We start from the raw sequence: 55805 nt of genomic DNA, 5'->3' as shown, positions 1-55805 counted from the left end.
CCAGTGCGCTACAGGTCTCGTCCATGGTCTTCTCCATATCGACCCACTGGTGGCAACAGCCGCTCTCGGATCGGGGCATCAGGACCGGTACGGAGACCCATGCCGAGGTCCGCCACCCGCCAGAGCAACCCGTACTTGCCCTGGGAAGAGGCGCGGACACCGTCACTTCGGCGGCGGTCGGCAGTCGGCTGGGAAAGGAGAGCACGTCGTATTGGTAACGCCGCGGGACGTGCGCACGAAGTGGGTTGGAGAGCAAACCACACGATGGGCTTCCGGCGGGACGCGCCATCGGCATATGCGCGGGGGGCGCCACCGCTGGTGCGGAACGGCGACTTCGTCAAGCAGAGTGCCAGTTCACTGACCCGCTCATGGCAAGACCGCATCCGGCCGATGAAGGAATGAAAGTCCTCGCCTGCCCCAGCACGCCGACACCCGCGGCGGCCTCCTCCGGCGGCCAACCGCCGTGCCCATCCCGATACTGACAGCCGTAGGCGGAAACCGCGTCGAGCTTTCCGGTGCTCCCTCGACTTCCGGTGCTGCAGCGAAGGCGGCAACCAGCGGAGTTCCCCAGGGTTCGAGGCGAGGACACGCGCGTCACTGAGCCGACCGATGATCCAGATCCTGCGCCCCGGACCGCCTCAGCGCCCGCGCCAGGACGAGACCCGTCCGACCCTACAGCCAAGGAGCCTCATATGACTGTCCCTCTGCCGGAAGAATGGCGAGCGTGGCACAACACCACTGCCACCGCCCGCCCTGCGGCCCTTTTCGCGCTCAACCAGGCACGGCAAAGGGCCCTCGGTGTCGGCGCCGGCCCGGTGACCACATGGTTGACGGCCAGTACGGGCAGCTACCGGTGACGGCCCGCACAGCACGTGTCAGCGCGGCAGCCGAGATCGTGCGCCTCGCCGTACGACAGATCGAGGGCGACCTCACCGACGACATCGAAGCCGGGGAGCTCGCGCACGTGCTGCGTGAGTTCCACTGCGAAACCGCCCCCAGGGAGGGGATTTTCGGCGCCCTCCGGCAGCTGCTCACCACGGCCGCTCATGTAGCCGAACCCCTTGAACCCGACGACGAGGCAGAGACGTCCTGTGCCTTGCACGAAGCCGCCGTGTACATCGGCGACCGCACGGGGACATGCCTCGAGGCCGCCGCCGGTGGCCTCGGCTGGCAGAGCACTCGTTCCTCCTGATGACCACGCTCCGGGCAGCGCGCCGAACACCGACAGTTGAGAAGAACAGTCCCCCACCAGGTCAACACCTGTACCAGGCGCCCAGCACGGCTGCCCGCCTCTGGCCCGGGCAGGCCGCGCGCTGTCAGCTCCGCCCTCGCATCCCCGGCGCTGAGGAGCCTTCGATGACCACCATTCCCTGTCCGGCACGGCGCGGCACGCCCCCTTCCGCCGGGGGGCTGTGCCCTCGCCCGTTCCCGGACCCGGCATGCCCTGCTGTGCACCGCTGCGGCAACCACGCCCTGGTCCGTCTGCCGCGGCCACCCGCGACAGCCGCCACCGGCGCGCCAGCCTCCGCGCTCACCTTCGCCGACCACCCAGCCATTCCCCCGCAGCCCCGGCCCACCCGCACGAGGTCGTCGACCTCCTCTTCGTCGACCCGCCCGGCTCAAGGAGTACTCATGACCGACACATTCACCGACCTCGCCCGACCCTCCACAGCTGCTGGAGGCACACCTGATGCGGAAGTACGCCTCACGGTGCTGCGGAAACTGGCAGCGACGACCCGGGCGGAGATCGAGGTCGAGCGCGCGCAGCAGAGGGCCGAGCAGGAGCAGCTCGAGCGGGAGACCGTCTGCAGCGAAGCGCACGAGCATCTGCAGGCTGTCTTTCCCGCGACCCTCGCCCGCGTCGTCGCTCAGGACGCGTGGACCGGCTACCCCGCCCTGCACAGGCGGTCCGGACCTGTCTCGCTGCCGTGTGCGGCCGCCTACCTGGGCGAGGGTGTGTGGCTGTACTTCGAGCTCCTGCCCACCAGCGGAGGTCTGCTGAAACTGCTGGCGCCCTGTCCTTGCGGGCAGTACACCGAGCAGGAACCGTGCGACGACTACCAGCTCGCCGGGCAGTTGGACGAACTTCCCGGCGTGACGGGCTGTCCCGGGCACACGGCGCGGCTGCGGCCGGTGGAGCACCTGGGCCGGCTTCCGCAGGCCGTCCCTTGACCCCTGCCCCACCACCGCCGCCCCGGCCTCCCCCTCCCCTCTCGGAGGCCGGGGCGGTCCCGGATGAAGGGTCGCCTTCCGGCCCCTCTTCAGAAGGGCCGGCCGGTGGCGGGGGGTGGTGGGGTGTCGGGGCGGCAGATCTCGCAGGCTCCGAGCCTGGCCCGGACGTCGCTGCGTGGAACGGACTCGATGTCGTGAACATCGTGGCCTTTCCATCGGGCGTACCGCTGCCCGTCTTTGAGCCCTTCGCAGTGTGGTGTGCGGTGATAAACGCTGCCGCCCCTGGTGACGTACACCCTTTGCGGGAGTTTCGACTGGGCTGAGCGGCAGTGGTCGCACTGGGTGGAGGGGAGGAGCATGACTTCGCAGAAGTCGTCAGCCATGACTGATATTTTACGTGGCTGTTTTTCTGTTGGCCACGCCGTATTGGTCAGTCGATGTCGCGTTCTGGGTTGCGCTGACGGCTCCTGAGGGAGTGACCGCCCTGCCCCGCCCGCTTCGCCGGGCCGGGCAGGTCTTCTGCGTTGTTCCGTGGTGTGTCACTGGGGTTCCGACAGGCTGCGGCTGCGGCCTGGGGTCTGGTCCATGTAGCCGTCGTCGTGGCCGTTGATGAGGTTGCTGAGGTGGGTGGCCATGCCGCGGGCGTCGTGGACTGCGGCTACGATTTGCAGGAATTCCAGATAGGCGAGCGCGTCCTGCTCGTTCATCTCCTTCTCGGTGCGTCGCTTCCAGTGGGCACTTTCCTGGGCGACCAGTGGGGTGAGTTCCGCGCGGGTGAGCTGGTCGAGGTCTGCCCGTGTCAGGTGGCGAAAGGACGTCATCGTCGTTCTTTCTCCTGCTGGTGTGCGATGGCGTGGTGGCATGGAGGCGCGCGGAACGTCGCTGCCGTGTGCGGGCGCGCTGCGCTCCCGTTCGGCGGAGTCTTCAGCCGCGTCGCTTCGCTGTTTGCTGCGTGCCGGCCGGGGTGCTCCAGCTAGCCCAACTGATCTTGCAACGAGGGTAGTTGAAGGTTCATGTGGCTAGTGGGGAGAGTGTGCCAAGAGGGCTTGCCGGGGTTGCGAGGAGGGGGGCACAGGTGCGTAACAGCTGTGGGCCGGTGCCGGGCCGGGTCTCTGCGGTGTGCGCTCAGGGGGTGGTGGCGTCCTGGGCCCTGCGGAGCAGTTTTCGTACGTGGCGGGTGAGGCGGCTGTTTTCGCCGGTGACTGCGATGAGCATGCCCAGGAGTTGCTTGCCGAGGCCGAGGCGGGTGGCGGGGTCGGTGATCTCGGTCCAGTGCCGTACGGCGCGCTGGGCGCTGGCGCGGGTGATGCTGTGGTGCATGCCCCAGGCTGTTGCTTGGAGTTGGATGACGTGCAGGTCCCAGTGGGTTGCTGTTTCCGGGTCGCCTTGCAGGCGGGCGATCCAGCCGCGCAGTTCCCGGATGCTGATGGTGTGGGTGTGTGCGTGGCCGTAGGTGGTGGTGGCTTCCTGGTCCAGGCGTTCGGCTTGGATGGCAGCCCATTGCAGGCGTTGGGGGTCGTGTGGTGCGGCGAAGGTCGCGGTGATGGCGGCGACGCGCTCGCGGTATTCCTCGGGCGGTGGCGGTGGCAGTGCTGTTTCCGGGCCGGTGGCGGCTTGTGGAGGGGTGAGTACGGGGTAGGCGTGGGGCTGTTCACCCGGCTCTGCGGCGGTGGGGGTGGTGGTGCTCTCGTCGGCCCAGAACTGTGGGGAAACGATTCCCCAGGGGGCGTAGTGCGGTTCTTGGGTCACAGCTTCACCCCGTGCTTGCGCAGGAAGGCGACGGGGTCGATGTCGGAGCCGTACTCGGGGCCGGTGCGGATCTCGAAGTGCAGGTGGGGTCCGGAGACGTTGCCTGTGGCGCCGGAGAGGCCGATCTTCTGGCCTGCTTTGAGGCGTTGTCCGGTGGAGACGGAGATCTTGGAGAGGTGTGCGTACTGGCTGTAGGTGCCGTCCGAGTGTTTGATGACGACTTGGTTGCCGTAGGCTCCGCCTTTTCCTGCGGTTTTCACTGTGCCGGCTCCGGCGGCTTTGACGGTGGTGCCGGTGGGGACGGTGAAGTCGATGCCGGTGTGTACGCCGCTGGACCAGGCACCACCACGCTGGTGGTAGGGGGTGCCGAGGGGGCCGTTGACGGGTTTGGTCCATCCGGTTGTCAGGTTGCCGTCAGGGCCGGTCAGCGAGGCGACGTTGGACATGATGATCTTCACGTAGTTGTAGGTCTCCCCTTTGGCGAATGACTCGGGGGGTACTCCGCGGTACTGCTCCACCCGGTGCCAGCCGGCGTTGTAGCCGGCCAGGGCCAGTTCGATGGGGCTGCCGCTGTAGTCGGGGTGCTTCTTCGCCGACGCCAGCAGCTTGCACATCATCTTGCCTTGCGCGGGAATGGCGTCCTCCGGATCGAGGGGGTCCTTCCGGCCGTCGTTGTTGCCGTCCACTCCGGCGGTCTTCCACGTGGCCGGCATGAACTGGGCTATGCCCAGGGCGCCGGCGCTGCTCTTGCCGGGGTCGGCCCGGAAGCCTGATTCCTGTTTCAGCTGGGCGGCCAGGACTCCTGCGGGGAGCCCGGCTTTGCAGTCGTCGGCGGCCTTTTGGATCAGTCCCGCGTATTCGGCCGGCACGCCGTCCTTGCCGACCTTCAAAGAGCCTGCCGTCAGTTCTCCGCCGCCTTCTCCTCCTTCGGCGCTGTCGGAGATCACCAGCAGGAGCACGACTCCGAGCGCCATGGCGGAGATGACTGCCACTATGGCGCCGCCAACTATTTGCAGCATGCGAATGGTGCCCAAATGGCCATCCCCCTACGCGGTGAGCGGTTCCCTGGCGCCGCGTGTTCGTGCCCTTCTGCGGGGAGGGCCAGGGCTGCGGGCCGACTCGGGCCGTCATTGTCACATCGACCTCTTACACCTCTCAGGCTGTTTCTGTCACAGAAAGGTGACTCTTTGTTGACCTGGAAAGACATGACAAGTCTTGCTATGTCCGCTTTCTTATTCTCGGACGAGATACAAAGGCAGGTGGACCGTTCGGCCCTGCGGGGGTGACCATAGAATGCGGTGAACACGCGCAGGGCCACGGCCCTTGATGACCCATCAGGGTTCCGACTCGTAGTGGTTGCGTTTGCAATTCCGGGGGCAAGTTGTCCAAGAGATCGCCAGCGCTGGGTGCACTCCCGGCGCACGCTCGCCTTCTCATACCTGTGCTCGGGCCCGCAGGCGGAAGCGGCCGTTCCACCATTGCGGGCCTGCTGGCCGCGGCATTCTCCTGCGCCGGCCCTTCGGTTGTTCTGGACACCACTCCGCGACTGGCCTCACCGTGGCCCTACTGGTGCGCGGCGCCCGGTGAAGGGCTGGCGTCCATACCGCCCGACCGGCCCGCCACCCGGAAGGCCATTCAGGAGGCCGCCTCCAACTGCCGCACGCCCGAAGGCCGCACCTGGCAGGCGCTGACCGACCATCAAAGCTGGAGCAGCGCGCCCCTTTCCCTGCCCGAGGACCCGGCGGCCTGGTACCAGCTCGCCGCTGCCGGCGGCTGGCAGGCCGTCGTCGCCGACACCCCCCATGCGGTGGCCCAGGACGTCATCTCCGCCCGATGCGCCGGACGGACCGGGCAGACCGCTTCCTGGTGCTCGCTTCCCTTCTCCGTGCCCGTCCTGAGCGCGGCCGCCACCGGCCCGGGCGTGCAGGCCCTCCAGATCGCCGTCAAAGCGGCGGTGGCCGAAGGACTGCCGCTGCAGCGCGCCGTCGTCGCGCTCACCGCGACCAGCGAGGGCCGCCAGCCGTCTCCCGTACGGGCCGCCGCGGCGATGCTCCGGTCGCATGTCTTCTCCGTGATCAACGTTCCCTATGACCCGCACATCCGTACGTACGGGATGAGCGACTCGCACCGCATCAGGCCGAAGACCCTCGCGGCCGGATATGACCTCGCGGGGGCTGTTGTGGCCTCCGCTCATCAGGTGTGGGGCCATCCGCTCCCCGCGGCTCGTACGCCCGCCCCGTTGTCCTCCGACGCCCGCGTCGCTTCCGAAAAGGTGCCCGCATGAGTCACATGCTCGAAGCGTTCAACTCTCTGGCCGCCGGCCCGATCCCGGACTACACGCCGACCGTGCCCAAGACCCTCAAGACCCCGACGGGAAAGGTGCTCGGCTGGACGGCCGGCATCGGACTGGCGATGGCCGTCCTGGGGGGCCTCTCCGGCTGGGCGTGCGTGGCGATCGGCCACAACAGCGAACGCGGCGGACTGGCGGCCCGGGGCAAGCAGGCGATCGTCTGGAGCCTGGTCTCCGGTATGGGCATCGGGGTGACCTCCGGTCTGGTGATGGCCTTCTACAACATGACGCAGGGCTGAGACCGGCATGGACTACCGGAGCAAGGCACGGCGCGCCCGGCTGCGCCTGTCTGTGCTGGGTACGGCCGTGGTGGCGCTGCTGGTCACGGGCGGTGTCCTGGCCTTCGGCAGCGTGGAGGGGGGCAAGTCCCGCTCCCCGCACGCCGGTCCCTCCCGTTCTCAGGAGGGGTCCAGGTCCGCCTCCCTGGCTCCGGGCGGGAAGGGGAAGAGGCTCACCCCGGCCACTGCCCCGCGGGTGCCGGTGCTCAAGCCCAAGTCCTCGAAGAACGGCATCGGTACGGGCTTCCCCCATACGGCCGTCGGTGCCAGGTCGGCAGCCGTCTCGTACTGGCAGGACCTGAGCTTCGTCGACGACCAGGCCGCCGAGCGGCAGTTGCGGACCATCGCCGCCGGCCCCTCGGACCCCGTCGTGCGCAAAAAGGTTTCCGAAGTGCGCAAGCTGCGGGAAGGGGTGGGGCTGCCCCCCTCCGGAGGCCCTCCGAACGGGATGACCGTCACGACCGACGTCAAGGCCGTGAGACTGCGGAGCCTCGACCGCAAGGGCGATGTCGTCCAGGTGTGGATGGTCTTCGACCGCTACGCCACCAGCGCCGAGGAGAGCACCGACGACAACCCGCTCAAGGACCAGACGGACAACCTGATCCTGACCTGGAAGAAGGGCGACTGGAAAGTGACGGCACAGCCGCACTGGGTGCGCCGGACGGCGGGGCCGCGCGCCTATGCCCCGGACAGCCCTTACGCGTTCCAGGACGGCTGGCGGGAGGTGGCCGATGGCTAGGTTCCTCGCCCGGTGCGGCGTGCTGCTCGCCACCGTCGTGTTCGGCCTTCTGACGGTGAGCCAGCCGGCCTTCGCCGGGGCCAAGCCGCCGGACCCCATCCCCGAGGACCTCGTGGGACTGCCCGTCGGCATCAATACGAAGACCGGCGAGTACTGCGCCTACGACACGGACATCAACTGCCGCCCTCCCCGCGACTGCGAGCTGCCCGGCACGGTCTGCATCGGCGAGGGCTCCACGGACCCCGAGGAAGCACGCAAGTACGAGGAAACCCAGCTCGAGAGGTGGCTGGAGAAGGCTGATACAAACGCCCCCAATTTCCCGAAGATCAAGAAATATGTCACAAACTGCGTGAAGAAGGACAAGAAGCCCTTTCAGCAGTGCAGTCAGGAAGCCGGCTGGAAGTGGCCGGGTGACGCGTACACGCCTCTCGACTGGCTGGGGGACAAGGTCGAGGACTGGGCGGGCGGCGCCTTGGAGAAGGCGGCGGGCGCGCTGGGGACCTCCGTCGTATGGCTGATCGAACAGTTCGCCGGGGCTTTCAACAGCATCTCCACCATCAAGCTGGCGGATACCGGGATCGGCCCGGTGATGGGCATCATGACCGGGATATCCATCCTGGTGGCCACGTTCCTCCTGCTGATCCAGTTCGCGAAGCTGGGGATCTCCCAGAAGGGCGCGCCGCTGGTGACGGCGATCACCGGTCTGGCCAAGTGGGGCGTGATCCTGGCCGTCTACGTCACCGCGACGCAGACGGCGCTGGACTGGTCGGACACGTTGAGCACCGCGATGATCAACTACACGCTGACCGGTGAGGGCGGCCAATCGGTCAGCGGGGCCGAGCTGGCCGACACCGCCACCGCAACCGAGGCCATGAAGCAGCAGCTGGGCACGATGTTCGCCGGTCTGGCCGGCGGGAGCGGGGCAGCCACCGCGGGAGCGGCGCTGATCACGGGCAGCGGTGTCGCTCCCGCCGCCACCGGTTTCGTGATCGTCATCAGCATCCTGGCCATCGTCGCCGTGGGCGCCCTGTGGCTGGAGATGCTGGTGAGGCAGGCGGCCATCATGATCCTGGTGACCGTGATGCCCATCGCGCTGGCGGGGCAGATGAGCGACGCGACGAGCGAGTGGTGGCCCAAGGCCCGCAATGCTTTGATCTCGCTGATTCTCGTGAAGCCGGTGATCGTCCTGTGCTTCAGCATCGGCGCCTCCGCGATGGGCAACGCGAAGGGCGTCCGCAACGTCTTCGTCGGGCTGATCGTGTTCATCCTGGCCTCCTTCGCCTGGCCGGCGCTGGCCAAGTTCATGACGTTCACGACCGCGGGAGCCGGGTCGAGCACGGCCTCCGGCATGCTCAGCAGCATCGGCTCGTCGGTATCGAGCGCTTTCGGCGGCTACAACCCGGCGCTCGGCGGCGCGGGCATGGCCGGCGGAGGCAGCGGATTCACTCGGGCGCTGGAAGCCGACAACGCCGGCGGGGGCGGGGACGGCGGAGGGGCCTCCGGCGGCGGTGGGGGCCGGGGCTTCTGGTCCAAGGCGATGATGGGCCGCAAGTCCGGCAGCTTCATGTCGAAGGTCGGTGGGACGGTCGGTATGGGCCTCCAAGCTGCGGCGGCAGGCAAGGACATGCTGGAGAGCACGGCGGGCAACATGGCCGCGCACGCCGGTCTCGACCACGCCAACCAGGGCGGGCGCCATGTCGTGGTGCCGCGCCGCGGAGGCGGCGGCGACGACGGCGGCGACAGCGGTGGGGGCAGTGGCAGCGGGGGCAGCGGCGGAGGCGGCGGGGGTTCCGCCCCGGCGCCGCCCGGGCAGCCGGACGTCCCCGAAACCCAGCCCCCGCCCATGCCGCCCGCGCCGCCTGCGCCGCCTGCGCCGCCTGCGCCCACGCAACCCCCCGAAGGGAACTGACCCGTGTCGAGTGCCGAGCCTGTCACCTACAGCGGCTGGCAGTCCGAACGCAGCGGGTTCATCGGAAACCTCAGCGGTCCGGGGTTCGCTCTGGTGGCGGCCGCCTCGGTCATCGCCCTGATCCCGCTGTACACCCGGTCGCTGTCGGCCGCTTTCGTCGCCCTGCCCGTCTCCGCCGTGCTGCTGCTGCTCGCCTACGGGCGGGTGCTGGGCCTGTCGGCGGACCAGTGGATCACCCTCGCAGTAAGGCACCAGATCGCCGTGGCTACCAGCAGAAATCTGTTCTTCTCCGGCTTCTTCGCCCCCCGCACCAAGGACGGGCAGCAGCCCATGGACCTGCCCGGGACCCTGGCCCGGCTGCACCTGCTGGAGGCTCCCGACGGTCTGGGCGGCCACCTGGGCCTCATGCACAACCCCGTCGAGGGCACCTACACCGCCGTGTGCCGCATCGCCCATCCCGGGCTGGCGCTGGTGGACACGGAGAAGCAGAACTCCCGGGTGCAGGCGTGGGCGGCGGTGCTGCGGGGCCAGTGCAAGGAGGACGGCGCGATCACCCGTATCGCCGTGCACCAGCGCTCCCTGCCGGACGACGGGGCCGCGCTGCGCTCCTGGACGGAGCGGCACATCTCCGATGACGCCCCCGCCGTCGCGGTCGAAGCCCTGGACCAGCTCATGGCAGGCGCCGGGCCGGCCGCCACCATCCGCGAGACGTACCTGGCCGTCACCCTGTCCACCTCCCGTGCCCGACTCTCCATCAAGGGCTCCGGGGGCGGACAGCGGGGTGCCGCCGCCGTCCTGGTGCGGGAGCTCAACGCGATGCAGCCGGCGCTGGCCAGCGCCGGACTGCAGGTCGTCGAGTGGCTCTCCCCGCGCGGCGTCGCCCAGGCCATCCGCACCGCCTACGACCCCGAAGCGCACATCGCGCTCGCCGAGCGCAACAACGCCGCCGCCAACGACCCCGCCTGGCGGGGAACCCCGGCCGGTGTCGACCCCGCGCTGGCCGGACCCGCCGCAGCAGAGACCCAGTGGGGCGTCTACCGGCACGACGGCGCCTGGACCGTCAGCTACCAGGTCCGCGGCTTCCCGCAGGGCGAGGTGTACGCGACGTTCCTGCAGCCGCTGCTCAAGCCCCGGTCCAACGCGCGGCGTTCGCTCTCGCTCGTATACGAGCCGATCGGCCCGGCCAAGGCACGCAAGGAACTGGCGCGGGAGAAGACCAAACGGGACGCGGCCCGCGGGCTGCGCGCCAAGACGGGCCGCTCCGAGAGCGAGGACGAGAGGCGGGAGGCGATGACTGCGCGGGCACAGGACATGGCCCGCGCGGCCGGCCACGGCGTGGTGCGGCTCACCGCGCTGGTCGCCGTCACCGTCACCGATCTGGAGCAGCTCGAGATCGCGTGCGCCGATCTCCAGGCGGACGCCTCTGCCGCGGGGCTGGAACTGCGGCGGGTGTGGGGCGCGCAGGACGACGCCTTCGCCGCCTCCGCGCTGCCGCTCGCCCAGGGGCTCCCCGACAGGCGGGTGGGCATCTGATGCGGCTTCCCTTCTCCCGCCGCCACGGGGACGACGACAGCCGGCTGAAGTCCGCGCCGCTGGCCGACCTCTTCGGCCCCGGCGAGGCGGCCACCGACCTGCCCCGGCAGCCCAGCGCCCGCGAACAGCGCCGCTCCCGGCTGCTGGAGGACCCCGGCACCGCGATGCGGGTGGCCCCCCGCAAAGGGTGGAGCCAGCCCTTCGCGGGGCGGGCCGCCTCGCTCAACAAGGCCGAGGTCTTCCGTTCCGACACCGCGCGGGCCAGCGGGATCTACCCGTTCCTGCACGGCTCCTCGCTCCCGTCCATCGGGGTGTACATGGGCTGGAACACCCTCACCCAGCAGGCGTTCAGCGCCCATCCGACCGCCTGGGTCAGCGAGGGGCTGTGCACCAACCCCAACGTGATGATCACCGGAATCCCGGGGTCGGGAAAGAGCGCCCACATCAAGGCGCTCGCCTTCCGCATGATGGCGCTCGGGCACCGCACGCTGATCGCGGGTGACGTCAAGGGCGAGTACGCGGCGCTGTGCCGGCACCTGGGGGTCGAACCCGTGAGGCTCGGGCCCGGCATGCCCGGCCGGCTCAATCCGCTGGACGCGGGGCCGCTCGGATACGAGCTGGGCAACAGCGCGAACCGTGAGGAGCTGACCGCCCGCCTCCAGGAGATCCACCGGCGGCGCCTGACCCTGCTGCAGGCCCTCCTGGAGCTCCAGCTGAGACGGAACCTGGCCCCTCAGGAAGAGGAGTGCCTGGATGTCGCCGTGAGGGAGGTGACGGGCGAACTGTACGGGCAGGAACGCCTGCGCATACCGACCCTTCCCCTGGTCTACGACAAGCTCAAGGACCCCACCACGGAGATGGCCCGCGAGATGCGGGTACGGGGAGGCGACGTCCAGCTCGCCCGCGAGCAGATGGCCTCGCTGCGCGCAGCGCTCGGCGGGATGATCACCGGTCATCTGGCGGGGCTCTTCGACAAGGAGACCTCCATCGGGCTGGACTGGGAGGCGCCGATCCAGTCCGTCGACGTCTCGGCGCTGGAGTCGTACGGGGACGACACCATCGCCATGGTGCTCACCTGCGTCTCCTCCTGGGCGCAGAGCGCGATCGACCGCCCCGGCAACCGGCCGTGGCTGGTGGTCCGCGACGAGCTGTGGCGTCAGATGCGCAGCGGCGGCGCGGCGATGGTCCGCAAGATCGACGCCGATCTGCGGCTGAGCCGGGCGAGCGGCACCATCCAGGTGCTGGCCACCCACCGGCTCTCCGACTTCGAGGCGGTGGGCGCTGCCGGCTCGGAAGCGGTGGCCATCGCCAAGGACCTGATCGCCAGCTGCGAGACCCGCATCCAGCTCGCCCAGGACACCGCCCCTCTCAACCTCACCCGCGAGGCGATCGGCCTGACCGACGCGGAGTGCGACCTGATCGCCTCCTGGGGCGCGGGGCAGCGGGGCCGCGCGCTGTGGAAGGTGGGCCGCGGCAGCGGGCACGCGGTGCAGCTGATGCTCTCCCACATCGAGGAGAAGCTCTTCGAGACCGACGAGCGGATGGTGATGTGATGGCGCAGCGCGGTGGCTCGCAGGCCGCGGGCGGGGTGTCGGACGGCACCGTCCTGGCCGCCTACGCGGCGGGGCTGGCCGCCATGGTGGGGGTGTCGACGCTGCTCGCGGGCCTGCTCGCCGGTGGGCTGTCCGGGCGGGGATGGCCCAAGAACACTTCTGGTGTTCCCACCACGGTGCTGAACGCCCTGGTGCACGGGCCCGGTTCCGCGTTCCGCCCGGCACCGCCGGCCTGGCTGTTCTACGCGTTGTTCGCGGTGCTGATGGCCGCGCTGGTGACCGCGGCGGTCAAGGTCGCCGCCACGGTACGGTTCGGCGGCCGCACCGGAGGGGCGCAGTGGGGCGGGGCGAAGACCGAGCGGAAGCTGGCGGCCCCGCCGGCTCCCCAGCAGCGGGCGGGCCGCCTGAGCGCCGGCCGGGGGATGCAGACGAAGAAGATCCTGGCCACCCAGCCGAACATCTCCGCCACCGTCTTCGGCGTCCCCGGCAGCAGCAAGACGACCGGGCTGGTGCTGCCCAACGCGGCCGAGTGGCAGGGACCGCTCGTCGTGACGACCACCAAGGCGGCTGACCTGGATGTCATCTACGCCCGGCGCAGCGCACTGGGCCCGGTGTGGGTGATCGCGCCCGCCGGTATCCCGGGCCGGGCGACGCACCGCTGGTCGCCGGTGGACTACTGCACCGACGCGAAGAGCGCCGAGCGGATGGCCGCCTGGATGGCGGAGGCTTCGGCGTCCGGGGACGACAAGCGCGCGGCCCCCTGGGTCGACCAGGCACGCAACGTCCTCAAGGGTGTGCTGCTGGCCGCGCATCTGAACGGCGGCGGCGTCAACGACATGCGCCGCTGGCTCTCCCTGGGCAAGGACGCCGTCGACCACGTACGGGCCGTCCTGCTGGCACACGACTACCAGGAGACCGCCGACGACTACGCCTCGCCGTGGCTGCGGCTGCACGAGGACGGCATCGGCTCCATCCAGTTCACCCTCAACGTCCTCGCCCGCGTCTACGCGGACGAGGAGGTGCGCGAGACCAGCTCCGGGACCGACTTCACCGTCGAGGAGCTGCTGGACCGCAACGGCACCGTGTGCCTGATCGCGTCCGAGGCCGACGCTGAACGCTTCGCCCCGCTGCTGACCTCGCTGGTCGCCTCGATCATCCACGGCGCGGAGATGCGCTACAACACCACGGGCGTCCCCCTCGATCCGGCGCTGGGTGTGATGGTCGACGAGGCGGGCAACATGCTGCGCTACCCGCGGCTGCCGAACATCCTCACCACCGGACGCGGCATGGGCATCAGCCTGCTGACGGTGTGGCACGACCTGTCCCAGCTGCGCGACCGGCTCGGGCAGCAGAAGGCCAACACGGTGCTGTCCGCTTCGGGGATGCGGATGCTGCTGCCCGGCTGCGGCGACCTGGAGACCCTGCGGTACTTCTCCGGCCTGTACGGGCGCACCGAGGTGCGGCGGGAGTCGACCACGCGGGGGCGCGGCGGCGACCACTCGACGCAGGTGTCGGTCGTGGAGACCGACCTGGCCCCCGTCCACGCACTGCAGCAGCTGCCGGAGTTCACCGCGATCGCGCAGTACACCAATCTGCCGCCGGTCAAGGTGCGGATGCGGCTGACGTTCCGCGACAAGGACCTGAAAAAGCTCCTGGCCGCCCCCGGGCCGGCCGGGATCCGCCTGGAGAAGAACCCACCGATCGGCACGACCCCAATGGAGGCCGCTGATGTCTGAGTACACGCTGGAAGGTATGGAGGGCGACTTGGAGGACCCGGGCTCGCTGTGGCCGGAGCTGCCGGAGCTGGAAGAGGAGTCCGCCGCCTACGGCTGGGTGTGGGCGGCGATGACGCCCGCCGAGCGCCGCGCCAAGATGCGGGAGCTGGCCGAGTGGGTGCAGTGGCTGCGCACCACCTTCGAGCTGCACAACCAGATCCCCCAGTGCTGGTACCGGCACCCTCCGGTGCGCGAGCATCTGACCGCGCTGTACGCGGGCTGGGTGCGCACCTACTGCCAGCCGGCGCCCGGCCGGGACCTGGCCGAGGCCGAGTGGCTGTCGACCCTGCACGGTTTCCTGCCGCGTCTGCAGGTGGCCAGCTGCGCCAACGGCACCCACCACGAGGCGCCGCCGCGCCCGGCTCCGCGCCCGGAAGCCGATGAGGAGTTCGAGGACTATCTGACCGCGTCCGAGTTCGGCACCGCCGACTCCGCGCACCCCGCGGAGGCGGAGGCGCTGCGGCAGGCCACCGACATCTAGCCGCCCGTCACCGCACCCATCGAGGAGAACGTGAATGACGGAGCAGACAGTGGCAGCCGTCCCGGAGCGCAACGACACCTTGCGGCTGGCCCTCAACAGCCTCCCGCACCCCCTGCGTCGGCACAACGAAGAACTGCGCAAGACGTACCAGACACTGCGGAACACATGGCAACGTGCCGACGCGGTGCCCGCGCCCCCCGCTCCTGCGGGGGCCTCCAGCGGGAACACTGTTACGGCCGCCTTGCGTGCCCTCGACGGGCACGCCGCGGTCCTGGCCGCGACCGGCAACCCGCTGTGGGAGCAGCTGCAGGACACGCGCAAGGCCACAGCCAGAATGCGGCGGTCGGTCTGGGCCGTCGCCGGAGAGCGGGTCTGGCGCAAGCACGTCGTACCGAACGCGCACTGGAAGCGGCTGTGGACGGACATCGCGCAGGAATCCACCCGCGCCTACGCCCGCCTGGCCGGTGAGCTCGCCGGCCAGCTCGAGCGTGAGGGCCACCGGGAGACGCGGGGCGCCGTCGCCGCGCTGCGGGAGCTGAGCCGGACCGCGGCCGAGCGCAGCGCCGAGCTGGGGCGGCTGTCCCGCAAGAACCTGCCGGCCCCCGAGGCGTCCGCGGTGGAACGGGAGATGCGCGGGATGCGCCGCCCCGACCTCGGATACGGCCTGGGCGAAGCGGGACGGGAGCGGGCCTCCCAGGCATCCCGCGACATCCGCCAAGGGCTCAAGATGTGGGCAGACCGGTCCTCGCTGGGCCGGCGTCTCGGAAAGATGAAAACCCCGGCGCTCATCCGCATGCGGAAGGCGTGGGCGAACCTGCCCTCCGACGACCTGCGAGAGGGCCCCCGGGAAGCGGCGATACGGTTCGGCGAACTCGTGAGGCACACTCACGAGGTCAGGGAGGAGATCCGCAAGGGCAACCTGGGCCGCTACTCCGCAAAGGACATCGCTGTTCTGGACGCGGTGATCGACACCGGCTTCCGCCACATGAAGCGGCTCGCCAACACCGCGCCGGCAGGGGTCGACCCCAACGCCCGCGCCTACAACTCCGTCAAAGAGGCACAGGACGGAACCCTGAGGCTGGCCGGTCAACTCCTCGCCTGGCAGAAGAGCGACATGGGCCAGACACTGCTCACCAGCCAGGACAAGCACGTCAAGGCTCTGCGCGACGCCTGGCGGAACCTCCCGGACCCTCCCACCGAGAAGGACAGAAAGACGGGGACCTACGACCGGTGGAAGGCCGCCGAGAAGACGGCGGCGTTCGGCAGGGCCGCGCAGGCGCTCTGGGAGAAGGCCGAGGCCGATGGCTCCTTCTCGGCGGCGGACAAGGCCAAGCTCAAAGCGGTGGCGAACGGCGCGATGAGCCACGCCGCGCAGATGGCCAAGATTCCCGCGTCGCTCCTTCCGAACGACCCGGCGAAGAACCGGGCCGCCGTGACCGAGCAGTCCGCCCGGCGAGCCCAGGCCCAAGCGCAGCCGCCCGTGCGGACGCAGCCGCAGCCCACGGCACGCAGGGCGTCCGCCAGAGCGTGACGGCGGTGCCGGATGCGGGCGGCGCCCGCATCCGGCACCCGGTTCACCGCCGGGCGGCCACGCGGGGGCGCCCGGGCTGCGCGAACCCGATGGCGGTACGCGGAGGCTCCGCCGGCGGTCTCACCCGCGCCATACGCTGCTGGACCGCCTGGAGTTCGGCCTGGCGCTGGCGGGGGGAGAGGGTGGAGCGGCGGCGTTCCTCGCCCAGGATGCCGACCACGGTGTCCCGGTAGTGGTTGGCGGTTTCCCTGGCGGCCTGAGAGCTGTCGAAGAATGCCTGAGCCCCCGGCTTGCCCTGGTCCTGGAGCTCCTTGCCTCGGGCGTAGTCGTGGAGCGCCTTCTGGTCCGCGTTGCGGTAGCGGTGCATGGTGCTCTCCAGCAGCTCTCCCAGCTCGGTGTCGGTGCGGGCGGCCAGCGGCCCGGCGGCGCGGGCCCGGCGGCCCGCGCCCCAGCGCGGCCCCTGGGGCTGGACGGGGAGGCCGACAGCGGCGTTGATGGCCCACTCCCAGTTCTGGCCGCCGGCCCGGCCGGCCTCCTGGGCGGCTGCCTGGTGGGCCCAGTCGGTGGTCCTGGCAGCGATCCGGGCGGCCTTCGCCGCGGCCCGCAGCGACATCTCCCCGGTCAGGCCGCGCTCGCGCTCGGCCTCGATCACCTGCCCCGGCGTCTGCCTGCCGGCTGCGAGCCCGGGCGAGTCCACCGGCGTGCCGTCCGGCCGGAAGACCTTCACCCTCGCGCCCATCGCCGCGGCGCGGTTGGCGCTCTCCGCCAGCCGGTCCGGTGTAGGGGTGAAAGGCAGCCGCGCGGTGTGACGGTCGCTCAGATGGTTCTCGAGGGCGTTGAGCCGGCGGAGGGGCTCCGGGGTGGTCACCGCCGCGAACTCGACCCGGTAGCCGGCCTGCTGGAAGCGCATCATGTCCTCTGCCAGCGCCTGCGGATCGCGGGCATCCGTGCGCAGGACGGTGTTGGCCCGCTGGTCGATGGCGTACTGGGCTGCCGCCAGGTGCCGCGCCTCCGGCCTGAGCCCGACCTCCTCGACAGCCTCGTAGGCGGGGTGGGACGGCGGGTACCCGCCGCCGAGCTCGACGACGGCACCGCGACGGGTCAGCTGCCTGGTGATGTCAGCGGTGAGCGCGCCGGTGCCGGTGCCCTCGGCCCCGGCGACGACGACCACGACCGGCTGCTCGGGCGGTTCGGCGGGCGGCGGGGGGTACGAGGGCCGCGGCGGCAGCGCCCGGTCGACGGCGTCTCCCGCCCTCTCCAGGGACGGGCCCGGCCCGGTGGGCGCATTGTGCTCCCCGACGGCCGAGCGCACCTCGCCCTGTGCGACGAGTCCCTGGACGCAGGTTTCGAGCGGGCGCAGGTTCCGGACGTTATCCACATCGTCCAGGTCGGATCCGCCTATGTCGGCCCCTAGCAGCTCCTCGTTCACCTGCTCCCAGCGCTGCCACCTCCAGGCGCCCCTCTCCGGGCCGTCATCGGGGACAGGGCCGGAGTGGGTCTCCGTCAAAGCCCGGAAGAATTCCTCGTAGCCGGGGGCGGTGAAGTGGTCGGGGGTGAGGACCCCCAGGACCTCGGGCACCCTTTCCGGGTGCCGCCACAGGTGTGCCAGCACATGGGTCTGGTCCTCGAGGGCGATGAAGTTCCCGGCCCGCCCGCTGTCTTCGCCTGCCACTATCGCTCCCCGTTCCCGCTGTCACCCGGCCGCACCGGCGCGACCTCTTCCGCCTCGGTCCGCACCTGCGCCAGCCGGTCCAGCTCGGCCGCGTGCCGCTCCAACACGCCCACCAGGGCGGCCTGCTCGGCGTCCTCGGGATCGAGCGGGAGGTAACGGTCGTCCCTGGCCACCCACCAGCGGCCTTCGAACGAGATCGCCGCACCGTCCGGGGTCAGTGCCAGGGCCCTGCCGTCGGCCACGGCCTCGTGCAGGGGGCGCACCGTGGCGTAGTCGTCGACGATCTGGGCGCAGTAGGCACGCGCCGCCTCGACGGCCTCGTGGTTGTCGGGCCGGATCGCCTCACGCCAGCCGCTGATACGGCGGCTGACGCCCAGCCAGCGGTCGTGTTCCCTCTTCCCCGCGCCGGTCGGGGAGGCCGCCTGTGCCATGCGGGCGGCACAGACCTCCTGGGCCCGGTCCATCGACGCCAGGAGGGTGTCGAAGGCACCCGCCGTCAGCTCGTCCCAGGCACCCGGCCGGATCTCGTCGAGTAGTGAGTCAGATATCGCAGTCACGCCACTCCTCCGTGCTGAGCCGGTGTTGGTTCCGGCGGGCTCAGCCTAGTAATTACGTGCCGGTACCGGATCAGCGAACAGGCCGCCGTACAGCGGCAGTTCGGCCCCAACTTCGTCACAGCGCCCCGTCCCGCGCGCGCTCCGGCGCCCCGGCCCGCCACGGGCGCGGGCGCGGGCGGAGCGCGGAGCGCGGGGGGCGGGGGGCGGGGCGGCGGGGCGGCATCGGCAACACGGGAGACTGCACCGGCATCCCGGCCGGACCGTCGCCAAGGGAGGGTCATCGCGCACGGCTCGGCCCGTCCCGTCGTGGGGTATCCGGACGCTGCTGCGGTGTCGCAGGCGGAGCGGGCCGCTGCTGCGGCGGACGGGACTGCTGCGCCCGGGCAGCCTCCTCGGCGGCGCGCCTGTCGCCGGGAAGAGTGGCGCGCACGCTCACCTCGCGGCGGATCGCGGCAGCCGTCTCGCGGAGCCGGCGTGAGCGCTCGCGCATACGCCGGGCCTCGACGGTGGCGGCCTCGGTGTCCTCCCCTGCGCTGGTCCGCGCCCGGGCCAGGGCCGCCTCGACGTCGCCGCCGGCCTCCTGCCAGTCGGCCAGGAGCTGCTCGTGCCGGGCGGGGTCCCCGGCGGTGACAGCGGCCTGATCACGGTGCCGCTCGGCCTGGGCTAGCTCCTCCGCGAGCCGCACGGCCTGCTCCTCCAGACGGCGCAGGTGCTCCTCCAGGGCGCGCCGCTCCGCTCCGCGCACCGCGGACAGGCCCGTACGGTTGGTCGCCGCCAGCCGGGCGGCCGACTCCCGGCGGCGAGCGGCGTTCTCCCCGGCCTGCCGCCGCACCGTCTCGGCCTGCTGCCGAGCGGTACGCCACTGGTGGACGGCCTCGACCCGCGCCGCCTGCGCCGCGATCCGCTGCTCGATCCTGCCCCCGGGCCCCGCCTCGGCGGTCAGCCGCTGAGCGCGCCCCTCCTGTTCGCCGGCAGCGCTGTCGGCAGCCCGCGCGGCCTCCAGCGCCCGCCGGTGCGCCTCCTGCAACTGGGCATCGGTGAGCCCGCCATGGGGCCTTTCCCGCCACGGCGGCGCCTGCGAGTCCGCAGCGGCCCGCTCCTTCTCCGGCGTCCCCCGCAGGGTCCGGCGGGCCGTCTCCCGCCGCGCATCCGAACCGCGCCGGGACCGCTCACGGTCCTCCAGCAGGCCAGGAGCGAGCTCGGTGAGCGTCTCCCGGGCCTCGGCGATCAGCCGGTCCTGTGCGGCGGCCCTCTCCTGCGCCTCGGCGGCCTCCCCGTCCAGCTGCCGGGCGCGTTCCACACGCTCCGGCGTGCCCGCGTTCCGCAGCGCCTGGGCGCGGTTGACGGCATCCCGCGCCGCCTGCCGGGCGGCGTCCCTGGCCGTCTGCGCACGGTGCAAAGCGGCGAGGGCCTCCTCCACCCGCTGGACGCGGTCGGCGCTGGCGCGCCCCCGCCAGTCCGCCCGGCGCAGCGCGTCGTCCTCCATATCGGCCGGCCGCGCACCCGACGGCCCACCGCCCGCACCGGCCCGCCAAGCGGCGATCGCGGCACTGGCCGCGTCGTAGTCGGCGGCAGCCACCGGATCGGCGGGCCGCTGCCCCAACGCGACGCTCTCGTGGCCGAACTCCCACAGTCCGCGGTAGGTGAACGCCGCCAGCGCCGCCCGGTCCCACAGCGTGCGCGCCGCCTCGTCCGCACCCGGGCGGGGCCCCAGAACAGCCAGCCAGGCGGGCGCCTCGGCAGCCAGCTCCTCGACCGTCCCGGCCGGGTCGCCCGGAGGCTGCGCGGAGCGCCACACGCCGCGCAAAGCCGCGTCCATCCCTTCGGCCGAGGGAGCGGGGCCGGTGGGTGCGGGCCCGTCGTGGCCGGCCAGATCGCGGTAGACGGCCGCCGCGGTGAGCCGCCTGCGCCAGTCCGCCGCGTCCCGCGCATCGGCGGGCCGGGAACCGTAGGCGGCCGCCCATCCCTGGCCCGCCTCGGCGTCCAGCTGTGCGGCCTCGCCCAGCCGTGCGGCCCGCTCCCGGGCGGCGGCTGCCAGCTCCCGGGCGGCCTGGAGGGTCTGCGGATCGTCGCCGGGTGCGGCGTCCGGCAGCAGCAGACCCAGCGCCGTCAGCGGGTCGTCGCTCGGCTCGGGAACAGAGGTCAGCAACTGCGGTGCCGTGGCCGGGCGGGGCGCGTCCTGCGCACGCCGGAACGTCTCGGGGGAGCCCTCGTCCGGGTCGACGGCACGGGCGTTGCGCGCGTGCATGACGGCCGCGATGTCCCGCACCGGCCTGCCGTCGCCGTCGAGGAAGTCCCGCTGGTGCCAGGTCGCCTTCAGCAGCCGGTCGGTGTCGAACCCGTCATCGGCCAGCTGCTCCAGCTGGGCGCGCAGCGCGGGCCAGGCAGGCGCCGACGTCAGCTGCCGCGCGGCCCGCTCCCCCAGCAGACCGCTCACGGCGTGCCGGGCCCGGTCGTCGGCGATCTGGTCGAGGACGAAAGCCAGCCGGGCAGTGTGCCCACGTACCGAGCGGGCCGCTTCCTCGCTGCGGCGGGCGGTCATGGTCGCCGACTGCTGAGTGCCGTCACGGCGCAGCACGGACTGCCAGACCTGGCGGGAGGTGAGCCGCTCCCCGGGCGCACCGGTCTCCGGGTCGGAAGGCTTGACGGTGACCAGATAGGCGTAGTTGGCCAGGCGGCCACGGGTCAGCGCCGGGTAGGCGCCGTTGCGGTCCATGGAGCTGTCGAACAGGGCATGGCCGGTATCGACGGTCAGCCCCTGGGCGCGGTCCTTGGTGACGGCGTAACCCAGCTCCACCGCCTGGGAAACATAGGAAGCCGGGAGTGTGACGCGGCGCCCGGTGCGGTCGTGCACAGCGGTGAGACCGCCCTCGTCCTCGACGGCCTCCACCGTCCAGGTGTCCCCGTTGCGCACCCACTGCCGCCCGTCGTGCGTGCGCAGCCGCCGGTCGTTCGCACGGGTGACGATCCGGTCCCCCGCGCCCGCCCGGTTGCCGTCACCGAGCGCGGATTCGATGCCGGTGTCGACCTCGCCCCGCGCTGCCAGATCGCTGCGCGCACGCTCGTTCAGCTGCGCAACGAGCGCGTTACTGGAGGCGATCATGACCGAGTTGAGGCCGTCAGCGGTGTCCCGCTGCCACGCGGAGTAGACCGCGTCCAGCATGGCGTCGGCACTGCCGTGCCGGATCCGGCCGCGCCGCTCGTACGCGTCGAAAGAGGCGTCCGCATCGCCGCCGGAGACCGCCGCCGCGGCCTCGACCTCCCAGCGGCGGATGGTCTTGTCCGCGTCCCGGAACCGGCGCACCTCGGACAGATACTGCGCACCCGCGTCGGCCTCGATCAACGCCAGCGCGCCCCCCACACCCGGGGAGCCCAGCTGGCGGGGATCACCCACCAGCAGCAGCCGCCCGCCGACAGCCTCCACCTGGTCCGCCAGCGCCCGCAGATCAGGTGTGGAAGCCTGACCCGCCTCGTCGACGATGACGATCTGCCCGGACCGCAAAGACCACTGCGGACCGCCGCCGCGCTCGCTCATGTAGCGCCAGCGGGCGATGTTCTCCGCCCGGATCCCGGCTTCCTCCGCGAGATTGTCGGCCTGCACCTGGCCACCCGCCAGACCCAGCACAGGGAGCCCGTGCGCGTCCGCGGCCTCCCTCACCAGCCGCATGATGGTCGTCTTCCCGGTGCCCGCAGGACCGATGACCGCGCCCACCCGCGTGTCCGACCCCAGCAGGTTCCGCACCACCTGACGCTGCTCCGTGCTGGGCGTGAAACCGCGCTCCGCATCCCCCGCAGCGAGCGCCGCATCGACCTGCCCGGTGCTCAGAATCCGCACCGGAGCCGGCCGCGTCGCCGCCTCCACCAGCTCCCTCTCAGCGGCCAGAATCCCGTGCGAGGTGTAGATCCTGCCGGTGGCGACCGGCTCGAAAACAGAGGCCCCGTCGGCCCGGCGGAAACGCTCCGGAAGCGCCACCGCATCCGGCGCATCCAGCCGCTCGCACAGCTCCGGATCGAGCAGCGCGTCCGTGGCCCGCTCCACCGTCTCCGCGAACGCGGCATCGTCCAGCCGCACATGCCAGCCCGTCTCCACAAGCTGCCGGTAGACCTCACAAGCCGCGTTGGAACGCGTCCACTGCGCACGCTGCCCCTCCAGAACACGCAGCGCCCGCACGGGTATCTCCGACAGCGGAACATCCGCCTCCACGGCACTTTCCGCACGCTCCCGGGAGGTCTCCGCAGCGCGCTGCAGCAGCGCTTCAGGGTGCGCGATGCCCATCTGCCGAGCCTGCGCAATCCACCTGCCGCGCTCCTCCTCGACGGTGGTCGACTGCTTGTCCGGACGGGCCGTCAGCGCGGCGGCCTGAGCCAGCTTGTACTCCTCCGCACGAGTGGGCTCACGCCCCTCCCGTGCGCGGAAATCACGGGTCAAGGAGACCAGCGCACCCTCAGTGGTACGACGGCGCTGCGAGAAGCCCACAACCACCTCGTCACCCACTCCGAGGAACTCCCGAACCGGCCTGCGAGCCGGCCGCAACGAGTTCTGCCGGGACTGCGCGAGAACCCCGAACTCGGCCGCCACCTCCCGCTCCAGCTCGGCGGTGTACTGCTCGGAGAACTCCACCAGACGGGCGTGTAACGGCCGTGCGTCGAGCGCCAGCCAGCGCCCGTCCTCGGTCCGCACCTTCGAGCTGATCTCCAGATGCCGGTGGAAATCCGGGTCACCGGCACGGGAACTGCGGTGGGTGAAAACCGCGGCGATGAACCCCCGCCCGGGCACCTGAACCTGAGCTGCCGCAGTCGGCCCCACCCGGGTCCAGCACACCTCCTTCTCGATGCGCGCGAAGACCTTCTCGAACGCCGCACGCTCTGCCGCCTCCAGCCGTGCGCGCTGCTCGTCATCGGCCGTGGCCCACAGCACGGAGAAACTTTTGACCGGAGAGAAGACCATCTCCCAGCCCGCCCGCGCCGTACGGTTCCCCTCCTTCTCGGCCTTGGCCTGCAGCTGCTGGCGGCGAGCTTCGGACGCCTGCGGCTCGGCCTCGAGATACTTCGCATACAGCTCGTCGGCAGGCGTGTAACGCGGCCAGGCCCTGCCCATCCGGCTGCCACTGACAGGGTCGACGGCGTCCTTGAAGACCGCGTCGGCAGCCTCCTGAGTGACCGCCCCCGACAGACCGAGTGCCGCCGCCTCGGCCCCCATCCACTCACCCGGAGTGTCGCCGCCCTCGGCCCACCGGGCGGTCATCTCCTTCTGCCCGGCCTTCACATCGTCGCCGGAAACAGTGCGCATCAGGTAGTCGATACCGGACCCCGCCGATATCGGATGCAACGTGATCACCGGCGCCCCCCTGGCCGCACCGCACACGCATCCCGCGGCGGCGTCGAGGAGGCAACCAGCTTGTGCATAACAGCAGTTCACAGCATCGTCGATCTAATAGCAAGAGGTGTGACTCACTTTTGAACGCCCTTGATGGCGTCGGCTCAGCTCGCGAAAGAGCTGAGCCGACGCCATCAAGGGCGTTGTCCATGTCTGTGACGGTCACACAGGTGGTCAGGGAACTGGCCTCTCTGGCGAGTGCTGGGTGCGTGAAGCAGGTGGGCCGGGAGTTGGGTGCTGAGTGCTGGGTGCTGGCCGTGCTTCAGCGGGACGTGGGCGAGACGACGCTGGAAGCAGGCGCCGCATCGGCGGCCACCGGCGGCCGCGTCGGCCGCCGGTCGGCGCCACGCGGGACGACCCCGAGGGCGGGGTCACCGCGCGCGCCGCACACAGAACAAGAGCCCCGGCACACCGCCGAGGCCCGAACACCAACCAGTCAGCCGATGCTCACCGAAGGCGGCACCGGCCCGACACTCACCGGACGGGCTCCTCCATCACGGGCACCTCCGCAACCTCCTTCGGCCGGTCCTCCCGGATCTTCGGGGTGAGCCCCCGCATGTCCTTCCGGAACACCGTGCCCTGAGTCACCACGAAGTACAGCACCGCACCCGCGAGCAGCGGCACCATCAGCCCGAAGTGATCCACGACGAACCCAGCGGCGAGACCACCGAGAGCAGCCCCCAGTTTGGAGATCGAACCGCCCAGGGACGACGTACGGCTCCGCAGCTCCGCCGGCGGCCAGCGGTAGGTGATCTTCCCTACCACCGCATACGGGAACGCCCCGGCGAACCCGGCCGCGACCCAGGCCGCCATCACGACCCACGTCGGTGCACCCAGCGCCAGCACGAGCAACTGAGGAACGATCAGCAGATACCCGGCCGCCAGAATCACCACGGGCCGGACCCGCTCGATCACCGGGACGGCAACGAGGCTCCCGACGAAGCCCGCAAGCGCCGCCATGCTGACGAGCGCTCCGATCGTCCCCGGACCGGTGTCCGCCTCCTGGGCCCACAGCGGCAGGAACACACCGTTCATCGGCGCCACCAGGAAGCCCATGAGGGCCAGCATCACGTACAGCCTGACGAGCAGCCCGTCCTTGCGGAAGTACCTGATGCCTTCACCGAGACTCCGCCAGTAGCCGAGCCTCTCCGTAGTCGGGTCCAGCTGCACGTGCTCCGGCTCCATGCCGTGCGGCAGCGCCAGACCGATGATCAGCGCGCTCGCGGTGAACAGCGCGGCCACCACGATCAGACCGGCCACCGGCTCCGGCGCCAGAAACGCACCGAGCGAAGGACCGAAGACCTGCCCGGCGGTCATCATCGCCGAACTCAGACTGATACCACGGCCCTCGGGGAAACCGACGTAGCGCGCCGCCGACGGAGCCAGAAAGCTCTTCGCCAGAGTGCCCGCACCACCCGCGGCACCCATCAGTGCCAGCAGCGCGAGCAGCAGCGGAAACGGCAGCCTGTCCATGGTGACAAGCACAGCGATCACCGTGACGCACACCGTCTCGACCACGGACGTGACCACCGACATCCGCCGCAGCCCCACCCGGTCCAGCACCGGACCGGCCAGGAACCGCGCCACAACGGCGGGCGCCAGCTCCGCGAAGACAACCATCCCGGCGTGACTCGTACTGCCCGTCGTCGCGAAGACGAACCAGGGCATCGTCAGGGTCAGCACCCACGTGCCCATGACCCCGGTGAACGTCGAGGCGAGCACCCACGTCAGCGGGCTGAAATGCCTTGTGAGCGACCACCTCAGGGCCAAGCCGTTCCAAGTAGACACGGCCACGACACCTCCCAGCTTCATAGGAGGCTCGGGACCACAGACACGGGTCCCGATGCCCCGCCGGGAACGTCCCGGCAGGGGTGCCCGGACGGGTGCCGGAGGTGCCGGGGCGCCGCGGAGCAAGCCGCGGTGCCTCCGGCATCCGTCAAGCTCCTGTGCCGGGATGTTTTCGGCGGGGCATCGGGGCCCTGCACCCCCGTCCCGTCGCTGGGCGAAGTGCGGCACTGGAGCATGAGGGAACTGAGAGAAGACGGCCGCCGGCCTGGGCACGCTGAAAGCCCGTCGGCCTCACGGCTCCCCCGGCCTCCCCAGCCTCCCCGGCCTCTCGGCTCAGCCCGTTCGGAAGTTGAGCCCCGCACCCGCCACAGCCGCTCTCCTCGCCCGCTCCTCACACGGAAGATCAGAAGTCCCTTGTGACGGGAGCCATGAGCGTGAAGCATGTGCAGGCATGACGTCACGACACAACGAACGCCTCCAGGCACGGCGCCAGGCACTGCGGGAACAGCACAAGCGGGAGCTGGAGGAGGCCAAACGGCGCCAGGCCGCCCAGCTCGCCTCGATCACCACCTTCGACCAGCGCATAGCCAAGCTCGAAGACGCCCGGCGCGACGTGGCTGGAGCAGTCGCCGAAGCAGTCGCCGCCTTCGGCGGCCGACGCGACGCCGCCGCCGCCCTCGGCCTGACCGCAGCCGAGGTGCGGGACTACCTCAACACCTGGAACGAGCACACGGAGCGGGAAGAAGACGGCGGCGGCAGCGCGAGCACGGCGACGGACGCGGGCGCGGTCACCGACGCATCCGGTACGGCCGATGCGGCCGGTATCACAGGCACCGGTGCGGCCGGATACGCAGCCGCAGACGCGGATGCCCCGGCGGGCGGAAACCCGACGGCCACGCGGCAGGAAAACCCGGGGGACACAAGTCCGGAAACCGCAGCCGGCCACCCCTCCGCCGCCGTACCGGCGCAGACCCCGAACCCGCTCTGAACACAGCCGGAATCCCTGCCGGCCACCAGAACACGACGAAGGCCCCGGCGCCGCCGTGGTGGCGGCGCCGGGGCCGGCTTGGGTCACAAGCCCGACGTCCTCGTCGCGGCTTACCGGTTGCGGCCCTGGAGCTCATCCTTGGGACCGCGCTGCTGCGCCTCGCTGGAGAGCTGATCGGCCTCTCGATCCAGGTTCGTCGACTCCCTCTGGGAAGCCAGGAACTCCTTCAGCTTTTCCGGACTCATGTCTTCCGACATGGTGTGCTCCTTCTCGACGGTGCCGGGCGGTGCCTCCGTCGTGAGGGAGGGGGTCCGTGGTGGGCCCTGCCCGGCGTAGCCGATCCGCCCCGGGGGCGGGGTGGGGGCAAACGCGCTTTTCGTTTGCGGCCGCCCCACCCCCGGGGCAGGCTGCAAGCGGCGGGCAGGGACCTCCACGGCCCCCCTCCCTCACGACGCTGATGGCACCGATGCACCGTCGAAGAAGGAGCACGGCGAGGTGGAAAGCCCGGCCCTGCGGTCGAGACAGCGGAGGCAACGGCGAGCTCGCGGCGGCGTACACGGCACACCGCAACGGCGACGTGGCGCGACTGGCTCGGCCGGGACTTCAACCGGCGGATCCGCGCGGCACGTCGGCGACGCGTCGCGCCGCGGATGAACGAACGGATACGGCGATACGGCGCGGCGCTGCCCCGCCGACGGAGTGCTGGCGGCAACGCGCCTCTGGCACGCCAGATGCCTCGGTACCGCCGCACTCGGCGGTACCGAGGCCGACAGCTCGGCCCGGCCGCGTCAAAGGGACACGCGTGACAGGGCTCTGACGCCGTCGTGATCCGACGGCGTCAGGGCCTGGCTCCTCAGCTCAGCCGTTCGGGCAAGGCTCCTGCTTGGTGCCGTCACCGGTGACGACGGTGATCGTGCCGTGATTGCCGTTCTGCCCCATGCACCGGTTGCAGATCCGAGGGGCCTCGCGCGGGGTTTCGTCCGACACAGTGCTCTCCTTCTCAGATATGCCGGGCGGTGGCCTCCGTCGTGAGGGAGGGGGTCCGTGGTGGGCCCTGCCCGACGCGACCGATCCGCCCCGGGGGCGGGGTGGGGGCAAACGCGCTTTCCGTTTGCGGCCGCCCCACCCCCGGGGCAGGCTGCAAGCGGCGGGCAGGGCCGGACACGACCCACTGGGAACGAACCAGCCACCGCACACCACAGGAAGCGGCACATCCACGCGCGGGCAGGGAGGCCCCAGGCCGCCCCTGCCGGCGCGGAGGCCGGAGCCTGGCTCCTCAGCTCAGCCCGTGCAGGTCACCAGCTTCATCACGGGGTTGCCATGCTCATCGCTGGTGATCTCCATGATCACCCCGTGCTGACCGTTCTCTCCGTTGCACTTGCTGCAGGTCTGCTGGGTTTCGTTCGACATGGTGTGCTCCTTCTCGGCTGTGCCGGGCGGTGCCTCCGTCGAGAGAGAAGGTGGGCCGTGGTCGGCCCTGCCCGACGCAGCCGATCAGCGCCAGGGGCGGGGTGGGGGCAAGCCCGCGCCTTCCGGGCTTGCGGCCACCCCGCCCCTGGCGCAGGCTGCAAGCGGCGGGCAGGGCCGGACACGACCCAGCTGCTGGACGTCCCTGCCCGGCCACTCAGCCACACATCTAGCCCCGCGCTGATCCGCACAGAGGCCAGGAGCCGGCACACGAATAAGGCCCGGTGCCTGCCAGAGGACCGGCAGGCACCAGGGGTTCCGGCCGCTCAGCCACACATCGTCGTGCAGCTGAGCGGCCGACCCGGACGGGACTTCAGTCGCAGTCGTTGTCGCCGAAGAAGAAGATGCCGAAGAAGCCGCCGCGGCCACCATCGGACTTCGGCGGCTTGACCGGCTTCGACGGCTTGCTGAGGTACGTTCCTCCGGACTCCGCCGGGGAGAACGCCGCCGCGGCCACCGCCGTCGTGGCACCGCGACTGTCGTCACTGCAGCTGCGGCTGTCGGCCTGGCACTGCACGAGCACGAAGAGAAGGGCGAGTACCACCAGGATGCCCACCGCCACTTTCTTACCCATGGGTTCCTCCTCTGGCAGGGAACTCGCCGCTCTCTGCGGCGCGTGGTGGTTCCCTGTCCGATGCGTGCCGACCGCGCTGCGCTGGGGCGGGAGGCAACCGGGGGAGGAACGAGCCCGGTTGCCTCCCGTCTCGGCGTGGCGCAGGCTCAAAGCGGCGGACAGGGAACCACCACCACCCGCACGTGGTGGCACGGCCGTGTCAAAGGGACAGTCGCGGCATGAAGCCGTGGCACCTCAGTCGGAGCACTTGCCGAGTGCTCATCCGACGGCGCCAGAGCCTGCCACCTCACCGGGCCGTGACCGCCCGGGGGACGGTCACGGCCCGGTGCGTCAGCAGGCTCCGCAGGGCAGGAACCCGACCCAGTTCCCGTCATCGTCGACGATCACCATCCTGCCCCAGCCGTTGCACGTACTGCACGTATCCGCCATGGCGCGGTCCTTCCTCTGCGGGTCTGCCGGAGGCGGCGGCCTCCAGCGGGATGGAGTAGGCCGTGGTCGGCCTGCCCGACGCCGCCGGTCAGCGACGACGGGTGACGGCTGCGGCGCGGGCCGGAGCCCGCGCCGCAACCGCTCAGACGAGATCGGTGACGGTGTTCCAGATCCGGGCGAAGAAGTCGCCGAGCCTGGAACGGTCACGCACGTAAGGCCGCCGCCGGGACGCACGCCGGGCGCGCCGAGAACCTGTCAGTGACATGAACACCCCTCCGTGGTAGACGGCGGGTTGCCCGCCCCAGAGGGCGGGCAACCTTGGCCCGGCGCCCGCCGCTCGGTGCGGCGGGCGCCGGAGCGCGCCGGCCCGGTTCAGCCCGAGTTGCTGCACCCGCCCGTGCTACCGCACCCGCAGAGGCACGGGCTGGGGCTGGAGCCCTGGAGGTACGCGCAGGGCGCGCCCGAGGGCCTGTTCGGGCACGGGGGCGCCGCCTGGGACTGCTGGGCGGACGTCTCCTGGGACTGGGTGGACTTCTCGGTGTCTGCCATGACTCTTCCTCTCCGCCGGAGAGGGGAGGTCCGCACTCTGCGGCCCGTGGTGGCCCCTGCCCGACGCAGCCGATCAGCCCCAGGGGTGGGGTGGGGGCAAACGCGCTTTCCGTTTGCGGCCGCCCCACCCCTGGGGCAGGCTGCAAGCGGCGGGCAGGGGCCACCACGGACCGCCCGAGAGCGGACCTCTCGACGCGGGGAGAGGAAAGCGCGCAGCCCGTACGGCAGAAGCGGCAGCCAACGGCGCTACAGCGCTACCGGGCTACGGGACCACGAGGACAGCGCGTCGACGCGGAGAAGACGCAGCCCGGCGCCGGCGAGAGACCGGGCCCCGCCGGCGCCAGGCCGCCCAGTTCGCCTCGGCCGCCAACCGCCCCCCCATCACGCTCGGCCACGGGGTGTGGACGGGCGTTCTTGCCCCCTCACGCCGAAGGCCCCGGTGCCGCCGCGACAGGCGGCACCGGGGCCAACTACTCAGCCGGGCCCGGGCTCAGCTGCCGCCGGAACCGGACCCGCCACCACGCGGCCGAGACGGGGTCCGGATGGGGAGGTCGTCGGACCGACCGCCGGTGTCCTTGCTGCCCTGCTCCTTCTTCATGGCTGCTCCTTCGGTTGTGCCGGGCAGTGGCCCCCCGTGGAGGGAGGTGGGCCGTGGTCGGCCCTGCCCGGCACAGCCGGTCAGCGGCGGGGGTGCGGGTGGGGGCAAGCCCACGCACCTCGGGCTTGCGGCCACCCCGCCCCCGCCGCAGACTGCGGGCGCCGGGCAGGGCCGACCACGGCCCGTCGCGAACAGCCACCACCGGTACACCGAGCGACGAAGAGGCGGGCACGGAAACGCTGTCCGCCGTACCGGCGCGGTGCAACCGTCGCCAGGCAGCGGAAGCTTCAGGGCGCTCCCGCTTCGGCGCCCCAAGAGGGCCGATCACACACGAAAGGCCCCGGCCCCCACCGGAGTGGGGGCCGGGGCCGGCAGCGTGCCGGGCTCTCGCCCTACGCCGCGTCCCCGCCGTACTCGTCCTTGTACAGGGGGCCGAACTTCACCGTCCTGACGTCGCCCAGCTCCAGCGGCTGCCGGAAGAGACGGCGCAGCCAAGCGAGCCGCGACTTCTTCAGGTAGCCGGGGCCGAACTCGACGGAGACGCAGCGGAACTCCACGGCCCTCAGGGACTTGCCCAGCTCACCCGACTCGCTCTCCCCGCCCGGCGGGTAGATGGCCTGAGCCGCTTTCAGCTGCCCGGCCGGGACCTCGACGATCCACGAGTCCGACGCCCGCTCCCACGGCCGCCGCCCCTCCCGGGGGACCTCCACCTCCAGGAGGACGGTTCCCTTGCCCTCGCCCGGGTTGCCCACGGACGCGACCCTCACCAGCACACCATCGAACCCCATGCGCCAGTACGAACGGTCCAACGCTACGCGCGACATAACAGCTCCTCTGCTGAAGACAGCCGGGGAGCGGCCCTCGCGGGCTGCCCTGGGCGTCTGTGCCCTTCCCGGTGATCGGCCGACAGCGCCGCGCCGGGGCGGGGGGTCAACCGGGCGCGCCTTTGGCCCGGTTGACCCGCTGTTCCGGTGTGGTGCAGGCTCAGGCACCGGGAAGGGCACAGGCTCCCAGGGCAACCACAGGCCACAGCTCTGCCTCCAGCAGAGCGCCGCCACGCACGCGGACCGTCCCGGCCGCTCGGAGGCCGAGACCCGGTGGCCCACACGTCGTGAACGCCCCGGAACCAGCCCGGTCCGCACCGGATACGCCAGCGAACGCCAGCGGGAGCACAACCCGGCCCATCCGCACGGCCCACTGGCCACGCGTCACATCCCCGACGGCTGTGCCTCCACCCGTGTGGACCACCGTCACGAGCCACCCGCGCACCGGAACACGCCCCGGATCAGCCGCCTCGCGCCCGCCGCACAACGTACGGGCCCTCCCCCGGCCCCCAGAAACACCCCGAGACGGGCCCGGCACCACACACGGCTGAAGGCCCTGGCGCCGCCGCGCCAGTGGCGACGCCAGGGCCTTCAACAGCCCCGCTCAGCCAGGGTCGGCTCTCCTCCCCAAGCAGAGCCGGAACCCGACGTGCCGGGCCAGGAAGGCGCAGGGCTGCCGGGTGCTCCCGGCCCCGGAAGGGGCCGGAAACACCCGGGCCACCGCCCGTCACCGAGCAGCGGCCCAGCCACCGTCGGCCGGAGCGTCCAAATGAACCTCCTGGCGGCCCATGTTCTCCAGGAAGGCATCCACCCGCGCCATGTCCTGCGACACCAGGTCCCCGGTGCGCCGGTAGCCGCAACGGAAGACCCCGGTTCCCGCGACCGGCACCACGAACGCGCCCCGGGACAGCGCCTTCGCCACGAACGTCTCATCCTCCGGGCCGTACGCCACATAGTCGGGCGGGAAACCCACCTCCGCCAGCGGCCGCGACGCCACAAGGTCGCCACGCCCGACCAGCCTGTACACCTCACGCGGCCCCACCATGCCCCCGGCACCCAGCCGACGGAACGCATCAGCAGAGCCCTGCCTGCCGCACGGCAGCCGCCCCGGCCTCGGCACAGCGGGCTCCAGATACTCCATCCGGCCGGAGACCGTGACCAGACACGGCGACAGCAGATGCCGAACCACGTGCTCCCGCAGATAGTTCGGCGCCATCTGCAGATCGTCGTCGATGAACACCGTCACCGGCTGGCGGGACAGCCCCTGGCCCAGATTCCTCGCACCACCGCGGTAGACCCGCTCGGCAGCCCGCACCAGCCGCACCTGCGGCGGCAGCCCGGCGGGCAGCCGCAGCGGCGTCTCGCTCAGGTCGTCCACGACGACGCACTCCCACGCCGTCCGCCCCGGCAGCCCCTCGGCAGCCTCAACGACGCTTCCGACCGTCCCCGCCAGCACACTCTGCGCACCACGCGCAGAGACGACAACGCTGACACCGGGAAGCACCGGAAGACCACGCCCGGCCTCCGGCAACTCCAGCGCCGCCATAGCCGCCTCCAGCAGCCAGTAGTCATTACTGCGCGCCTGCAGCCGCTCCCGGACGCTCACCAGCTCCCCGGCCTCCCGCGCCCTGGGCCAGCCCAACCACGCCAGCACCTCCTCCAGCTCCCTGCCCGACGCCCACGCCAGCTCCGCGACGACATACCCCGGGTAGTCCCGCACCACCAGAAGCACCCGAGGACTGACGGACTGCCCGGAACGCGCCGCCCGGGCAGTCACGCTCATGACCGCCCCCGAACCCATCGGCACCCAGCGGCCACAACCCGCGAGCCAACTGCACCGACCGGGACCAGCCAGCCGCACCAGCTGACCACTCCCCAAAACGACCTCCACCACCACATCCAGCGGAGCGAAACCATGCCGCGCCCACCCGTCCCACGCGACCGACGACCGCACGGCGAAAGGACGCACCCCACTCGGAAACACCACATCCGTACTCACTTGACTCTCCTCTCACTGCCGAGGACGGGCCGGAGGCGGCCCGCCCGGAAGGGAAAGCCCGCGCCGCGGCGGGCCGGACACAACGAAGGGCGGCCCCTCGGCTGAGGGACCGCCCTTGCGGAGCGGGAGGGAGCGGCGGGCCGCCGCCCCCTCCCGGGGGACGGCTACTTCACCAGGCCCTGCAGGAACTGCGGCGTGGCCGCCTGCTTCTCCGCCTTCCGGCGGACGACGAACTCGCTGAGCACCAGCTGGTCGCTGCTGTAGGACCCGTCGCGCTTCTTGGACCCGTGCTTGTACTCGAGGCTGAGGGCGCTCACGAAGTCACCCTTCTCCAGCGACGTGATGGCATCGACCCACCGGCGGTCCGTGGTGACGAAGGAGACGAAGTCGTCCTCCCGCCGGGTGTTCTCGTTACGGTTCGTCACGCGGAGGGTGAGCTTGGCCCAGTCACCCTGCTGGTTCACGGACGTCCGCTCCACGTGCCCGGTCGCCGTGGCGAAGTAGGGGAGCTTCTGGGCCAGGACCTGCAGCGCCTGCTCGACGGTGATCTCGATCTCTCCCACGGTTCCTCCTGTGTGGTGACCGGGAGGACGGCCGCTGCTGCGGCCCGGGGCTCTGTGGTCCCCTTCCCGGTGATCGGCCGACAGCGCCGCACCGGGGCGGGGGGTCAACCGGGCGCGCCTTTTGCCCGGTTGACCCCCCGTTCCGGTGCGGTGCAGGCTCAGGCACCGGGAAGGGGACCACAGAGCCCCGCACCACAGCAGTGGCCACCCTCACCACCGGAGACCGGAAGAACACCACGGCGCGCAAGCCCACACGGGCCCCGACCCACCTCACCAGGCCGGGATCCCACACGTGGCACCAACAGACGGGCGACCTCAGCGGCCCCCGACTCGTACACGCCGCCGGCCGCGTCCCGGACTCCCCCCACACGAGGAACAGCAGCCACGTACAGGACCACCTGCCGGGCACCCAGCCGCACCAGCAGAGGCACCGCCGACCGGCCAACGCACGCCCAGGCCCGCCCCTCCCAGCGTCCACCCCTCCGACAGACCCACAGGCCCCCGGCCCCCGCCAACCGGCAGGCCGAGACCCGACGAACACCTCAGCGCACCGGCCCCGGCCTTCCATCCGACCGGCAGTGGCCGGACCCGATACCAAGTCCAAGTCCGGCCACTACCGGGTGGCTCTCCCCCCTTCGGAGTCACGGGCCCGCCGCGCACGCGGCGGGCCCGCAGCCCGGCTCACCGCCGGGCTTCACTCCTGCCTGCCACCTCCCGCAGAAGGCGGCGATAGCTGACGACGACCTCCTCATCCACCCCGAGAGCCAGCGAACCCACCAACTCCCTCAGATGAACAGGGTTGTCCGTACCGACCGCCACCGCGTCCACCGCAGGGAGGCGGCAAGCAGCACGGAACGCCGCCTGCATCGCCGTGCCACGCTCCGCCTCGAGCAGGAACACCCGAGGATCGAACCGCTCCCACACGGAATCCGCCGCACCGCCACCGAAGGGGCTCATCCCCCACAACTGCGACGGACGCAGCCCTGCGGCGAGCAACTCCGCAGCTTCGAGGACCTCGTTCCTGACCAGCAGGCCGGAACGGACCATCAGGACATCGGGACGAGGCAGCCCGACCACGAGCGCGCCCAGAGGGCGCGGGTCCCAGGACGAGATGCCCCAGGACCCGCACTGACCGCTCGAGGCGGCATCCTCCAGAACGCGGCAGGCTGCCGCCAGCCGCTCACGGCGCACCGCCTCAGGACCCGCGGACAGACTGTGCTCCGGATTGTGCAGGAACACCACATCCGGCTCCCGACCCAGGTCCCGAGCCGCACGCTCCACCGCCGCACGCAGACGCTCCGGCTCCAGGGAGTGCTCCGACGCCCGGCCGGGCACCGGAAAGTACCCGACCTTCGTCGACACCCTGAACCGCGGCAGCAGGTCACCAGCGACCCGCGCCAACGTCTCATGCGAACGGAAACCCAGGTAGTTGGAGCTCGTGTCGAGAGCCCCAACCCCCAGATCGAGCGCCTCCCTCAGAACAGCCGGCTCGTGACGAGACCGGTGTAGCCCGAGAACAACTCGGGGGTGAGCGGCGCGCACAGTCCCTCCTTCACCAGAGTCTCGGCGATCTCGGTCACCTCGAATCCCACGGCCGCCTCCACGGCCCGCAGGTCGGCGGGGCCACCTCCCAGCAGCAGCTCCAGAGCCGGCAGAGCCTCCCCGGAGAAGAGGATCTTCCGCCCCGCGGCGGTCACACGCACCACCGAACCCTCCAGCTCGATCTCCGGCCGGAAGTGGGTCGTGCACACCACCCCCTCCAGCGGCCCGAAGATGTCCACGAACGGCACGTCGCGCGTCGGGAACGGCTGCTGCTCGTACGCGGCCAGGTAGTCCGCCGGGGACACCTTCCGGACGAACTCCGCAGCCGCCTCCTGCAGCGCCACCGTGTCGGCCCCGGGGCTCCGGTCCAGGTCGTGCCGGAAGATCTCCTCCCGCCGGCACCAGTCCGACATCCACGTGAACCAGCTCGCCCCGGTCCGCTTGGTGAAGCCGAACGTCGCGTGCAGGCTGTAGCCGGAGCCGCTGCCGTTACGCGTCGCCTGGTGCCAGAAGCCCCGCGGGATGTGCATGACGTCGCCCGGCTTCATGACCCCCGACCAGACACCCTCCTCGCTGGGAGTGGTGTTCGGGTCGGCGTCCCGGTACATCGGAGCCGGCCGGGAGGTGTTGCGCACCTCCCACTCCTTCTCACCGGCGAGCTGCACGATCACCACGTCGTGGTCGTCCCAGTGCAGCGGGAAGCCCGACGCCTCGTTCGTCGTCAGGTACACGTTCACCTGCACCCGCTCGTGAGACCACCACTGCAGAGCCCGGCAGGCGACCTCCATCGTGGGGTCGAAGGTGTTGAGCTGATCCATAATCAGCGTCGCACCCTCCCGCAGCAGCCCACCGAGGCGCTGCATGTTCACCATCGGAATGCTCTGGCCCCGCGGGCTGACCGTGTCGGTGAAGTACTCCCCCGGGTGCACCTCCTTGCCGTCCTGGAAGAGCCGGAACTGCGGACGGTAGAGGCTCCTGCGCATCGCGATGTCCAGCAGCTTGTTCGGCGTCAGGATCCGGGAGAGAACCTCGGGGTCACCGACGTTCCCCCGCGCGAACCCCCTGCCGAGCTGGTCCGGACCGCTCCAGCCGAGCGCCGTCTCGATGGCGTTCACCAACTGATGTGTCACTTCTTCCTCCTGCTGAGTGCGCTGATGTAGTGCGGAAAGGCCGACGGGGGCCGACGCGACGAATCGCGCCGACCCCCGCCGCTGCCGGACCGTCAGTGGTCGCTCAGGTTGCCGTCACCGCCCGGCCAGGGGGCGTCGCCGGAGCTGCCCTGGTTGTCGGAGCGGAGGCTGTCGTACCGGTCCTGGACGACGGTCAGCTCCTCCACGCCCAGGACGAGCGACTTCCGCTCGGGCCTCGCCTGCTCAGTTGCCTGCACTGCGTGCTCCTTCCGCTGACTCCCGCCCCGACCTGGGGCAGAAGAGCAAGCCGGCTCCCTCCACCTCGGAAGAGAGCCGACGTGAACACCTCCTCCTCTGCGCCGCAGCGCGGCGCGCCCGCGAGGGGCACGAGGAGGCGTCCAGCCGGGTCCTTTCCGGCACGAGCCGCCCGGCGGGCCACCTGGGTGGGCGCAAGGTGCTCTTCCTTGCGCCCACCCAGGTGGTCTGCCAGGCTCAAGTGCCGGAAAGGACCTGGCCGGACGCCTCCGCCCCCGAGTGCCTTCCTGAATGCAGCGGGGGCCGACTTGGGCCCAGGGAGACCAGGTTGGCCCTGGGGACGCGGAGGCAGGGGATGTCTCGGGGTGTGTGCGCCCGGGGGGGCGCTTGGGAGCACCGGGGGTGCAGCCCACGGGTATAGCCCGAACCAGATCACAGGACCTGGCGTACGCCCGCGCCCCGCCGACCCGCAGCGGTGTTCCGGGGATGCCACCGGGCGCCGAGGAGTCCCTCGGCCAGGTCAAGACCTGGCGCGCGACGAGCCCCACCGGCCCACCGCACCGGCTCTCGCGCACAACACCGGCTCTCGCGGTCGCCCCCCGCCCGGAACAGCCAACGCCTCCCCCGCAAGTCCCCTCCGTCGCTCCCCCCTGCACAGTCACCACCGCGCACTGCGGTCTCCATCCGTCCCCGGGACTCTCCACGACACGTAAGCAACGCCCCGTCTCCGGACAACGGCAGGCGACAGCGCAAGACAAGACGAGATCGAGATCAGCCAAGCAGGAAGAAAACGCTCAGCCATGACAGCGATTCCGCCGGGAACCCGCTGCGTATCCACCCGGCTGATGCCGCGACCATCGAAGCCGCACAGACGTCACAGAGCCGGGGAGCCAGAGACGGATCGACCCCGATCAGCCCCGTTCGCCACCACGCCCCGCGTCTGCGAGGAGGGCACTCTCCGACGCCTGCGGCACACCCACCTTCCGCACAAGGAAGAGACCACCACTTCGGAGGAAGCCCCCAGCAAGGGGCAGCCGCTCAGGGACCCACCGACAAACACCGACGGACAGCCACCAACCCGAACCGGGCCCCCACCCCCGTACCTCCGCCCACCACCCACACCGCACCACCCCGAACCGGTCCACCCCCAGGGCACCACGTGCCCGCCAGCCCTCCCCCACCACTCCGTAACCGAAGCCCTATTGCATAGCTCGCTCCCCTCCCCTCTCTCCTGTCCCACCCTCACCACACCCCCGCGTCCGAAAAGGCGAAGCACTGCCGCAACGACGAAGGGGCGAGGGAAGCATCTGGCTCCCCTCCCCTCTCTCCTGTCCCACCCTCACCACACCCCCGCGTCCGAAAAGGCGAAGCACTGCCGCAACGACGAAGGGGCGAGGGAAGCATCTGGCTCCCTCGCCCCTTCGCTCTCCGGGGTGCGTTACGGCACGGACAAGCCTTCCACCGCGCTGCGGGCGTAGCGGCCGAAGCGCCCCGGGGTCAGCCCCTCGCGTTCGGCGGTGACCTCGAACTTGCCGACGGGCCAGCCCAGCAGCCCGGCGGCCTCCTCGCTGCTCAGGCTCGCCGCGACCCAGGCGTGCCGGTCGGATATGGCGGCTGTGACGTCCGCCGGGGCGAGGCCGTCCAGGTCCTCGATGGCGTACAGCGGCCAGCCGCGGAAGTCACCGACCGGACGCAGCAGGCCCCGCTCGGCCAGCAGCTGCACGTCGGCCCGCTCCACCTCCAGGCCCGTGCGCTGTGCCAGGTGCTCCGCGGCCTTCTCGGAGCCGAGGCCGGGGTGGTCTCCGACGGCGGCGAGGATCTCCTCGACCCGGTCGGGGAGGGTTTTGACCAGCTCTTTCGACCAGCGCTTCTGTTCGGTGTCGGGCTCCGGGACCAGGCCGCGCTCCCGGGCGCGCTGCAACTGCCAGGTCTTCAGGCCCAGGTAGCGGCTCAGCTGCACCGGGCCGAACGTCTCACGCCGCTGTGCTCCGCGCGCCCGGGGAGCGGCCGGCCGGCCGACGTCGGATGTCCCTGGAGCTGCGGGCTCCTGCTTCGGCTCAAGGGCGGCCACGATGTCGTCGATGCGGTCCGGGAGGGTTTTCGCGAGGGTGTAGGACCAGCGCTTGTCATCGATGTCGGGAGGGGGGACCAGCCCCCGGTTCTGGGCGCGGCGCAGCTGCGACTCCTCGATGCCCAGCCAGCGGGCGAGCTGCACGGGTCCGAAGTCGGCGCGGTTCTGGCTCACGGTGCTTCCCTCCGCTGGACGCTGGACGCTGGACAAGTTCGCGCGGCGTGACGGCAGGCCCGCAGGGCAGGGGCCTGTTCCAGTGTCTCGCGCCCCACTGACAGCGGGCCTGGGCGTCCTCTCAGCCCGGGGTGTCCTCTCAGCTCCGGGCGTCCGGCGGCGGGCCCGGGGTGGGCCTCGCCGCCAGTTCGGCGCGCAGCTGAGGCCAGCGCAGGTCTTTGGCGACCTTGGAGGCGGCAACCCAGATCTGGCCGCCGCCGTGGTCCCGCCACGTGGGAAGGCTGAAGGAGTAACCCCGTATGCCCCCGGAAGCGGAGGGGTGGGCGCGCCACTCGACACCGGCCTCGGTCAGGGCGTGTTCGAAGGCGCTCCTGCCGAGGCCGCGGGTGGCGTCGCGGGCCGCCCGTATCCGGGTGCGCAGTTCCTCCCTTTCGGGGCGGGGCGCTCCCCTGCTTTGGCTTGCGGCTCTCTCGGGGCGGGTCACCTGGGGAGCGATGCGGTTGCTGCGTTCCTCGGCGTTGACGAGCTTCCATACGCGCTCGATGTCGCGGACGACGGGCCAGGAGCGGTGGTAGTCGAAGGCGTCCCGTACCAGCCAGCCGGTCCAGTCCACGCGGCTGATGGTGAGGTGGATGTGGTCCTCGCCGTGCCGCACGGCGACCCAGGGGCAGTTGCCGTATCCCATGCGGGTGACGTAGCGCTCGGCGATACGGGCCCAGGTCGTGTCCGGGAGGATCGGATCGTCGGGCGCCGTGCGCAGGGCGCAGCGCCAGATGGGGCGGGCGATGTCGGCCCGGCGGGCTGTGTGGGCGTCGATGAGGTGCGCCAGCTGGTCGACGGTGCCGGGGACGTTGCCCGTCACCACTCGGGGATTGACATGTTCCTCGTCGCGGCCGGGGCCGAAGTCGTAGCGCAGGGCGCGGTCGGCGCGGCGGCCCTTGGTGATTTTGGCGATCACCGTGACTGCCGGGGGGAGCTCTCGGGCGCCACGGGCAGACCGCGTACGTGGAGCGCCGCGTTGCCGAGCTGGGCGAGCGTGGCGTCGGTGCCGGCGGGCAGGGTGCCCTGTTCCTGGAGAAGGCGTACCAGGTCCCGCAGGTCTTCTGCGGCCTGGACGAGTTGCGCGTAGGCGTTGTCGTTGACCGCGGGCACCCGTGGCACGTCGCCGGGGACTCCGGGGTGCCCGTTGAGGGACTCTTCGACGACTGCCCTCACCCAGGCGCCGAGTTCCTTGCGCTCGGTCTTCTGGCGGGCTCCTTGCCAGCGCGCCAGTTCCTCGGCGTTCAGCCGCACGCTGACGCAGTGCGTGCGCTTGCTGTCCGCTCTCCCCCGCACCATGTTGTGTCCCCCTCGGATCAACTGGCCAGAACGTCACAGGTATGACGCGGCACCAACCGTAATCCGGCAGCCACGTGCGTACTTGTGCGGGTGGGGGGCGGTGCCGGATCCCCCGTCCCCGCGCATCCCCGCCCGCCCCCGCCCGCCCGGTCCTCTGCTTGACGCATGTGGTCAGATGAGGCTGGAGAAACTGGTGTTACGTAGCCCTGGCTGTGGCCCCTTCCGGCATCTGCGGGTATGGGGCCTCCCGCGCTCTCGGTGGCCTCCTTCCGGCACGGGGGCACTGCCACAGCGTCGGCCGTCCGGGCTGCGGTTCAGCACAGAGGAGCACGTGCCATGGCCTCCGCTTCGCCCGCTGCCCGGGAAGCAGCCGTAGCCCCCCACGCCAGGCCGGACGCAGCGGGCACGCCCGCCCGTCAGGGTCCGGTGAATGTGAACGCTGACGCGTTCCTGCGCATGTGCACGGTCCTGTTCGGGGACGAGAGGTTGAGCCTCAGGGCGAAGGGTCTCTTCGGGCTGATCTCCGTACACGAGACCGGATCAGGTGTCACCGCGGAGCTCCTCATGGAGCGTTCACCGGACAGCGCTCCGTCGGTCAGGGCTGCCCTGCGGGAGCTGGAGAGGTTCGGCTACCTGGTGCGCGCTCGGCCGGGACGAGCCAGTGGCGCGCCGGACCGGGACAGGTACTTCCTCGCGGGTGCGGCCACCGGCTCGGCACCGGACGCCGAGGGCTGCGAGCCGTCTGCGGGCAGTGGCGCACGAGGAAGCGAGGAGGACCGCTCCTCGACCGGGGGAGCCGGGGGAGCCGGGGGCACCGGGGGCACCGGGGGCACCGGGGGCACCGGGACGGGGAAGCGCCGGAACGCGGCGGCCGACAAGCCGTTCCTCGTGAGCGACCAGGTGCACGAAGTCCTCCTGGCGTTCCCCGACAGCCTCCGGGAAGCGCTGCGGGCCGCGGCGCACACGGACCGCCCCCGGGCCCTGGTCGCCGCCGTCGAACGGGAGTTGCCCACCGTGCACGTACACCGGCTGGCCGAGCGGGTGCGCCGTCGGTGGGTTTCACACGGGTACGCCCGGCTGCTGGCGGAGGGGGCGCTCAAGAGGCCGGTGGGGGCGGCGGTGGCCATGGTGAAGGCGGGGCCGTGCCCGGACCCCCGATGCGAGGACGGCCGGCTGGAGGACGGGGCGGTCTGCAGAGCCTGTACGGAGCGGGAACAGGACCGGCGTGCCGGCCGGGCCCAGCGTCCACGGCCCCCGCAGGAGGGCGCCGTTCGGCCCCCGCAGGAGGCTGCCGCTCCTCGGCCATGTACGCACTGCGGCACCGCGCTGGACGCAGACGGGTCGTGCGCGGAGTGCACACGGAAGGCGGTGGCGGTCCTCGAGGAGACCGCCGGACTCATCGACGCGGCCGTCCAGGAGCGGGCGGCGGTGCCCGGAGCCTCGGCGGCGGGGGTCCGCGCTGAGGTGGAAGCGGCGGTCGCACGAGCCCGCTCGGACGCTGCCGAGGCCGGGGCCTCGGCAGCAGGCCAGGCATTGGCCGGGCGGCTGGCCGCGCTCGAGGAGGCCCGGCGCGCCCGCACGGCACGGAGCGGAAGCGAAGACGGCGCCGGAATTCGAGCTGGTCTGTCTGCAAACGCCGATCGCCGGGGCCACCGGCCCGCGCCTGGATCACGGTCACGAGCCACCCCGCCCTCCCACCGGTGCCCCGGTACTGACGGTTCAGGCTGCCCGGTAGGGCGGGGCGCGGTCGGGGGTGACGGGTTGTGCGTACGTTGCCGAGTGACATCCGTGCGCCCGGGGGCACTTGGCGAGTCGTAACGGTGACCCCAAGGCCCTCAGGGGCCCCTCAGAGCCCTCGATGCCCTCATCCCGGCCTCCCCGGACCAGCAGGTCCTCCGTACCCACTCACACGCCCTCACAGCCCGCCCGACGAACCCGTCAGGCAACCGGCGACCGCAGGCACCTGCCCAGCTGGCCCTGTTTGACGGAACGCCACGACGACCGGTCGCCGACTCGTTGGGCCAAGAGAGTTGAGCAGGGTTTTTCCAGTCGCGGCGAAGCCGCCATCGAGCGGGGGACCCACCGGGGTGCCAGGTGCACGCCTTGCTGTTGCGGGCGTGCGCGGCGAAGCCGCCTGCGACCGGCAGTGGTGCCAACCCGCACCTGGCCCGCCTCCGTACGCGGGGCCCCCACCCGCAGGTCGCCCACGGCCTCTCTCTTGTATTTAGAGGCGGTTTGCGTTTCCGCAGGTCACAGCGTTTCCGAATAGCCTCCATCCGTGTTTCCAATTACGTTTTTGGAAGTTGCGATTGCTTATAGGCAACTCGTGTTCGATGGTTGTTCGAGTTTACGGAAGGGGTTGTGACGCGATGGTGACGTGCCCATAGGCAACATCTGTGTACGATCCCCGTATTCGTATTGCCTATGGGCAACATCCCAGGTGAGAGGAGGGATATGACGCAGCGGAGCGTGGCCCGGCGGATGCCTGCGGTGGATCGCGGGACGGGGGAGATGGTGCAGCTCGAGCTGCTGGGGACGGACTCGTTCCAGCAGGAGGGCGCCCAGGACAGGCCGGTGCTGCCGGTAGCCAGGTACGACTGGCAACCCCACCCGGGCCGCCATGTGAACGTCGCCAAGACCTTGATGAGGAAGGTCTGGCACAAGGACAGCGGATACCGCCAGAACGACCGCGACATCTTCGGGTTCTACGTGGCGCACTCGCCCGAGCGCGCCGAACCCTTGCGGATGACCTTCAAGGAGATCGCCCAGACCCTCGGTATCCGGCCGGATACGGTGGCGCGGTCGGTGGGCAGGCTCCATGCCGGCGGGCTGTTGCTGGAGGCCGAGAAGGTGGGCCGGATGAAGTTTTATCGGATCAACCCGCGGGCTGCCTTCGACGGTTCGGCATCCGAGCAGGCGAGAGCCGTTCAGGACGCCCGCTACCCGGTGGTCCCCGCGCCGAAGGCTGTACCGGGGTCCCGGAAGAAGGAGGTCTCATGACGTTTCCCGTGACGCGGCGGGCCGAACTGCCCTTCACACCCGAGCTGATGCACGCACTGCTTCTGGGAACCGCCGAGGCTCCCGGGGCCGATTTCCGCGTGCTGAGTTACTACGCGACGGCGGTACCGCTGGGCGAGACAGTGCGCAAGACCGCCAAGGAGATCTCGCGAGCCGTCCAGCTCAGCCCGCCCAACACCGGCAAGAGCGTTCGCCGGCTGGTCGAGGACGGTTGGCTGGAGGTCTCCTACCGCATGGGCCGGGTCACCTTCTACCGGGTCGGCCCGCGCGTCATCGAACTGGCGGCCCGGTCGGCCGAGGGCGACTCCCCCCGTGGTGGCGCCAGTGTCAGCTACCTGCCGAGCGCGTACGGGCCAGAGGGTCGATGAGGCCGACGCCATTCGGCGACGGGCCTCGAGCGACCTGCGCGACGGCAGTGGCGGGCGGTCTCCGAACCGGATGCCGGATGGGTCCCCGGGGAGCGGCCGCTGCCCCTCCCCGGGGACCCGTGGTCATCGACTGGAGGGTTCACCGCCCGGCGAGCGCGGTGTAGCGGCGCCGGAAGTCGGTGAGGTAGCCCGCCAGGTCCCGCTGCTCGAGCCGGTCACCTCGTCCGCCCTTGGACCGTATGGCGTGCTCGGCACACAGCTCTTCCAGCTCGGTGAGTGACGGTTCGGCGCCGCCGTTGGCGTCGAGGTACTGCGCCCACACGCGGTAGATGCGCCAGCCCATCCGGTACCGGCGCAGTGTGCTGGGGCTTATCCGGCCACCGCCCCGGCCTGACATGCCCCTCACCCACAGGTGGTCGGACAAGTCCTGGATGGCGGGTTCGGTCCCCAGTTTCTCCGTGAGTTCGGCCCATGCCTGGTAGTAGCGGTCGACGAGAGTCGGGCCCCCCTCCCCCACGACCGAGGCTTTCTCGTACTGCGTCGCCCCGTGCGCTTCCCGCTGCCTGCCACCGACGACGTCCTGCTCCCGCGCCACGACCACCGAGCCGTCCCTGGGCTCGGTAGGGGCCGGGGCCGCTTCCTCGCGACGACGCTCCTCCTGCCCCTCCTCCAGCCCCGCCTTCCCGTCCCCGGACGGCTGCGCGGGTACCGAATCGCCCCGCAAGCTGGACTCGTCGGGTGCTGCTCGCCGTTCCCGCAAAAGGCCCTCCGCGGCGGCGACCGGAGCTCGGGGAGTACGGCCCTGATCTCGTCCTGGCGTCTCACTACCGGGAACGGAAGGTGTGCCGTCCTCCTCCCCCGCCGGAGCGCCCCGGCCCGGGGCACGGGGTACCGGCGGATTCCCGGAGGGACGGCCGTCGGCGGCTGCCTGCCGGGACCGCGTGGCACCGGTACCCGCAGAGCGCGGCTCCCGCTGTGCTGAGGGCTCGGAGCGGGGTTCCTCGCCCCACTTCGGGGGTGCACCTGCGGACAGTTCTGCTGAGGCGGCGGTCGTGGAGAGCGGTATGCCGTAGCGGGTGAGTTTGAGGGGCATGAGGGCTTCGACGGGGGCTTTGCGGCGCCAGGAGCGGCCGTAGCGGGCGCGCAGTCGGGTCTCGTAGACGAGGCGGTCCTGTTCCATGCGGATGACCTCGTCGTAGTTGCGCAGCTCCCACAGTTTCATCCGCCGCCACAGGCGGAAGGTGGAGGGGAAGGCCAGCAGCCAGCGGGAGAGGCGTACGCCCTCCATGTGCTTGTCGGCGGTGATGGCGGCCACGCGTCCGGTCGCGTGCCGGGCGGCCTCCACGGTGACCACGAACAGCACCGGGATCACCGCGTGCATCCCCACCCCCAGCGGGTCGGGCCAGGCGGCGGCGCCGTTGAAGGCGATGGTGGCGGCCGTCAGCAGCCAGGCGGTCTGCCGCAGCAGCGGAAACGGAATCCGGATCCACGTCAGCAGCAGATCCAGCGCCAGCAGCACGACGATGCCCGCGTCCACCCCGATCGGGAAGAACGGAGCGAAAGCGCCGAAACCTTTCCGCTCGGCCAGCTCACGGACCGCCGCATACGAGCCGGCGAAACCGATCGCCGCGATCACCATGGCACCGGCCACCACCACGGCGACCAGGAGTCGCCGCAGCCTCTCCGCGCCCTTGTGCGTACCCCCCGTGCTCCACATCCTGAAGCCCCCTGCCTGTTCCGGAAGGCAGTCTCTCACCGGCGAACTTGCCGCTCATGCCTGCCTGGTGGATCTTCCCTTCGCACGTCGCGGGCGCTTCCGGCGAAGAAGCCCGCCGAGCCCGCACGCACTGGCTGGACGGCGAGTTGCTCCGGCATGCCTGCGTGACTCCCAGGCTCTCCTGCTCTCCGTTCTCCTGCTCCCCCGCTCCCCGGGCTTTACCGCGGTAAAGCCCCCCGCGCCACTCATTCGTAGGTCTTTCTAACGTGTTGCTGTTCTCGATGATCTGCCGCGTTAGTAAGGTACCCCCATGAGTTCTCCAGCCTCCTCCGGCGACCGTGAGAAGGTCGTCTCCAAGCTGCCGGGATGGCTCCGGCAGGACCTCAAAGTCAGAGCGGCCCAGCACGGGGTTGAGATCCAGACCGCCGTCGAGCAGGGCATCGAGGCGTGGTTGGCTCTGGCCGCCACACCCAGCCCCGTCGAGACCGTAGGCGCTGACTCCTTCTCCACCTTTCTGCCCGCCGGCCAATGGGACCGCTTCCGCCAGGCGGCGGGAGACCGGAAGGTCTCCCTGATCCAAGGCCTCGCGCAGTCCGTCCAGCTGTGGCTCGAGAAGAACCCCGCACCCACCGTCCCGCCGGCGAAGTACCCACGCCGCCGTATCGTGTGCAACCAGAAGGGCGGCGTGGGCAAGACAGCCGTCACCGCCGGCCTCGGGGCGGCACTGGCGGAAGAACCCCACGCTCTGCACCCCGTGCGCATCTCCCGGCACTTCGCCACACGGCTGCGAGCCGAACCCCCGGACGATCTGCTGGAGGTGGAGGACCTCCCCGGTCTGGGCCGCCGCACGCTGCTCGTCGACTTCGACCCCCAGCGGCACCTGACCACTCAGCTGGGCCAGGAAGAGATCCCCATGGATTCCTCCCTCGACAGCCTCAGCAAGCACATGACCGGCGAGGCCAAGGGCGACATCCGGGACCTGATCGTGCCCATCGACGATGACCGCTACGGCGGCCGCCTGGACCTGCTTCCCGGCTGCCAGGACGGCTTCCTCCTCGATGTCGCCCTCTCCAAGGTCCGCTTCCGGGAGGCGGCACTCGAGCGTGCCCTGGCGCCGCTTGAGGCGTCGTACGACGAAATCATCGTCGACTGCCCACCAAGCCTCGGCCTCAGCATGGACACGGCCATCTACTACGGCCGGCGCCGTGAGGACGAGCCCGCCGGAAGCTCCGGACCGCTCATCGTGGTGCAGGCCGAGGACAGCAGCGCGGACGCCTACGACCTCCTCGTCACCCAGATCGAGGACCTCCGCAGCGACATGGGAGTCGAGATCGACTACCTCGGCATCGTCGTGAACCTCTACGACCCGCGCCGCGGTTTCATCGCCACCTCCTCACTGGAAGCGTGGATAGACATCAAGGACCCGAAGGTGGTCGCCGTCATCGGTGATCTGACGGACCAGCGCAAGGCGGTCCGTCTCAAGCAGCCGCTGCTGTCGTTCGCCCCGCGCGGCGAGCAGGCCTGCACGATGCGCGCGCTGGCGAGGGAGATCTCATGAGCCGAGTAGCCGACCAGCTCGGAACGGGTTCCTCGTTCGGCCGGACACGCGGCGGCGTCAGCGCCCGCCGCCAGGCCGTCGCGGCGACGACCGGCGCGCCCACGACCGGAGCCCCCGACAGCCGCTTGCGGACGCTTCCGCTCACACAACTGGTTCCCACCCGGTTCAACCCCCGCCGCAACTTCGGGTCGGACGACGAGCTGCGCGAGTTCGGGCAGCGCCTCAAGGCCAAGCAACTGCAGCCGGCGGTCGCCGTCAATCGCGAGGCATACCTGGAGCTGTGGCCCGGTGAGACCGACGCGGTGGGCGAAGCGGCCTACGTCATCGCCAACGGAGAGCGGCGCTACCGGGCCAGCCTCGCCGTCGGCCTGCCCACTCTCGAGGTCGTCGTCGACGACGAGGTGGCCCACTCCCGCGGCGACTTCCTGCACGCGATCCTCTCGGAGAACAACGACCGGGAGGACCTCGACCCGATCGAGCGGGCGCTCGGCCTCCGCACGATGGTCGATGAACTGGGCGGCAAGGCCAAGGTCGCGGAGTACTACGGGAAGTCGGCCGGCTGGGTCACCCAGCAGATGTACTTGCTGAACCTGACCCCCCGCCTCCAGGAGCTGGTCAGCTCCGGCGACCTGCCGGTGCGCGAGACCCGCGCCCTGGTGAAGCTGCCGGCCGACGAGCAGCTGGCCGCCTGGGAAGCACGGTCCGCCAAGCGTGACGAGGAGAAGGCCCAGCCGAAGCCACGCCGCGGGAAGCACCGCAGCGGGGCAGCCGGCACGGCCGGTGACGGCGCACAGGAGTCGCGGAGCTTTACCGCGGTAAAAGACACCCCCGTCGACGAACCGGCTCCCGACTCCGACAGTTTTACCGCGGTAAAGAACGACCGGGCGTCCCACGACCCCGAACTGCCGCTGCCGGACCAGCGTCCGGGCACCACGGAGAATCAGCGCCCCGGAACGACGGAGAACCAGCGCCCCACCAGCGCCCAGACGCGGGAGGAAGTCCCTTGGGACGACCCGGGAGCACTGTGTGATCTGCTGACGCGCAGGATGACGCGACAGGACCGAGTCGCACTCACCAAGCTGCTGATCAACGCCAACACGGCGGATGCGGCAGCCATAGACACCCCGTAGCCCACTGGCACGTCAGAAGAACCGATCGCTGCCACGTCAGGGGAACCGCCCGCCACGGTGGCCTCCCACGTGTGCGGCTGTGCCGTGCCGGGCGCTCCTCCGACGCATACGTCCCGGACGCGCGCCCGGGCAGCGGGACGGCTTCTGCGAGCCGAGCTGCCCGTTCGCACCCCCACCCCGGACGCAGACAACTGGCCGGAAACACTTCCCTGCATGCACTGCACCTGCAATGCACCTACCGCGATAGGGTGGCCGAACCGGACGAGGAGGCGGCCTTGAGGGAAGTCACGCTCACCCAGGCCCGTGAGCAGTGGAGCGAGGTGGTCGAGCACCTCCAGCAGGGTGAGGACGTCGTCCTGGTCAACTCCAAGAGCCGACAGGCCGCTGTGATGCGGCACCTCCAGGAGCCGGAACCACCCGGCCGTGTCTGGTCGAGCACGCAAGCCCGGCAGGAACTGGGCAACCTGGTCGCTGCCGCCCAGAACGAGCCGCAGCTCCTCACCGTAGGAGGCCACCCCGCCGCCACCGTCTCCCGGCACACCGCCCCTCCCCCCGCCCGACCCCGGCAGAACACGGCCCAGGCGTGCGGGACCACCGGACTCGGCGACGTACTGGACGGCCTGCTGGAGACAGCCCCGCAGACGGCAGGACTCTCGACAGGTCTCACAGCACTGGACCGCATCTCCGGCGGCCTGCCACGGGGCAGTGTCACGCTCGTGGCCGCCCCGCCACACGCGGGCGGCAGTCTCCTCGCCCTCCAGGCAGCACGCGCGGCCGCCTTCGCGCCCGAGCAGCCCGTCCCGGTCCTCTACGCCCTCTCCGGCGTGCCCCTCCAAGTGGCCGCCCGCCGCCTCATCGCGGCCGAAGCACCCGTGCCTTACGCCCAGTTCGCCGCCGGCACCCTCTCCGACGAGCAGCGGCAGGCCGTGACCGGCGCCGAGGGGCGCCTGCGGGGGGCGCCGCTGTCGTTCACCCGGCCCGAACCCACCGCGCAGGCGATCGCCGAGGATGCCTCCCGCATCGAAGACCTGGGGCTGGTGGTGGTCGACCGGCTCCAGCACACCCGCACGGAGGGCACCCCGCTCTCCGGCCGCACCCTGCCGGCCGCGGTGAAGACACTGACCCGCCTGGCCGCCGACAAGCAGACAGCAGTAATGATCCTGCTGGACACCGACGAGCCCCACCTGGTGGCTCAGCTGCAAGCCGACCGGGTCTTCCGCCTCACGCGCCCCGACGACGGCACGAGGGCCCGCATCACGGTCACAGCCCGGGACCTGGGGACACTCGCCACCGCCGAGGTGGCGTTGGACATGACACACCTGCGCCTGCTCGACCAGCCCGCCCCCACACCCGCCTCAACCACAGCCCCCCCACCCGACCCCGCAGCTACCGCCCCGGACCCCGCAGGCGAAACGGTCGTCCCCGCCCCAGCGCGCCGCCCCACCCCACCGGCCGGCCGGACACAGCCCGCCGCACCACGCACCGCAGGCAAGACACCGGCCACAGTGGCGAAGTCCACCGGGACAGTGACAGAACTGGTCGAGCGGATCGAGAACAGAGTCCGAGCCGTACTCACCGAGACCGGAGGGGAAGTCCAGACGGCCATCGCCCAGTTGCAGAAAACCGCCATCCCCGACGTGATGGACCTCCTCGAACAGAGCCGGGCCGGCGGACGCTACGACTTCCGCAACTACCCCGACCTGCCCGACATCCTGCACAAACGCGGCCGCCAGGACGCCGACGCCATCTGGGAAGCCCGCCCCCGCTGGACAGCACCACCCCAAGTCCTCGACCAACTCGGCGACCAGATGATCACCGGACTCGACATCAACGGCGCCTACCTCAGCGCACTCAAGGCCCACCTGCCCATCGGCCAACTGGAACACCACCTCGGCCCCGACGAAGGCGGCCCCGCACACGACACCAAACGCTCCGGCGTCCACCTGATCACCCCACCCGAATGGGAACACCCGCACCTGCCCAACCCGATCGGCGACCGGGAAGAACCCGGCCGCATCTGGATCACCGAATCCACCCTCCGCCTCCTCCTGCGCCTCTCCGGCCCCAAGTACGGGCTGTGCGAACGGCCACTGATCCACGAATCATGGACGTCGGGCTCGACCGAGCAACTGCTGGAATCCCTGCGCCGCGCCCTGGTCCAGGCCCGCACCAACGCCCTCGCATCCGACTCCGCAGAAGGCGAAACAGCGTACGAATACGTCAAGGCCATGTACTCCAAACTGGTCTCGACAATGGGCGAATCCAACTACAACCGCGACCTCTACCGGCAGGACTGGATGCACATCATCCGCAGCCAGGCATTCGCCAACCTGTGGCACAAAGCCTGGCAAGCCCACCAGGCCGGACTCACCGTCGTACGAATGATGGGCACCGACGAACTCCACCTGGCCGGCGACTGGCAAGCCGCACGGGCCGCCGGGAAGGACACACCACTGTTCCCCCAGGGACGTGAGGTCACCGAGGTCAAACCCAAGCAGACCTACCGGCTCGAGAAAGTGGCCGAGGGCAGCTACCGGGAACGAGAGGCCGCATAGTGCCGGACAGAACACTCAACTTCGGCCTCTACGGCGCCCAGGGCCGCAAAAGCGCCCAACTGGCCGCCGACGTACTCGACCGCCTCGCCCTGGAAGGGGGCATCCGCTCCCCGGTCACCACCCGCCGCGGCCTCGGCGCCCGCCTGAACTACCTCACCAACTCCCCCGCCGGATACCAAGCCATGAAAGACGCCGGAATCTCCGTCACCCGAGGCACACTGCGCCGCTGGCTGCAGCACAAACAGACGCCCTCACGGGACAACCTCGCCCGGATCGACGCGGCCTACCGCGCCTACCGGCGCCGCAACGTCGCCCGCCACCTCCTCCAGCGGCTCAACGCCCGCGGCGGCACCCGCGTGGAAATCCAGCCACTGGACCAGTCCCAGGTCACCGAACCCCGCAGACGAATCATCTCCACCGACGCAGCCGGCTTCCGCCGACTGCGGATCCGCAACTGGGACCGCATCATCGACGCCTGGGCCGCCCAGGACAGCGAGGCCCTCGCAGACGCCTGGGACGACCAGCTCACCGACCTGGGCAGCCAGTGGGGCCAATACGAGTACGCCACCTCCGTCGGCTTCTCCGCCTGACAACCCGGCGAACCCAACAAGGGCGCACAGCATCGAGGAGGAAGCGGTGGCCGAGCCCACGACACTGCGACCCCGCCAGGAAGAAGCCGTCGAAGCGGCCGTCCTCGCACTGGAGACACCACCCGGCGGCATCCCCGCAACCGGCCTGCGCGCCCAAGTCATCGCCGCGCCCGGATCAGGCAAGACCCTCATCGCCTACGAGACCGCCCGCCGCCTCGAGCCACGAGGACGAGTGCTGGTGCTGGTACCCACACTCAACCTGCTCACCCAGACAGTGGAGAAATGGCGCCAGTACGGCATGCGCGGCCGCGCGATCGCCGTCTGCTCACTCGACCGCGACCCAGAAGTACGCACCCACCTCGCCGACGAACTGGGTGTCCGGTGCACCACCAACCCGATCCGGCTGGCACTGTGGGCCGGCAGCGGCCCCGTCACCGTCTTCGCGACCTACGCCTCCCTGGTCGGAAACCCCGGCCGCCACCCCACAGCCGACACCGACACCGACGAGAACCCCCAAGCCGAGGAAGCCGAGGCCGCCGAAGAACGAGCAGTCGCCGGCGTCCTCGAACGCGCCCTGACAGGAGCGTACGGCCAGCAACTCGACGGCTTCGGACTGGCCATCGTGGACGAGGCCCACCGCACCGCAGGACTGACAACGAAACCATGGGCCATCGTCCACGACAACACCCGAATCCCCGCCCACCGGCGCCTCTACATGACCGCCACCCCACGCGTCTACGACACCGACACCACCGGCGGCGACATGCTGGTCGCCTCCATGGACGACGAAGCCACCTACGGCAAACCCGTCCACACCTACCCCCTCGGACAGGCCATCGAAGAAGGCATCCTCGCCTCCTTCGAAATCGACGTCCTGGAAATCCGCGACCCCGCACCCCCCAGCACGGACACCACACCGGACAAACGCCGCGGCGCCCGCCTCGGCGCCATCCGCGCCGCCACCCTCGCCCACATGGAAACCGCCGGCATCGTCAGCCTCCTCGCCTTCCACTCCCGCACCCAGGAAGCACTCTCCTTCGCCCGCGGCCTGCCCGACGCGGCCGACCAACTGCGCGCCACAGGCCGCTTCCCCGGCCAGGTATGGGGCGAATGGCTGTGCGGCCTCCACCCCGCAGCACACCAGCGCGCGATCCTCACCCAATTCGCCGACGGCCTCAACGCCCAAGGCCGCAAGACAGAGTTCCGCATCCTGTCGACATGCCGCCTGCTGGGCGAAGGCATCGACATCACCGGACGCCGCGGACTGGACGGCGTCCTGTTCGCCGACGTACGCAGCTCACCCGTCGACATCATCCAAGCCGCCGGCCGCGCCCTGCGCCAAAAACCACACCAAGACAAAGTCGCCCGCCTGGTCGTCCCCATCCTCCTCGGCCCCGAAGACGAAGGACGGGACATGGCGACCGCAGCCGCCTTCGAACCGCTGGTGGCAGTACTACGAGCCCTGCGCGCATTCGACGCCCACCTCATCGAACGCCTCACGCTGCGCCCGGCAGGCCGCCGCCGAGGCACACCGGAGAACACCCCCTCAACCGACCCGCGTACAGCAGGGAAAACACCAACACAAGGCGCCGAGCCCGCACTGCTGCACTTCTCCCGCCGCGGCCGCGACGCAGAAGAGATCGCCCGACTGGTACGCACCCGCGTCCTGCGTCCAGAATCGACCGCCTGGCTCACCGGCCTCGAAGCCGTCCGCACCTACGCCACCGAACACGGACACGCCAACATCCCCTACACCGCCACAGTCCACCTCGGCGAAGCTCACACCGACTTCCCCGTCGGCCAGTGGGCAGCCGAGCAGCGCCGCGCCTGGCGTGCGGGCGACCTGCCCGACTGGCGCACCGAACTGCTCACCGAGACCGGATTCGTCTTCGACCCCCGCGACCACGCATTCACCCGCTTCCTGGACGCCTGCGCCCGCTACTTCGCCGAACACCACACCCTCGCAGCCCCACGCCACGCAGCCCTCGCAGGCGTAGCAATCGGAGAACGACTGCACCAGGCCCGCAAACCCGGCGGCCTCGGCACAAAACCGGAGCGCACCGCCTCACGCCGCCGCCGGCTGGAGGCCATCGACCCGGACTGGAACCCGGACTGGCCCCTGGCCTGGCAACGCCACTATGCAAAAGCCCGCTGGCTGCTGGACCAAGGCGCCACCCTCGCCGAGCTCCAGCCCGGAGTGAGCCTCGGCGGCGACGACATCGGCTCCTGGCTCACCGAACAGCCCGCCACCTGGCACACCCTCACCGAATGCCAGCAAAAGCGCCTGGCCGAGCTGGGAATCCGACCATCAACCAAGGAGCACGTCACCACACCTGCCGTCCCGGCCGGGGCGTCGAGATGGGAGATCAACCTGGCCGCCGCCCGCCAGTTCAAGGCCCGCGAAGGACACCTGCGGGTGCCACGCCCTCACACCGAGACCGTCACCGACACCGAAGGCAACCAGCACCACATCCGCCTGGGCGTCTTCCGCAGCAACACCCGCACCCACCACAGACAGCACAAGCTCACCCCCGACCAGACCCGCCAAGCCCTCGAGATCGGACTGCTCGCCCGCTGAGACGGTTCGGAGGGGGTGAAACGCGGATTGTGCGGGGCCGCAGAAGAATTCAACGCGATAAAGGCCCCCTCCGGCTACAGATATTCCAAGACCTGACGCCCGGAAAGCCACCGGAACACCAAGAGCCCACTAGAGCCCATTACAAACCAACACCACGGCCCCCACCCCCCATTCCAAAGCCACCTGATCCCCCCTTTCCTCCCCCGCTCATGCACCACCGGTGAACTGAAGAGCTTCTGCTGTGCCCGCTCCAGGCGGCGGCGGGCCCGTTCCTCGGCCCTCTGCTGACGCGCAGCTCCTCGATGGCTTCCCGCATCTTCTCCAGTGAGGGGAAGCGCACCAGGCTGGCCGAGACCAGGCCCAGTTTGAGGTCGGCTACCCGGCGGCTCGGACGGCGCGTAGGGGTGTGGAGGAGCGTTTGGGCGGTGCGGTCTCGTACATCGGGACCGCGATCTCGGGCAGTTCGCCGTCCTCGATACGCTCGGCCGCGTCGTGGACGGCCTCTTCCAGCTCTTCCTGGGAGGCGTAGGAAGCGATGTAGGGATGAAGGTAGTACGTGCGGTACTTCCGCCCCTCTGGGCGCAGCACAAGGCCCCGGCTCTCCAACAGTGCCATCGCGGTGTTCGCGGAGTTGCGTGAGAGGCCCACACGGGCCCCGAGCTCGGCCTGGGAGGCGTTCACCTCACCGCCGGGCGCCTGACGCTCGATGAGAGCGCTCAGCAGGTCCTGAGCGCCCTTGGTGAGATCCAGCCGGTACAGCATTCCGAAACCGGCGCTCGCCTGAATCAGCATCATCAGGATGCCCGCCCCTCCTTGTCGACACCGTCATCATCCCCGTCTTCCGCCCCCAGCTCCAGCTGCACGCTGCGCGGAGGCCGCGGGGCACGCAGCTCCGGGAAGGCGTTCTCCGGGGCGTTGCGGCGCAATTCCTCCAGGATCTCCCGCTGCTGGTCGCCGTTGCCCTCGAAGCCGATCAGTGGGTTCACGAAGATCAGACCGCTCTCGACGCGCTGGAGCATGTGCCACTCCTCCAGCCGCCCGATCGCCCGGGTCACGTTCGACCGCTCCACGCCCAGCTTGTCCGCGATCTTCTTGTGGGTGGCGCGCAGCCAACCCTCGCGCTGCCGGCCGATGCACCACACCAGCACGGCCGACTGGATCGGTGACATGCCGTGCTGGGCGATCAGCACGGCCAGGACGTCGGCGAGGAAGTCGTTGCTGACCACAGAGAAGCCGGACCGGCCGTATACCTCGTGGGGCGCGCGGTAGGTGTAGCGGACGCTGACGTCCATCTGCTGCACCGGCCGCTTACGGGTCGGCGGCTTGATGTCCTGCCCCAGCCGGGACGACAAAGTCTCCCGGAAGGCGCTGTCACCGCCGGGCGGCACAGCGGCGATCCGGCCCTTGCTGCGGCCGGAGGCGGGGCGCTTGGGCTGGCGGGCCATGTCTCGACGGTCCTGTCCTCGATCTCGGGGGTCGCCACGGACCCTAACAGTTCGCCAACTCCAGTTGGCAGATTTGTACATCCTGGCGTGGCGCTTTGGTGTCGGCACCGACACACTCACCTCCGGGCCTGGGTCCCAAAAACCTGGCCTGACCAGCAACGATCGCCAATTGTACAAGCTAGCTTGTCGAATACCGGTGCCGCTGTGGCACCGCTGACACATTTCCGCAGGTCAATGTGTCAGCGCCAACACATGCCCTCCCAAAAAACCCCTGGTCAAAGCGGGTTCCGCGCACGGGCCCTCTTTTCCTCTAGACGCACGCGCGCGCGAAGGCCGCACCGAGGCTCTCCCCCCATGCATCTCACCGACGACACGCCACCCCACCACCTCAACCTCCGCAGCACCCCTCAGCCCACTCTCCGTCAGCCGACGGCCGCTCATCGCCCCACCTCTCGTACGCGGGTCCCCAGTTGATCCCGCAGTCAGCAACGGCGCGACCAACTGACTCTTAGTGGCTGGCTGCAAGGGCGTCAGCGGGTGTTGTTGCTGCTCGGATACAATTTTGGCGTTCTCACGGTTTTACTGATGACTTTGGCAAGCCCTATTGATAGGGCGTTTATAACTCCAGGCTGTGCGATGCTGGGATGCAGGGTGGTGTGCTGTCGTCCTAATTCCTGCCCCATTGTTCATACTTGATGTGAGGTCAGGGGATCGCCTCTGGAGGGTGCAGGGGGTTGGTTCTGGAACCAAAACCAACCCTGTTGTGCATACAGGAGCATGGGAGCGGGCACTCATACCTCTCTCTGTAGCCCGCCTGTGCGTGGCCCCGGAGGGGACATGCACCCACCCCAGCCCACAACAAGGCGAATAGGACCAACGAA

44 protein-coding genes are annotated in these 55805 nt (G+C 70.7%); 20 read left to right on the top strand and 24 right to left on the bottom strand.

The features are described 5' to 3' along the window. Nucleotides 1–823: 823 nt before the first annotated feature. Nucleotides 824–1192 carry a hypothetical protein gene (locus JW592_RS30385; RefSeq protein WP_209268481.1) on the top strand — a complete coding sequence of 123 codons (369 nt, stop codon included), beginning with the start codon at nt 824–826 and terminating at the stop codon, nt 1190–1192. Nucleotides 1193–1632: 440 nt separating this feature from the next. Beyond that, nucleotides 1633–2172: a hypothetical protein gene (locus tag JW592_RS30380; protein WP_209268480.1), complete on the top strand. Its 540-nt coding sequence runs from the start codon at nt 1633–1635 to the stop codon at nt 2170–2172. A 539-nt stretch (nt 2173–2711) separates the two neighbouring features. Here the strand turns inward: JW592_RS30380 and JW592_RS30375 are convergent. The 3 genes from JW592_RS30375 to JW592_RS30365 form a co-directional block, all read right to left on the bottom strand. After that, a complete protein-coding gene (locus tag JW592_RS30375) occupies nt 2712–2993 on the bottom strand; it encodes a hypothetical protein (protein ID WP_209268479.1) in 282 nt (93 codons plus the stop codon). Between the two features lie 304 nt (nt 2994–3297). Next, nucleotides 3298–3921, bottom strand: coding sequence for a hypothetical protein (locus JW592_RS30370; protein WP_209268478.1), 624 nt, complete (start codon nt 3919–3921; stop codon nt 3298–3300). Continuing rightward, the gene (locus JW592_RS30365) at nt 3918–4940 is read right to left on the bottom strand and encodes a peptidoglycan DD-metalloendopeptidase family protein (protein WP_209268477.1); all 1023 of its coding nucleotides are present in this window, start codon (nt 4938–4940) and stop codon (nt 3918–3920) included. Before JW592_RS30365 ends, JW592_RS30370 begins: the two co-directional genes overlap by 4 nt. A 422-nt stretch (nt 4941–5362) precedes the next feature. Here JW592_RS30365 and JW592_RS30360 point away from each other — a divergent pair, with 422 nt between their 5' ends. From JW592_RS30360 to JW592_RS30320, 9 genes are read left to right on the top strand one after another with little or no spacing between them, the layout of a single operon-like run. Beyond that, on the top strand, nt 5363–6205 hold the full coding sequence (locus JW592_RS30360; protein ID WP_307805600.1) for a hypothetical protein: 843 nt from the start codon (nt 5363–5365) through the stop codon (nt 6203–6205). Further along, a complete protein-coding gene (locus tag JW592_RS30355) occupies nt 6202–6510 on the top strand; it encodes a hypothetical protein (protein WP_209268476.1) in 309 nt (102 codons plus the stop codon). The genes JW592_RS30360 and JW592_RS30355 overlap by 4 nt, the downstream gene beginning before the upstream one ends. A 7-nt stretch (nt 6511–6517) precedes the next feature. Continuing rightward, nucleotides 6518–7288, top strand: coding sequence for a hypothetical protein (locus JW592_RS30350; RefSeq protein WP_229377110.1), 771 nt, complete (start codon nt 6518–6520; stop codon nt 7286–7288). After that, complete coding sequence (locus tag JW592_RS30345; RefSeq protein WP_209268475.1) at nt 7281–9197, top strand: hypothetical protein; 1917 nt, start codon at nt 7281–7283, stop codon at nt 9195–9197. The genes JW592_RS30350 and JW592_RS30345 overlap by 8 nt, the downstream gene beginning before the upstream one ends. 3 nt (nt 9198–9200) lie before the next feature. Further along, a complete protein-coding gene (locus JW592_RS30340) occupies nt 9201–10730 on the top strand; it encodes an SCO6880 family protein (protein WP_209268474.1) in 1530 nt (509 codons plus the stop codon). Further along, entirely contained in the window at nt 10730–12283 is a 1554-nt protein-coding gene (locus tag JW592_RS30335) for a putative type IV secretion/conjugal transfer ATPase (protein ID WP_209268473.1), read from the top strand. The genes JW592_RS30340 and JW592_RS30335 overlap by 1 nt, the downstream gene beginning before the upstream one ends. After that, the gene (locus JW592_RS30330; protein WP_209268472.1) at nt 12283–14019 is read left to right on the top strand and encodes a type IV secretory system conjugative DNA transfer family protein; all 1737 of its coding nucleotides are present in this window, start codon (nt 12283–12285) and stop codon (nt 14017–14019) included. The genes JW592_RS30335 and JW592_RS30330 overlap by 1 nt, the downstream gene beginning before the upstream one ends. Continuing rightward, nucleotides 14012–14539 (top strand): hypothetical protein, encoded by a 528-nt coding sequence (locus tag JW592_RS30325; RefSeq protein WP_229377109.1) that lies wholly within the window; start codon nt 14012–14014, stop codon nt 14537–14539. The genes JW592_RS30330 and JW592_RS30325 overlap by 8 nt, the downstream gene beginning before the upstream one ends. A 34-nt stretch (nt 14540–14573) precedes the next feature. Beyond that, nucleotides 14574–16070 (top strand): hypothetical protein, encoded by a 1497-nt coding sequence (locus JW592_RS30320; protein ID WP_209268471.1) that lies wholly within the window; start codon nt 14574–14576, stop codon nt 16068–16070. 43 nt (nt 16071–16113) lie between these two features. Here JW592_RS30320 and JW592_RS30315 read toward each other — a convergent pair whose 3' ends face one another. From JW592_RS30315 to JW592_RS30300, 4 genes are all read right to left on the bottom strand, one after another. Then, nucleotides 16114–17742: a zeta toxin family protein gene (locus JW592_RS30315; protein WP_209268470.1), complete on the bottom strand. Its 1629-nt coding sequence runs from the start codon at nt 17740–17742 to the stop codon at nt 16114–16116. Beyond that, nucleotides 17742–18299: a hypothetical protein gene (locus JW592_RS30310; RefSeq protein WP_209268469.1), complete on the bottom strand. Its 558-nt coding sequence runs from the start codon at nt 18297–18299 to the stop codon at nt 17742–17744. Before JW592_RS30310 ends, JW592_RS30315 begins: the two co-directional genes overlap by 1 nt. Before the next feature lie 277 nt (nt 18300–18576). Further along, on the bottom strand, nt 18577–23637 hold the full coding sequence (gene mobF / locus JW592_RS30305; protein ID WP_209268468.1) for a MobF family relaxase: 5061 nt from the start codon (nt 23635–23637) through the stop codon (nt 18577–18579). Nucleotides 23638–24150: 513 nt separating this feature from the next. Further along, entirely contained in the window at nt 24151–25488 is a 1338-nt protein-coding gene (locus tag JW592_RS30300) for an MFS transporter (protein ID WP_209268467.1), read from the bottom strand. A gap of 427 nt (nt 25489–25915) precedes the next feature. Between JW592_RS30300 and JW592_RS30295 the strand changes: the two genes are divergently transcribed. Next, nucleotides 25916–26452 carry a hypothetical protein gene (locus JW592_RS30295; protein WP_209268466.1) on the top strand — a complete coding sequence of 179 codons (537 nt, stop codon included), beginning with the start codon at nt 25916–25918 and terminating at the stop codon, nt 26450–26452. A gap of 110 nt (nt 26453–26562) precedes the next feature. On the opposite strand, the gene JW592_RS30290 is transcribed toward JW592_RS30295, so the two are convergent. The 14 genes from JW592_RS30290 to JW592_RS30240 all read right to left on the bottom strand — a co-directional run bounded on the left by JW592_RS30290 (nt 26563) and on the right by JW592_RS30240 (nt 39965). After that, the gene (locus JW592_RS30290; protein ID WP_209268465.1) at nt 26563–26709 is read right to left on the bottom strand and encodes a hypothetical protein; all 147 of its coding nucleotides are present in this window, start codon (nt 26707–26709) and stop codon (nt 26563–26565) included. A gap of 601 nt (nt 26710–27310) precedes the next feature. Then, a complete protein-coding gene (locus JW592_RS33275; RefSeq protein WP_267878109.1) occupies nt 27311–27439 on the bottom strand; it encodes a hypothetical protein in 129 nt (42 codons plus the stop codon). Between the two features lie 294 nt (nt 27440–27733). After that, a complete protein-coding gene (locus JW592_RS33270) occupies nt 27734–27862 on the bottom strand; it encodes a hypothetical protein (RefSeq protein WP_267878108.1) in 129 nt (42 codons plus the stop codon). A 370-nt stretch (nt 27863–28232) separates the two neighbouring features. Beyond that, nucleotides 28233–28493: a hypothetical protein gene (locus tag JW592_RS30285; protein WP_209268464.1), complete on the bottom strand. Its 261-nt coding sequence runs from the start codon at nt 28491–28493 to the stop codon at nt 28233–28235. 571 nt (nt 28494–29064) lie between these two features. After that, nucleotides 29065–29187: a hypothetical protein gene (locus tag JW592_RS33265; RefSeq protein ID WP_267878107.1), complete on the bottom strand. Its 123-nt coding sequence runs from the start codon at nt 29185–29187 to the stop codon at nt 29065–29067. 1274 nt (nt 29188–30461) lie between these two features. After that, nucleotides 30462–30893 (bottom strand): hypothetical protein, encoded by a 432-nt coding sequence (locus JW592_RS30280; protein WP_209268463.1) that lies wholly within the window; start codon nt 30891–30893, stop codon nt 30462–30464. A 727-nt stretch (nt 30894–31620) separates the two neighbouring features. Further along, nucleotides 31621–32676: a glycosyltransferase family 2 protein gene (locus JW592_RS30275; RefSeq protein WP_209268462.1), complete on the bottom strand. Its 1056-nt coding sequence runs from the start codon at nt 32674–32676 to the stop codon at nt 31621–31623. Between the two features lie 380 nt (nt 32677–33056). Beyond that, on the bottom strand, nt 33057–33455 hold the full coding sequence (locus tag JW592_RS30270; protein WP_209268461.1) for a hypothetical protein: 399 nt from the start codon (nt 33453–33455) through the stop codon (nt 33057–33059). 681 nt (nt 33456–34136) lie between these two features. Beyond that, nucleotides 34137–34997: an aldo/keto reductase gene (locus JW592_RS30265; RefSeq protein ID WP_209268460.1), complete on the bottom strand. Its 861-nt coding sequence runs from the start codon at nt 34995–34997 to the stop codon at nt 34137–34139. Further along, nucleotides 34931–36127: a JmjC domain-containing protein gene (locus tag JW592_RS30260; protein ID WP_209268459.1), complete on the bottom strand. Its 1197-nt coding sequence runs from the start codon at nt 36125–36127 to the stop codon at nt 34931–34933. The genes JW592_RS30265 and JW592_RS30260 overlap by 67 nt, the downstream gene beginning before the upstream one ends. A gap of 92 nt (nt 36128–36219) precedes the next feature. Beyond that, a complete protein-coding gene (locus tag JW592_RS30255; protein ID WP_209268458.1) occupies nt 36220–36384 on the bottom strand; it encodes a hypothetical protein in 165 nt (54 codons plus the stop codon). Nucleotides 36385–37820: 1436 nt separating this feature from the next. Next, on the bottom strand, nt 37821–38627 hold the full coding sequence (locus tag JW592_RS30250; protein ID WP_209268457.1) for a hypothetical protein: 807 nt from the start codon (nt 38625–38627) through the stop codon (nt 37821–37823). A 139-nt stretch (nt 38628–38766) separates the two neighbouring features. Next, nucleotides 38767–39585 (bottom strand): relaxase/mobilization nuclease domain-containing protein, encoded by an 819-nt coding sequence (locus tag JW592_RS30245; protein WP_209268456.1) that lies wholly within the window; start codon nt 39583–39585, stop codon nt 38767–38769. After that, the gene (locus JW592_RS30240) at nt 39582–39965 is read right to left on the bottom strand and encodes a hypothetical protein (RefSeq protein WP_209268455.1); all 384 of its coding nucleotides are present in this window, start codon (nt 39963–39965) and stop codon (nt 39582–39584) included. The genes JW592_RS30245 and JW592_RS30240 overlap by 4 nt, the downstream gene beginning before the upstream one ends. Before the next feature lie 432 nt (nt 39966–40397). Here JW592_RS30240 and JW592_RS30235 point away from each other — a divergent pair, with 432 nt between their 5' ends. From JW592_RS30235 to JW592_RS30225, 3 genes are all read left to right on the top strand, one after another. Beyond that, complete coding sequence (locus JW592_RS30235) at nt 40398–41783, top strand: helix-turn-helix domain-containing protein (RefSeq protein WP_209268454.1); 1386 nt, start codon at nt 40398–40400, stop codon at nt 41781–41783. A gap of 636 nt (nt 41784–42419) precedes the next feature. Further along, nucleotides 42420–42965 carry a winged helix-turn-helix domain-containing protein gene (locus JW592_RS30230; protein ID WP_209268453.1) on the top strand — a complete coding sequence of 182 codons (546 nt, stop codon included), beginning with the start codon at nt 42420–42422 and terminating at the stop codon, nt 42963–42965. Further along, the gene (locus JW592_RS30225; RefSeq protein ID WP_209268452.1) at nt 42962–43351 is read left to right on the top strand and encodes a helix-turn-helix domain-containing protein; all 390 of its coding nucleotides are present in this window, start codon (nt 42962–42964) and stop codon (nt 43349–43351) included. Before JW592_RS30230 ends, JW592_RS30225 begins: the two co-directional genes overlap by 4 nt. Before the next feature lie 139 nt (nt 43352–43490). On the opposite strand, the gene JW592_RS30220 is transcribed toward JW592_RS30225, so the two are convergent. Continuing rightward, the gene (locus JW592_RS30220) at nt 43491–45068 is read right to left on the bottom strand and encodes a DUF2637 domain-containing protein (protein ID WP_209268451.1); all 1578 of its coding nucleotides are present in this window, start codon (nt 45066–45068) and stop codon (nt 43491–43493) included. A 310-nt stretch (nt 45069–45378) separates the two neighbouring features. On the opposite strand from JW592_RS30220, the gene JW592_RS30215 reads away from it, so the two are divergent. From JW592_RS30215 to JW592_RS30195, 5 genes are all read left to right on the top strand, one after another. Then, on the top strand, nt 45379–46626 hold the full coding sequence (locus JW592_RS30215) for a ParA family protein (RefSeq protein ID WP_209268450.1): 1248 nt from the start codon (nt 45379–45381) through the stop codon (nt 46624–46626). Continuing rightward, entirely contained in the window at nt 46623–47756 is a 1134-nt protein-coding gene (locus JW592_RS30210; protein WP_209268449.1) for a ParB/RepB/Spo0J family partition protein, read from the top strand. The genes JW592_RS30215 and JW592_RS30210 overlap by 4 nt, the downstream gene beginning before the upstream one ends. Before the next feature lie 275 nt (nt 47757–48031). Beyond that, nucleotides 48032–50311: a DnaB-like helicase C-terminal domain-containing protein gene (locus tag JW592_RS33660; protein WP_209268448.1), complete on the top strand. Its 2280-nt coding sequence runs from the start codon at nt 48032–48034 to the stop codon at nt 50309–50311. Continuing rightward, nucleotides 50311–50901: a transcriptional regulator gene (locus tag JW592_RS30200; RefSeq protein WP_209268447.1), complete on the top strand. Its 591-nt coding sequence runs from the start codon at nt 50311–50313 to the stop codon at nt 50899–50901. Before JW592_RS33660 ends, JW592_RS30200 begins: the two co-directional genes overlap by 1 nt. A gap of 46 nt (nt 50902–50947) precedes the next feature. Continuing rightward, nucleotides 50948–53479: a DEAD/DEAH box helicase gene (locus JW592_RS30195; protein WP_209268446.1), complete on the top strand. Its 2532-nt coding sequence runs from the start codon at nt 50948–50950 to the stop codon at nt 53477–53479. Between the two features lie 375 nt (nt 53480–53854). On the opposite strand, the gene JW592_RS30190 is transcribed toward JW592_RS30195, so the two are convergent. Together JW592_RS30190 and JW592_RS30185 are read right to left on the bottom strand one after the other, a co-directional pair. Next, complete coding sequence (locus JW592_RS30190; RefSeq protein WP_209268445.1) at nt 53855–54274, bottom strand: helix-turn-helix domain-containing protein; 420 nt, start codon at nt 54272–54274, stop codon at nt 53855–53857. Then, complete coding sequence (locus JW592_RS30185; protein WP_209268444.1) at nt 54274–54924, bottom strand: MarR family transcriptional regulator; 651 nt, start codon at nt 54922–54924, stop codon at nt 54274–54276. The genes JW592_RS30190 and JW592_RS30185 overlap by 1 nt, the downstream gene beginning before the upstream one ends. Between the last annotated feature and the right edge of the window lie 881 nt (nt 54925–55805).

The sequence above is a fragment of the Streptomyces spirodelae genome (assembly GCF_017676385.1).
Lineage (GTDB): Bacteria > Actinomycetota > Actinomycetes > Streptomycetales > Streptomycetaceae > Streptomyces > Streptomyces spirodelae.
This window is presented reverse-complemented; position numbering and strand designations above follow the sequence as displayed.

Excerpts from the sequence above, each read along its gene's own strand:
- JW592_RS30385 (WP_209268481.1), top strand. The coding sequence starts at position 824 with ATGGTTGACGGCCAGTACGGGCAGCTACCGGTGACGGCCCGCACAGCA.
- JW592_RS30380 (WP_209268480.1), top strand. The coding sequence starts at position 1,633 with ATGACCGACACATTCACCGACCTCGCCCGACCCTCCACAGCTGCTGGA.
- JW592_RS30375 (WP_209268479.1), bottom strand. The coding sequence starts at position 2,993 with ATGACGTCCTTTCGCCACCTGACACGGGCAGACCTCGACCAGCTCACC.
- JW592_RS30365 (WP_209268477.1), bottom strand. The coding sequence starts at position 4,940 with ATGCTGCAAATAGTTGGCGGCGCCATAGTGGCAGTCATCTCCGCCATG.
- JW592_RS30355 (WP_209268476.1), top strand. The coding sequence starts at position 6,202 with ATGAGTCACATGCTCGAAGCGTTCAACTCTCTGGCCGCCGGCCCGATC.
- JW592_RS30350 (WP_229377110.1), top strand. The coding sequence starts at position 6,518 with ATGGACTACCGGAGCAAGGCACGGCGCGCCCGGCTGCGCCTGTCTGTG.
- JW592_RS30345 (WP_209268475.1), top strand. The coding sequence starts at position 7,281 with ATGGCTAGGTTCCTCGCCCGGTGCGGCGTGCTGCTCGCCACCGTCGTG.
- JW592_RS30335 (WP_209268473.1), top strand. The coding sequence starts at position 10,730 with ATGCGGCTTCCCTTCTCCCGCCGCCACGGGGACGACGACAGCCGGCTG.
- JW592_RS30330 (WP_209268472.1), top strand. The coding sequence starts at position 12,283 with ATGGCGCAGCGCGGTGGCTCGCAGGCCGCGGGCGGGGTGTCGGACGGC.
- JW592_RS30325 (WP_229377109.1), top strand. The coding sequence starts at position 14,012 with ATGTCTGAGTACACGCTGGAAGGTATGGAGGGCGACTTGGAGGACCCG.
- JW592_RS30320 (WP_209268471.1), top strand. The coding sequence starts at position 14,574 with ATGACGGAGCAGACAGTGGCAGCCGTCCCGGAGCGCAACGACACCTTG.
- JW592_RS30300 (WP_209268467.1), bottom strand. The coding sequence starts at position 25,488 with ATGAAGCTGGGAGGTGTCGTGGCCGTGTCTACTTGGAACGGCTTGGCC.
- JW592_RS30295 (WP_209268466.1), top strand. The coding sequence starts at position 25,916 with ATGACGTCACGACACAACGAACGCCTCCAGGCACGGCGCCAGGCACTG.
- JW592_RS30290 (WP_209268465.1), bottom strand. The coding sequence starts at position 26,709 with ATGTCGGAAGACATGAGTCCGGAAAAGCTGAAGGAGTTCCTGGCTTCC.
- JW592_RS33270 (WP_267878108.1), bottom strand. The coding sequence starts at position 27,862 with ATGTCGAACGAAACCCAGCAGACCTGCAGCAAGTGCAACGGAGAGAAC.
- JW592_RS30285 (WP_209268464.1), bottom strand. The coding sequence starts at position 28,493 with ATGGGTAAGAAAGTGGCGGTGGGCATCCTGGTGGTACTCGCCCTTCTC.
- JW592_RS33265 (WP_267878107.1), bottom strand. The coding sequence starts at position 29,187 with ATGTCACTGACAGGTTCTCGGCGCGCCCGGCGTGCGTCCCGGCGGCGG.
- JW592_RS30280 (WP_209268463.1), bottom strand. The coding sequence starts at position 30,893 with ATGTCGCGCGTAGCGTTGGACCGTTCGTACTGGCGCATGGGGTTCGAT.
- JW592_RS30275 (WP_209268462.1), bottom strand. The coding sequence starts at position 32,676 with ATGAGCGTGACTGCCCGGGCGGCGCGTTCCGGGCAGTCCGTCAGTCCT.
- JW592_RS30240 (WP_209268455.1), bottom strand. The coding sequence starts at position 39,965 with ATGGTGCGGGGGAGAGCGGACAGCAAGCGCACGCACTGCGTCAGCGTG.
- JW592_RS30230 (WP_209268453.1), top strand. The coding sequence starts at position 42,420 with ATGACGCAGCGGAGCGTGGCCCGGCGGATGCCTGCGGTGGATCGCGGG.
- JW592_RS30225 (WP_209268452.1), top strand. The coding sequence starts at position 42,962 with ATGACGTTTCCCGTGACGCGGCGGGCCGAACTGCCCTTCACACCCGAG.
- JW592_RS30220 (WP_209268451.1), bottom strand. The coding sequence starts at position 45,068 with ATGTGGAGCACGGGGGGTACGCACAAGGGCGCGGAGAGGCTGCGGCGA.
- JW592_RS30215 (WP_209268450.1), top strand. The coding sequence starts at position 45,379 with ATGAGTTCTCCAGCCTCCTCCGGCGACCGTGAGAAGGTCGTCTCCAAG.
- JW592_RS30210 (WP_209268449.1), top strand. The coding sequence starts at position 46,623 with ATGAGCCGAGTAGCCGACCAGCTCGGAACGGGTTCCTCGTTCGGCCGG.
- JW592_RS30190 (WP_209268445.1), bottom strand. The coding sequence starts at position 54,274 with ATGATGCTGATTCAGGCGAGCGCCGGTTTCGGAATGCTGTACCGGCTG.
- JW592_RS30185 (WP_209268444.1), bottom strand. The coding sequence starts at position 54,924 with ATGGCCCGCCAGCCCAAGCGCCCCGCCTCCGGCCGCAGCAAGGGCCGG.